The 57671-nt window shown below is 51.7% G+C and carries 53 protein-coding genes and 3 pseudogenes (2 of these 56 cut by a window edge); 27 read left to right on the top strand and 29 right to left on the bottom strand.

Annotated elements, in window-relative coordinates:
* From PW844_RS03155 to PW844_RS03140, 4 genes are all read right to left on the bottom strand, one after another.
* Positions 1-2423, bottom strand: the 5' portion of a protein-coding gene (locus PW844_RS03155; RefSeq protein WP_299447182.1) for an efflux RND transporter permease subunit. Its footprint begins 631 nt before the window's first position; the window shows 2423 of its 3054 coding nt (coding positions 1-2423); the start codon lies at positions 2421-2423; its stop codon lies beyond the left edge, outside the window.
* Entirely contained in the window at positions 2423-3508 is a 1086-nt protein-coding gene (locus PW844_RS03150) for an efflux RND transporter periplasmic adaptor subunit (RefSeq protein WP_299447129.1), read from the bottom strand. Before PW844_RS03150 ends, PW844_RS03155 begins: the two co-directional genes overlap by 1 nt.
* Positions 3509-3594: 86 nt before the next feature.
* Entirely contained in the window at positions 3595-3912 is a 318-nt protein-coding gene (locus PW844_RS03145) for a multidrug efflux SMR transporter (RefSeq protein WP_299447126.1), read from the bottom strand.
* 229 nt (positions 3913-4141) lie between these two features.
* Positions 4142-4705 carry a TetR/AcrR family transcriptional regulator gene (locus tag PW844_RS03140; RefSeq protein ID WP_299447122.1) on the bottom strand — a complete coding sequence of 188 codons (564 nt, stop codon included), beginning with the start codon at positions 4703-4705 and terminating at the stop codon, positions 4142-4144.
* A 456-nt stretch (positions 4706-5161) separates the two neighbouring features.
* Between PW844_RS03140 and PW844_RS03135 the strand changes: the two genes are divergently transcribed.
* The 9 genes from PW844_RS03135 (at position 5162) to PW844_RS29370 (ending at position 12948) form a co-directional block, all read left to right on the top strand.
* Positions 5162-5518 (top strand): SMR family transporter, encoded by a 357-nt coding sequence (locus PW844_RS03135; RefSeq protein WP_299447119.1) that lies wholly within the window; start codon positions 5162-5164, stop codon positions 5516-5518.
* Positions 5511-5843, top strand: coding sequence for an SMR family transporter (locus PW844_RS03130; RefSeq protein WP_299447116.1), 333 nt, complete (start codon positions 5511-5513; stop codon positions 5841-5843). Before PW844_RS03135 ends, PW844_RS03130 begins: the two co-directional genes overlap by 8 nt.
* Positions 5840-8221 carry a choline trimethylamine-lyase gene (gene cutC / locus PW844_RS03125; protein WP_299447113.1) on the top strand — a complete coding sequence of 794 codons (2382 nt, stop codon included), beginning with the start codon at positions 5840-5842 and terminating at the stop codon, positions 8219-8221. Before PW844_RS03130 ends, cutC begins: the two co-directional genes overlap by 4 nt.
* Entirely contained in the window at positions 8184-9143 is a 960-nt protein-coding gene (locus PW844_RS03120; RefSeq protein WP_299447110.1) for a glycyl-radical enzyme activating protein, read from the top strand. The genes cutC and PW844_RS03120 overlap by 38 nt, the downstream gene beginning before the upstream one ends.
* A 306-nt stretch (positions 9144-9449) precedes the next feature.
* Positions 9450-10349, top strand: a complete 900-nt coding sequence (locus PW844_RS03115; RefSeq protein ID WP_299447108.1) for a hypothetical protein — start codon at positions 9450-9452, stop codon at positions 10347-10349.
* A gap of 275 nt (positions 10350-10624) precedes the next feature.
* Positions 10625-11524 carry a Kdo hydroxylase family protein gene (locus tag PW844_RS03110; RefSeq protein ID WP_299447105.1) on the top strand — a complete coding sequence of 300 codons (900 nt, stop codon included), beginning with the start codon at positions 10625-10627 and terminating at the stop codon, positions 11522-11524.
* A 271-nt stretch (positions 11525-11795) separates the two neighbouring features.
* A complete protein-coding gene (locus PW844_RS03105) occupies positions 11796-12083 on the top strand; it encodes a damage-inducible protein J (RefSeq protein WP_299447103.1) in 288 nt (95 codons plus the stop codon).
* Positions 12080-12385, top strand: coding sequence for a type II toxin-antitoxin system RelE/ParE family toxin (locus PW844_RS03100; RefSeq protein ID WP_299447100.1), 306 nt, complete (start codon positions 12080-12082; stop codon positions 12383-12385). The genes PW844_RS03105 and PW844_RS03100 overlap by 4 nt, the downstream gene beginning before the upstream one ends.
* 299 nt (positions 12386-12684) lie before the next feature.
* Positions 12685-12948 (top strand): hypothetical protein, encoded by a 264-nt coding sequence (locus PW844_RS29370; RefSeq protein ID WP_367187747.1) that lies wholly within the window; start codon positions 12685-12687, stop codon positions 12946-12948.
* Positions 12949-13132: 184 nt separating this feature from the next.
* Here the strand turns inward: PW844_RS29370 and PW844_RS03095 are convergent, their stop codons facing one another.
* Positions 13133-13921: a MipA/OmpV family protein gene (locus tag PW844_RS03095; RefSeq protein ID WP_299447097.1), complete on the bottom strand. Its 789-nt coding sequence runs from the start codon at positions 13919-13921 to the stop codon at positions 13133-13135.
* Positions 13922-14045: 124 nt separating this feature from the next.
* Between PW844_RS03095 and PW844_RS03090 the strand changes: the two genes are divergently transcribed.
* From PW844_RS03090 to PW844_RS03035, 12 genes and pseudogenes are all read left to right on the top strand, one after another.
* Complete coding sequence (locus PW844_RS03090; RefSeq protein ID WP_299447094.1) at positions 14046-14738, top strand: response regulator; 693 nt, start codon at positions 14046-14048, stop codon at positions 14736-14738.
* Complete coding sequence (locus tag PW844_RS03085) at positions 14735-15916, top strand: ATP-binding protein (RefSeq protein WP_299447091.1); 1182 nt, start codon at positions 14735-14737, stop codon at positions 15914-15916. Before PW844_RS03090 ends, PW844_RS03085 begins: the two co-directional genes overlap by 4 nt.
* A 93-nt stretch (positions 15917-16009) precedes the next feature.
* A complete protein-coding gene (locus tag PW844_RS03080) occupies positions 16010-17158 on the top strand; it encodes an efflux RND transporter periplasmic adaptor subunit (RefSeq protein ID WP_299447088.1) in 1149 nt (382 codons plus the stop codon).
* Complete coding sequence (locus tag PW844_RS03075) at positions 17155-20223, top strand: efflux RND transporter permease subunit (protein WP_299447085.1); 3069 nt, start codon at positions 17155-17157, stop codon at positions 20221-20223. The genes PW844_RS03080 and PW844_RS03075 overlap by 4 nt, the downstream gene beginning before the upstream one ends.
* Before the next feature lie 296 nt (positions 20224-20519).
* Positions 20520-21851: pseudogene (locus PW844_RS03070) on the top strand (ISNCY family transposase).
* Between the two features lie 138 nt (positions 21852-21989).
* A pseudogene (locus PW844_RS03065) lies at positions 21990-22739 on the top strand (hypothetical protein); the annotation flags it as partial.
* Positions 22740-22808: 69 nt separating this feature from the next.
* Positions 22809-23180: a helix-turn-helix domain-containing protein gene (locus PW844_RS03060; protein ID WP_299447082.1), complete on the top strand. Its 372-nt coding sequence runs from the start codon at positions 22809-22811 to the stop codon at positions 23178-23180.
* 277 nt (positions 23181-23457) lie between these two features.
* Positions 23458-24351: a substrate-binding domain-containing protein gene (locus PW844_RS03055; protein WP_299447079.1), complete on the top strand. Its 894-nt coding sequence runs from the start codon at positions 23458-23460 to the stop codon at positions 24349-24351.
* Positions 24348-25262: a substrate-binding domain-containing protein gene (locus tag PW844_RS03050; RefSeq protein ID WP_299447076.1), complete on the top strand. Its 915-nt coding sequence runs from the start codon at positions 24348-24350 to the stop codon at positions 25260-25262. Before PW844_RS03055 ends, PW844_RS03050 begins: the two co-directional genes overlap by 4 nt.
* Positions 25263-25265: 3 nt before the next feature.
* Positions 25266-25361 (top strand): annotated as a pseudogene (locus PW844_RS03045) (MurR/RpiR family transcriptional regulator); the annotation flags it as partial.
* The gene (locus PW844_RS03040) at positions 25345-25581 is read left to right on the top strand and encodes a hypothetical protein (RefSeq protein ID WP_299447073.1); all 237 of its coding nucleotides are present in this window, start codon (positions 25345-25347) and stop codon (positions 25579-25581) included. The pseudogene PW844_RS03045 and the gene PW844_RS03040, both read left to right, overlap by 17 nt.
* Before the next feature lie 232 nt (positions 25582-25813).
* Complete coding sequence (locus PW844_RS03035) at positions 25814-26908, top strand: ABC transporter substrate-binding protein (RefSeq protein ID WP_299447070.1); 1095 nt, start codon at positions 25814-25816, stop codon at positions 26906-26908.
* Positions 26909-27270: 362 nt separating this feature from the next.
* On the opposite strand, the gene PW844_RS03030 is transcribed toward PW844_RS03035, so the two are convergent.
* The 8 genes from PW844_RS03030 to PW844_RS02995 form a co-directional block, all read right to left on the bottom strand.
* Positions 27271-28137, bottom strand: a complete 867-nt coding sequence (locus PW844_RS03030; RefSeq protein ID WP_299447067.1) for an ABC transporter permease — start codon at positions 28135-28137, stop codon at positions 27271-27273.
* A complete protein-coding gene (locus PW844_RS03025; RefSeq protein ID WP_299447064.1) occupies positions 28109-28963 on the bottom strand; it encodes an ABC transporter ATP-binding protein in 855 nt (284 codons plus the stop codon). Before PW844_RS03025 ends, PW844_RS03030 begins: the two co-directional genes overlap by 29 nt.
* A gap of 1 nt (position 28964) precedes the next feature.
* A complete protein-coding gene (locus PW844_RS03020; protein WP_299447061.1) occupies positions 28965-29996 on the bottom strand; it encodes an ABC transporter substrate-binding protein in 1032 nt (343 codons plus the stop codon).
* A 354-nt stretch (positions 29997-30350) separates the two neighbouring features.
* The gene (locus tag PW844_RS03015; RefSeq protein ID WP_299447058.1) at positions 30351-31022 is read right to left on the bottom strand and encodes an ABC transporter permease subunit; all 672 of its coding nucleotides are present in this window, start codon (positions 31020-31022) and stop codon (positions 30351-30353) included.
* Positions 31019-31762 (bottom strand): amino acid ABC transporter permease, encoded by a 744-nt coding sequence (locus PW844_RS03010; RefSeq protein WP_299447055.1) that lies wholly within the window; start codon positions 31760-31762, stop codon positions 31019-31021. The genes PW844_RS03015 and PW844_RS03010 overlap by 4 nt, the downstream gene beginning before the upstream one ends.
* Positions 31759-32574 carry an amino acid ABC transporter ATP-binding protein gene (locus PW844_RS03005; RefSeq protein WP_299447052.1) on the bottom strand — a complete coding sequence of 272 codons (816 nt, stop codon included), beginning with the start codon at positions 32572-32574 and terminating at the stop codon, positions 31759-31761. The genes PW844_RS03010 and PW844_RS03005 overlap by 4 nt, the downstream gene beginning before the upstream one ends.
* A gap of 6 nt (positions 32575-32580) precedes the next feature.
* Positions 32581-33408 carry an ABC transporter substrate-binding protein gene (locus PW844_RS03000; RefSeq protein ID WP_299447049.1) on the bottom strand — a complete coding sequence of 276 codons (828 nt, stop codon included), beginning with the start codon at positions 33406-33408 and terminating at the stop codon, positions 32581-32583.
* A gap of 155 nt (positions 33409-33563) precedes the next feature.
* Positions 33564-34457 carry a LysR family transcriptional regulator gene (locus PW844_RS02995; protein WP_299447046.1) on the bottom strand — a complete coding sequence of 298 codons (894 nt, stop codon included), beginning with the start codon at positions 34455-34457 and terminating at the stop codon, positions 33564-33566.
* A gap of 116 nt (positions 34458-34573) precedes the next feature.
* Between PW844_RS02995 and PW844_RS02990 the strand changes: the two genes are divergently transcribed.
* Positions 34574-35764, top strand: coding sequence for a serine hydrolase (locus PW844_RS02990; protein ID WP_299447043.1), 1191 nt, complete (start codon positions 34574-34576; stop codon positions 35762-35764).
* Positions 35765-35924: 160 nt separating this feature from the next.
* Positions 35925-37130 (top strand): MFS transporter, encoded by a 1206-nt coding sequence (locus tag PW844_RS02985; protein WP_299447040.1) that lies wholly within the window; start codon positions 35925-35927, stop codon positions 37128-37130.
* Positions 37131-37319: 189 nt separating this feature from the next.
* Here the strand turns inward: PW844_RS02985 and PW844_RS02980 are convergent, their stop codons facing one another.
* Positions 37320-38591: a 4-aminobutyrate--2-oxoglutarate transaminase gene (locus PW844_RS02980; RefSeq protein WP_299447037.1), complete on the bottom strand. Its 1272-nt coding sequence runs from the start codon at positions 38589-38591 to the stop codon at positions 37320-37322.
* Between the two features lie 112 nt (positions 38592-38703).
* On the opposite strand from PW844_RS02980, the gene PW844_RS02975 reads away from it, so the two are divergent.
* Entirely contained in the window at positions 38704-40230 is a 1527-nt protein-coding gene (locus PW844_RS02975; protein ID WP_299447034.1) for a PLP-dependent aminotransferase family protein, read from the top strand.
* On the top strand, positions 40214-41137 hold the full coding sequence (locus tag PW844_RS02970) for a LysR family transcriptional regulator (protein WP_299447031.1): 924 nt from the start codon (positions 40214-40216) through the stop codon (positions 41135-41137). The genes PW844_RS02975 and PW844_RS02970 overlap by 17 nt, the downstream gene beginning before the upstream one ends.
* 17 nt (positions 41138-41154) lie before the next feature.
* On the opposite strand, the gene PW844_RS02965 is transcribed toward PW844_RS02970, so the two are convergent.
* The 14 genes from PW844_RS02965 to PW844_RS02900 all read right to left on the bottom strand — a co-directional run bounded on the left by PW844_RS02965 (position 41155) and on the right by PW844_RS02900 (position 55742).
* Entirely contained in the window at positions 41155-41532 is a 378-nt protein-coding gene (locus PW844_RS02965) for a RidA family protein (protein ID WP_299447028.1), read from the bottom strand.
* An 83-nt stretch (positions 41533-41615) separates the two neighbouring features.
* Positions 41616-42950: an MFS transporter gene (locus PW844_RS02960; RefSeq protein WP_299447025.1), complete on the bottom strand. Its 1335-nt coding sequence runs from the start codon at positions 42948-42950 to the stop codon at positions 41616-41618.
* 53 nt (positions 42951-43003) lie between these two features.
* On the bottom strand, positions 43004-43615 hold the full coding sequence (locus PW844_RS02955; protein WP_299447022.1) for an RraA family protein: 612 nt from the start codon (positions 43613-43615) through the stop codon (positions 43004-43006).
* Positions 43612-45315, bottom strand: a complete 1704-nt coding sequence (locus PW844_RS02950; protein WP_299447020.1) for a thiamine pyrophosphate-binding protein — start codon at positions 45313-45315, stop codon at positions 43612-43614. Before PW844_RS02950 ends, PW844_RS02955 begins: the two co-directional genes overlap by 4 nt.
* 407 nt (positions 45316-45722) lie before the next feature.
* Positions 45723-46988, bottom strand: a complete 1266-nt coding sequence (locus PW844_RS02945; RefSeq protein ID WP_299447017.1) for a Zn-dependent hydrolase — start codon at positions 46986-46988, stop codon at positions 45723-45725.
* A 14-nt stretch (positions 46989-47002) separates the two neighbouring features.
* Positions 47003-48496, bottom strand: coding sequence for an aldehyde dehydrogenase family protein (locus PW844_RS02940; protein ID WP_299447014.1), 1494 nt, complete (start codon positions 48494-48496; stop codon positions 47003-47005).
* 11 nt (positions 48497-48507) lie between these two features.
* Entirely contained in the window at positions 48508-48804 is a 297-nt protein-coding gene (locus PW844_RS02935) for a putative quinol monooxygenase (protein WP_299447011.1), read from the bottom strand.
* A 20-nt stretch (positions 48805-48824) separates the two neighbouring features.
* Positions 48825-49556: an ABC transporter ATP-binding protein gene (locus PW844_RS02930; RefSeq protein ID WP_299447008.1), complete on the bottom strand. Its 732-nt coding sequence runs from the start codon at positions 49554-49556 to the stop codon at positions 48825-48827.
* Positions 49534-50259 carry an ATP-binding cassette domain-containing protein gene (locus PW844_RS02925; RefSeq protein WP_299447006.1) on the bottom strand — a complete coding sequence of 242 codons (726 nt, stop codon included), beginning with the start codon at positions 50257-50259 and terminating at the stop codon, positions 49534-49536. The genes PW844_RS02930 and PW844_RS02925 overlap by 23 nt, the downstream gene beginning before the upstream one ends.
* On the bottom strand, positions 50256-51272 hold the full coding sequence (locus PW844_RS02920) for a branched-chain amino acid ABC transporter permease (protein ID WP_299447003.1): 1017 nt from the start codon (positions 51270-51272) through the stop codon (positions 50256-50258). Before PW844_RS02920 ends, PW844_RS02925 begins: the two co-directional genes overlap by 4 nt.
* Complete coding sequence (locus tag PW844_RS02915; protein WP_299447000.1) at positions 51269-52135, bottom strand: branched-chain amino acid ABC transporter permease; 867 nt, start codon at positions 52133-52135, stop codon at positions 51269-51271. The genes PW844_RS02920 and PW844_RS02915 overlap by 4 nt, the downstream gene beginning before the upstream one ends.
* Before the next feature lie 11 nt (positions 52136-52146).
* Positions 52147-53211, bottom strand: a complete 1065-nt coding sequence (locus PW844_RS02910; protein ID WP_299446997.1) for an alcohol dehydrogenase — start codon at positions 53209-53211, stop codon at positions 52147-52149.
* 1 nt (position 53212) lies between these two features.
* Positions 53213-54442 (bottom strand): ABC transporter substrate-binding protein, encoded by a 1230-nt coding sequence (locus tag PW844_RS02905; protein WP_299446994.1) that lies wholly within the window; start codon positions 54440-54442, stop codon positions 53213-53215.
* Between the two features lie 118 nt (positions 54443-54560).
* Positions 54561-55742, bottom strand: coding sequence for a substrate-binding domain-containing protein (locus tag PW844_RS02900; RefSeq protein ID WP_299446991.1), 1182 nt, complete (start codon positions 55740-55742; stop codon positions 54561-54563).
* Between the two features lie 161 nt (positions 55743-55903).
* Between PW844_RS02900 and PW844_RS02895 the strand changes: the two genes are divergently transcribed.
* Both PW844_RS02895 and PW844_RS02890 read left to right on the top strand, forming a co-directional pair.
* Positions 55904-56323: a MarR family transcriptional regulator gene (locus PW844_RS02895; RefSeq protein ID WP_299446988.1), complete on the top strand. Its 420-nt coding sequence runs from the start codon at positions 55904-55906 to the stop codon at positions 56321-56323.
* Between the two features lie 288 nt (positions 56324-56611).
* Positions 56612-56788 carry a hypothetical protein gene (locus tag PW844_RS02890; protein WP_299446985.1) on the top strand — a complete coding sequence of 59 codons (177 nt, stop codon included), beginning with the start codon at positions 56612-56614 and terminating at the stop codon, positions 56786-56788.
* Positions 56789-56858: 70 nt separating this feature from the next.
* Here the strand turns inward: PW844_RS02890 and PW844_RS02885 are convergent, their stop codons facing one another.
* A protein-coding gene (locus tag PW844_RS02885; protein ID WP_299446982.1) for a MurR/RpiR family transcriptional regulator crosses the window boundary here: on the bottom strand, positions 56859-57671 show its 3' portion. Its footprint extends 45 nt past the window's final position; 813 of the gene's 858 nt are visible here — the last part of the coding sequence; the start codon falls outside the window, past its right edge — the gene reads right to left on this strand; it ends in the stop codon at positions 56859-56861.

The following is a 57671-nucleotide window of genomic DNA, read 5'->3' as shown; positions in this document are numbered from 1 at the left end:
GAGAGTGTGCGTATCCTGTTTTCCCGGATGATCACTGGATCTTCCCATCCAATAGTGTCTTCACTCATCACGCTCAACAGAGGAATATAACGCTGTTGGACACGGCTCCAGACCATCATATTTTGAAGCTGACTGGCGTCGTGGCTTAGAGTTTCAGGAGGACGAAGCACGATGGGAAGGGTATGAGATTCATCGTTCCACACGCCAATGACACTCCCGCCGAAGTTCATTTTTAATGCCCGGTCTACCTCACGCTTGTCTACCCCTAACATAAGGGCAAGATCGTTATTGATGTGAGGTATCAGTACTTTGCTGCGCTCCTGCCAGTCATTCCTGACGGCAATAACATTAGGAGTGCTGAGCAGAACTGACTGAGCCTGGTTTCCTAATTTCCTTAACACATCGGGGTCCGGACCCGAAAACTGAATATCAATCGAGCTGTCGTTCGAGGGGCCGAACATGATGCGTTTTATGTTCGCATTCACTTCCGGAAACTTATGCTGCAGTGTTACGCCAAGGGAGTTCAGCAGACGATGGGTGTCATCCAGTGACTTCGTCTTTATCATAATTTGCGCATAATTATCATAGCGTCGCTGCCCGCTGTAGGTCAGTGTAAAACGTATTCCACCCTGTCCAATAGTGGTTAAAGTACTGTCTACACCAGCCTGGCTTCGTACAAACGATTCAATCTGTTTCGCCATCGCTGAAGTCTGCCTGATATCCGTATTCTGTGGTAACCAGAGATCGGCAAACAGGACCGGCATCGACGTAGAGGGAAAGAAGTTTTGGCGAACGTGTGAAAAACCATACACAGACAGGGCCAGCAGCAACGCCATCCCCATCAATGTTTTCGCTTTATGATTGAGTGAAATCTCGAGGATGTGCCGATAACCTTCGATCACTCGCCCGCGTTGCACTTTACCCGATGCATCAATGGGGGTTGACTTCGAAAATGCCCATTTGATAAATACCGGAGTCAGGGTTAGTGATGTAGCCCAGCTCAGAAGCAAAGCAATCATCAGCACCAGGAATAATGACCGACAGTACTCACCGGTCGAGTTCTGAGATAATCCAATAGGGGCAAATGCCAGTATTGCAATGATTGTGGCCCCAAATAAGGGGAAAGCAGTGCGCTTTATATTCCATAAAATGGCGTCGACAACATTTTTCCCCAGACTTCGTCCCACCCTGACACCTTCAACCATCTCAATAGCATTGTCTGTCAGCATACTGAGCACAATAATCATGGCCCCAAGCGAAACACGCTGAAGATCAATACCAGCAACATACATGATGAGTAATGAACCTAACACGTTGATAGCCAGTGAGGCCGCGATGACAATCCCATTGCGTAACCCCATGATTAAAACCAGTGTCACCAGGACAATCACGATCGCCATGACGAAATTGAGAATAAATCCATTTACTGCAGTGTTAACGGCACTTGACTGGTCATAAAACAAAGAAAAATGCATGCCTGCGGGTTTCGCGGCCATTAATCCAGCCATCACGGCTTCTACGCGTTTACCGACTTCAATTACGTTCACATTAGGCTTAGTTGCCACCCCTACGGTGATGGCCGGAATTCCATCGGCATAGAATCGATTCTCTGGAGTAGCCGTTACCCCTCTTGAAATCGTCGCGATATCACGTAGTTGAACAGATTGAGCACTTCCAGGCGGAGAGATAAATATATCGCCAAAGTCCTTCAGTGAATGTATCTGACCGGTAGGACGAACTGGCAGGACTTTTCCATTCACCCTCATTTTTCCTGAATCAACCACACCATTGCTGTCAGCGATCTGAGCGGCTAGCTGGTTAGGCGTAAGACCATGGTGCGCCAGTGTCTCCGGTGTCGTCTCAATATGTACTTCTTCCGTTGCCTGCCCCGCAATAATGACTTTGCTGACGCCAGGGACCAGCATCAGTTCACGACGGATATATTCCGCATAGTCATTCAGCTCTTTGAGAGAATAATGCTCACCGGAGAGCGAGAAATAGTAGCCATAGACATCACCGAAATCGTCCATCACCAAAGGTTTTGAAACACCTTCAGGTAGCAGCCTTGCGTCATCTTCAATTTTATTGCGTACTTCATCCCATATCTGGGGAAGGCGTTGAGAAGAGTACTCAGGAAGAACCTGGAGCGTAATCTGTGACAGGCCATTTCCTGAAATAGAGCGGATTTTTTCCACATACGGCAAGCGCTGAAGTGCCTGCTCTAATGGGCGGGTGACCTGTTGTTCTATCTGTCTGGCCGAAGCTCCAGGATAAGCTGTCATAATGACCGCTGTTTTTATGGTAAAAAGCGGATCTTCCTGACGTGAAATATTCAGAAATGAGATGATCCCCCCGATGCTCAACAGGAGGATTACCAGCCAGATTCTTATATTGTCATTCAGAAATTGACGAATAATATTGATCATAGCTGAATTTCCTGTTGCCAGACCCGTACCTGTTGTTTCTGTTTTAAAACAGAAACCCCCGTGACAACGACGGATTCACCTGATGACAGGCCATGTTTAATTTCGATACAGTGGCCGGTGATGGTTCCTGTCTCTACAGCGCGTTTATCGACATAATATTTTCCATCAACCTTATTCAACACCCACACAAAAGCTTTTCCCTTAGGGCCTGAATCGGGATTGAAAATGGCATCAACAGGTACCAGAACGGGGTAATTGTTTTCCCCCAGGTTTGTCGAGAGAGGTCTGAGAGTGACTCTCCCTGACAATCCACTCAGGGAAACGATTTTAGCAGGGCGTGGTAACGTTAATGTTATCAGCCAGTTCATATCATTGTGACTACTGGTGCTGGCATGCTCTTTATATTTCGCAGGAAAATTTACACCAGGCAGAGAGCTGAACTCTATATCATACGCGAGTTCTTTATCCGGATGATGAAAACGGCTCATGACACGTTCAGGCACGTTGAATAGCACATCCATATTGTCCATGTTATTCATGGTGAGGATGGGGTCACCACTGGTAATAACCTGATGGTTCTTTTTCATTATCTGTGAGATCGTACCATCGTAGGGCGCTTTCAAAGACATATCACTCATCTCAGATTGCGCGAGTTTGAGTGTGATTCTGGCTGAATCACGCTGGTGCTTATGTATATCCATTTCAGATTCGGAAATGATGTGTTGCTTAGAAAGCACGGAATAACGCTCATACTGACGCTGCGTCGTTTGATACTGACTTTTAAGCTCGGCGATACGATGCATCAAGGTAGTCTTATTTAACTCAGCAATAACATCGCCTTTTTTCACGACATCGCCTTCCCTGTAGGGGAGATACTCAATTTTACCTCCGAACTTAAACGCAAGAGGGGTGCGAACTCCCGCGAATACCTTTGCAGGAAAAGAGTGTGAAAAAGGTGCCGTCAGTTGTGTAACAGTGATAGTTTTTACTACTAAGGGAGCCTTCTCTACGTCATTACTTTTTCTGTCACAGCCGGAAACGGACATAATGAAAAGGACAATGACTAATCGATAAAAATACATATCAACCGCCTGAAAATAATACCCGGTTGAAAACTTTCCAGACTAAACCGTTCTCCTGCCGGGTAAATGCATAAGTGCTGACGTCACTACTGAGCCAGTTTTAGTGTGATGATGCCTGACACTAAGAGTAAAACGCCTAAATAACGAACCAGAGAACTTGAGTCGCCATAGAAATAAATGCCTACAAGGAATGTCCCAACGGCACCAATACCGGTCCAGATGGCATATGCGGTTCCAACAGGAATCGTTCTCTGGGACATCCACAGAAAAACACCGCTACTGCAGATAAAAAATCCCGCAATTGCAATTCCCATCAATCGGCTTTGTGGGTTCTGTGCAATCTTCAGACCTACTGGCCAACCTATTTCTAACAGACCAGCAATAAATAAAAATATCCAATTCATATAATTACCTTTTCCAGCTTAGAGATTAAAAATGAGTTTGATTGAAACAAGACATTAAGATACCTCTAGGTATCTTAATGAACCATCAACAGGTATGATCTTCAGAAATTGAAGAATCATTTATTTATTGAAAAAGAGAATATTATCGAGAGGTACTTTGAGTGACAGCATAGCTCTGTAAGACATTGTACCGACCACTTAATGTAGAGTGGTCGGCACAACAAATTGATTAGAAAGCTGAAATTTTTGAAGTCATTTCAGTCAGACGGGTACGGATGAGATCGCGACTGGATTTATTGGGGGTAGTCTTGCCCGGAGCCGAGATCCACGCCCCATCTGCTGCATACCTTAAAACTTCAAATTCAACACCGTCATCTGTCGCGCGATGCTTCTCCAGTCGTCTTTCCAGCCACTGATTCCACGCTTTATTGATGTTTTCATCCTGCAAAAGCGTAGGCGTGAAAACTGCCCAGAAATGACCTTCTGGGGAGGGATTCAGCAGCACCTGGATATAGGCTGAAGTGAACCGGCCTCGCTGCTGTTCGTCCACATTGAGTAGGGCATCAATCTCCTCATCGAGCATTGAGACCAGTTCTTCAACCACGGTTTTAATTAACGCCTCTTTGTTAGGAAAGTGATGAAAAAAAGCACCTTTTGTCACACCAACGGCATCCGCAACCATCTGTAGGGACAGTTTTGCGAAACCTATTTGTGCAGCCATTCGCGCGGAACTTTCAATCAGTGCCCGACGAATACGTTCTGGTTCTTTTTTCCTGTTATAAGCCGTTGTCATAAGTGTTTCCTGTTTAGCCGACACACTGTTCCCTATGCTACCACTTAGACACTTTGATGAAGAGAAAAAGCTTTAACGCCTTCATAAGCGCAGTTTTTAAGAACAGAAAGAATGTTAACTTCAAATCAGCACCTCATCAAAATAAACAAACATTAAACAAAAGAGCATCAAAAAATTGAATTCATCATTAGATCCAAAAAATTTACGTCAGAAGTTTAACTGCATTACAGATGCACATTATTGAATTAAATTAAATTTTATTATTAGCGACATAATTAACCTTAAAAGATCTCATCAAAATCACCATTGAAGCTTAAGATACCTAGTGGTATGTTCTGCCGGGTAGCCTGAGCACGTGAAATGAAAACGGTCACAATGTTTAAGGTCATGTAATAGGGAATGGTGCTTTATGTTAGCACTCTGAATATCCATTTTAATCAAGACGAAGAGGAAATCATGCAACAAAAAAGCAGCTATCTCTTTCTCGGGATAGCAATTGTTATCGAGATATTTGCCACCAATATGTTGATCCTGTCTGAAGGCATGAGCAGGCCGTTACCTGCCATCACTGCACTTATAGGCTTTATGGCATCTTATTTTTTCCTTACTAAAGCCATTCGCTTTATTTCATTAGGGATTGCTTATGCCATGTGGACAGGTATTGGTATTTTTCTGAACACCATACTGACCGTAACATTCTGGGGTGTAAAACTGCACTTTATGAGCATTATTGGGATTGCATGCATCATCATCGGCGTCCTTGTTATTAACCTCCTGTCGAAGAGTAATAACGAAGGAGTAACCTATGGGTAACTTCCCGCTCATTTTACCGTGGCTTGCGGCAGCCGTTATATTTGAAACGGTGGGGGCAAGCTTTCTGGTTAAAACAAAGGAATTTACAAGAATTATTCCAACGATTTTATCTATCGCCAGTTTCTGCGTGTGTTTTTACGCATTAAGCCAGGCAATGAACCTCAGTGCATCGGGCGGTGTAATTCACGCTCTCTGGTGTGGTGCAGGGGTAACATTTGTTGCTTTAGCTGACAAGGTTCTTTATGGGAAGAAGTTAGATAATGTTGGAATTGTAGGCCTTATTTTTATTATCGTTGGTTGTATCACAATGGGAGTATTCCAGTGAAAGATATTAAGTTAACAGAACGCGTGGAAAATTTAAAATCACGTTATTTGTCCGCACGCCCTTTTATTTCTCCTTCAAGAGCGCTGGCTGTCACTGAGGTTTATCGTGAAGCTCCGGGTTTGCCGATGCTGTTGCTCAGATCTCTGGCATTTCGCCGTGCATGCCATTCAGCACCTCTTGTTATTGAAGAGGGAGAACTGATTATCAGCCATCCTGCGGGCGGTGCCCGCGGTGGCGAAATCTCCCCGGAAATATCATGGCGTTGGGTAGAGGATGAGCTGGATACGATGTCAACTCGCTCCCAGGACCCCTATCAGATCACGGAAGAAACAAAGCGCGTTTTAAGAGAGCAGGTTTTTCCCTTCTGGAAAGGACGCTCACTGGATGAAATGGCAGAAACGCAATTAAAACACGAAGGACTCTGGTCCTGGGTAAATGATGAAGGCATCTGTGACGTTTCTATTAAAACGCAAAACGGTGGGGGCGATACCTGCCCGGGCTATGACATTATTTTGCTTAAATATGGTATTAAAGGCGTGCGTCAGCAGGCTGTTGACGCCCTGTCGAAGCTTGCAGATACCGATGCGGCCGATCGGGAGAAACGAACCTATTACCAGTCAGTTATTGAAACCTGCAACGGAGTGATGGAATACGCGCTTCGGTATGCCAGATATGCCGACGAACTGAGTAAAAGCGCCGCCACACCGGAACGTCAGCAGGAGTTGAAAACACTCGCTGAGATCTGTCGTCGCGTACCTGCAAACCCGCCGCAAACGTTTCACGAGGCCTTGCAATCCATCTGGTTCCTGCAATCACTCTTTATTCTTGAAGAGAATCAGACAGGGATTTCATTAGGCCGTGCCGATCAGTACCTGTGGCCATATTTATCTGCGGAGCTGAAGTCCGGTGCTTTGACAGAAACTCAGGCGGAAGAGTTACTGTGCTGCTGGATGATCAAAATGTCGGAGATCATGTGGATCTGTAGCAAGAAAACCTCCATGTACTTCGCGGGATATCAGCCCTTCGTTAACCTCGTTGTTGGGGGACAAAAGCGCGAAGGTGGAGATGCGACTAACCTGCTGTCAAAAATGATTATGCGTTGCTCTGCAAAACTGGGCATTTACCAGCCAGGTCTGGCCGTGCGTATTCACAACAAAACGCCTCATGACTTCATGCTTGAAATTGTCGATGTGATTAAGTCCGGCATCGGTTTCCCAGCCTGCCATTTCGATGATGCCCATATCAAGATGATGCTGCGTAAGGGATTTGACTACGACGATGCGCGCGATTATTGCCTGATGGGATGCGTGGAGCCACAACGCGCAGGTCGGATATATCAATGGACATCCGTTGGATACACCACTTTTACCGGAGCCATCGAACTTGCCATGAATAATGGTAAAACGGCAACCGGCGCGCAAATGGGACCTGAAACAGGGGAGATGGCCAGTTTTGTGACTTACGAGCAGTTTGAGCAAGCCGTCAAAGAACAGTTGTCTTATATCGTTAAACTGGCGGCAAAAGCCACGCTTATCGTTCAGAAACTGCATCAGCGCTATGCGCCAAAACCCCTGATTTCCTGTCTGACTGAAGGCTGTATGGAGCAGGCAAAAGATGTGATGCACGGTGGTGCAATGATCAATAATGGCCCGGGTCTGATCTGGACCGGTATGGCTGATTACGCTAACTCCATGATGGCAATGCGAGAAGTTGTGTATGAGAAACGCCTCGCCAGTCCGGAAGAGATGGTTCAGGCTCTTAAGGCTAACTTTGAAGGTTATGACGCACTGCATACGGCATGCCTTAATGCGAGCAAATTCGGGAACGATATTGCACATGTTGATGAGATTGCCCGCGATCTTATTCACTTTACAGAAGCGATGCATCGACAGTATCGAATGCTCTTCGGCCCCTTCTCCCATGGAACACTCTCCATCTCAAATAACACCCCGTTCGGTATGATTACGGGGGCTTTGCCGAGCGGCAGATTATCAGGTGCGCCGCTGGCTGATGGCATCAGCCCATCACAACAAACTGATTTCGCCGGGCCGACAGCCATTATCAACTCCATTGGTCGTATCAATGTGGAGGAGATGGAGATTGGGATGGTTCATAACTTTAAGTTGATGCACGGCGTGCTGGATAACGAAGCAGGGACACAGGGTGTTATTTCGCTGCTGCGCAGTGCAAGTCTGGCCGGGAATGGTCAGATGCAGTTCAGCTATATCGATAATGAGACCTTGCTTAAGGCTCAGAAGGATCCGGCCTCTTATCGTAATCTGATGATCAGAGTTGCCGGTTATAGCGCGTTCTTTGTTGAACTCAGCCGTGAGGTGCAGGATGAAATTATCAGCCGAACAGTGCTCAGTAAACTGTGAAAAGAAGCCCGAGATTCACTCCGGTCAGGTGATGAACATCCAGCGCTTCTCACTGCATGATGGTCCTGGTGTCAGGACGGTTGTATTCCTGAAGGGCTGCCAAATGTCCTGCATCTGGTGCGCCAATCCGGAGAGCCAGAGTTCTGAAGCAGAGATATTGTTCGATCAACAACGCTGTAACACGTACCGGGCAAAATGCAGATTGCTGTGTCCCGCACGTAACGGCATGAATGGTTATGACGTTGAAAGGTGGCCGTCAGAGATTCAGTGTTCTGCAAATGCATTCCGACTGTCTGGTCAGAAAATGACGGTTGATTCGGTCATAAAGCAGGTGTTGTCAGATGAACTGCACTACAGAACCTCCGGTGGTGGTATGACGCTAAGCGGAGGGGAAGTCGCGATGCAACCTGAGTTTGCACGCGCTCTGCTGCAGAGCGCAAGTCAGTTCGGCATACACGGAGCGATTGAAACAGCCGGTTTTGCTTCATGGAGAAGTCTTTGGCGGGTTTGCGAAGCCAGCAAACTGATATTGTATGACCTGAAAATGGTAGATGATGTTTCACATCAACGTTATACCGGCGTCAGTAACCGTTCTGTACTGTCAAATCTGAAACGATTACTGAGAGAAGATGTTCCGATAAGGCTACGTATTCCGGTTATTCCGTTTATCAATGATACTGCCAAAGAAGCTGACGCTTTGATGATGACTATCAGGCGTATGACAGAAAGCAGTCCCAGCTTCGAAGGAGTAGACCTGTTGCCATATCACAGTTTTGGACAACGTAAATATACTCTGCTTGGAAGGCAATATCCCTACCGTCAGCATTATCCTTTAACTCAATTGCCAAAGACGGGCAGGTTAATTGAGCGGGCCCACTATTACGGCATGGAGGTAAATGTACTATCTAATTTGATTGGATAACAATGCATATATAATGATACTAAAACCCTCTCCGTTCATCAGAGCGGGGAGGGTTATTTATTTAGATACTGCGATGAATTTTACAAGCGTACTTTAGAATTATCAATTCCCACACTGATTATCATGATTGCCATGGCAGGCTTGTAATTTGCCCAACAGCAATACAATTCTTAACTGAGAGGATTAATTTTGCCACTACTTATCACAGACCATAATTCATATGGAAACTCATTACTATGCTTAAGCATCTACTTCACTTACCTGGCTGTGGAAGCATTTCTTTTCTTCACCCGGAAAGCATTCAAAATGAGTGGCAAACCCTTGACATCTCAATATTTATTCAGGCAAACCCTGAGAGTGCCAGTACTCTCGTCGATTTATTTTGGTTTGTTTTGTTGGTACGGGTATACACCACAGTTTGATGCTCAGGGTTTTGAACACTTCCTGGAGATTAGTAAATTACCTATAGGTATTTTTTCCCTTACAATTCCTTTAGTGATCATTGTAAACAATATGCACAGGACGACCCAGATTGATTTACAGATACAAGAAGCAAGGAATAAAAACATTGTTGACAGTTTTTACAGCCAACAAAAATTTGCTGTTGAGTTTTTTAATAACCTTCCCGAACAGTTTATCGAAGTAGAGGTGGATGCTGTAAGAAGAGAAATAAAAAAATTTAAAATAGATTACTCTGTTCATCTTTATCGCATGCTCTTCAGCGAATCATCTCCACAAAAGGGGGCATCTTATGAACCCAATTGCTCATTTATCAATCGATTGAATGAGAACATTTTACTGATATCGGAAAGTCTTACACGATTAAATAGTGTAAATTCAGACCAACTCAAAGAACAAGCGAGAGCATTGATCGAAATAGATTCCAGTCTTAATGAAATATCAAAATTGCTGTGTATAAAATGGCCGGTTTCTATGTACTACGCGTTTTTCAAACATCGTGATTTTGAGCTGTCGATGCGATTTTTAAACAACGAGGAGCTCGCTGATACTATAATAGCCTTGTACTCTTTCACAATTGATATTCTTGAATTCTCAGGCCCATTGGATTTCAATAAAATAATCGCGGCACCCCGTAACGAAATTGAACTATCATCCGAGTATCTACGAAAAAATAGTCCTGCTATATTCACTTATCTCACTCTCGTTGAAGGGTACATTGGTCAATGTGAAATTTTTCATCTTTGATGTTGTTTCAAGCAACAACATCAAAGATAAAAGGTTGCAGATTCGCGCAGCATGGAGTAGACGCTCATGCATTTTATTTAACATAACAATGGTGTTAGGTACTTTAATGAGGACCCTCAAATAAATTTGAATGGTTATCTTTAATGAACAAAAACATTGAGACAAATGTTCTGGGTGTAGATGAATACTTAATCTGATTTTAAATAGCACTAATTTATAAACGCTCATTTTAAAATAGTGTAATTTGTGTGTGCTAAATGAGCAAGGATCTAACTATGCCAGAAATAACAACTTCTTATGATAATGCTATTTATTCACTACCTCTTGGTCATTGGAACAGCGATACAGATCTCTCGATGTCGGCCGTTGATGCACTGGAGAAAGGCAAAGTCATCTTCTTACCCAATCTTAGTTTTTCGCTGACAGATGAGGAGATGCTATTACTTGACCCGGCATTGGTTGATCCGAAACGTAAAAACATTAGCTATCAACCGCTCAAAGATAAACTAACCGGAGTGGCTACGGCGATGCAGGAGCCAGCAATTAGTCTACTCCTGCAGCGGCATTATCAGGCTTGCCTTCAGTTGATTGCGGCGATCCTTCCCGAATATCAGCAAAAACTACATAGTCCTACTAATAGCCTGCGTCTGCATCCGGTAAAAGAATGGACGCAAAACACCTCATGGCGTAAAGACGACCGTCGCTTGCACGTAGATGCGTTCCCTTCGCGGCCTAATTACGGTGAGCGTATTCTGCGTATCTTCACTAATATCAATCCCACAGCAGAAAATCGTTCGTGGCGGGTCGGGGAAACGTTCCCGACACTTGCGCAACGATTTCTACCGCGCCTGAAAGGTTACTCTCCGTTACTCAGCAGGCTGCAATACACATTCGGGATAACCAAAAGCCTCCGTAGTCACTATGACCATTTAATGCTTCAACTCCACGATGCAATGAAAGCAGATGCTGATTATCAAAAGAACGGTCCTCAGATTGCGATCGAATTTCCTTCTGGTAGCAGTTGGATCTGTTTTTCAGATGGGACGCCGCATGCCGCTATGGGCGGACAATTTATGCTGGAACAAACTTTCCTTTTGCCGGTGGACGCAATGCATGAACCAAAGAACGCACCACTGAAGATACTTGAGTCAATACTGCATAAATCGTTGATTTAATTCGACCGCTGATTCCGACTTATTCCGGGCAGGTTTGGCTATTCGCCGGAATCAGTGATCCTGTCGTCAGAATCCCGTGCTTCTAATCCGTTGGATTATCTCCTGATAAAATGCTGCTACCCATGACGATCGATTGCACTGAGTATGAGCAGGGGACCCATGACTGAGGCGTAAGTAGTTTAGATACGTGATTAGTTTGGTATGCGGGGATGACACTACGATGGTTTACCCTCATAATGACAACACAAACGACACCACAAGAGACAACATAATGAGCAGCACTATTCATTTTCGGATAGATGATGAAACGAAACGTTTGGCCATGCTTGCTGCGGAGCGCCAGCAGATGAGCCTTACCGAACTCATGCGTCAGCGGGCAGAAGAGCTGGCAGCAGAAGAACTCCGATTTCAAAACAGTGAACATGAGCATTGGCTGGAGCAACAGATAGCTTACGCGTTCAATCGCCATAACTCTGGTGAAGGCGAGTACCTTAACAATGATGAAGTGACAAAACACATGGATGATCTGCGACAGCGAGCTGCTCAGGGAAAATTGTGACCACGAATATTGTCTGGGAAAGACGCGCGCTGACTGACAGAGAAAACATTTTTCTTTACCTGAACAAAGAAGCAGGTGCTTTAGTTGCCATTGCTGCCGATGACAGGCTCGCAGCAATGGTGAATATCCTCAAGGAAAACCCTATGGCGGGTGTACAGGCTGGGCGCACCGTAAAACATAGAAAGCTTGTAATACCACATTTTCCCTTCATAGTTGTGTATGTAGCTGATGAGACCAAAGTAAGCATCCTCCGTGTCCTTCATACATCCCGAAAAATAGCCGGACGATACAGCCATAGTTGAGTCTATTAGGGGCTTTCCGCGTAGCGGCGCGACTTATCGCGCTTCTCTGGCATCGGTACTGAAAACCGACAGGCAGGACCGTGAATCCACCGGCACCCTGTGGGGCAACGCTATCGGCCTCAGCCCCCGTGGCCGCTATTTCTATACCCAGTACACGCTCGGAATTCCGCTCAGCTATCCCGGCTATCTCAGAGCGGACCACGTCAGCATTTACGCCCGTATCGGGCTGGTTTTCTAAGAGGTCATGATTATGGACGATCGTCAATATTGCCACGCCGAATCCCGCTTCATCTCTGTTGATGACACCGCAGCGAACTGACGAACGAGATCAGTATCCGGTGCCAGTTGAGGATTTTCAGTTTAGCCTTTTCTCTGCGGTTGAGAACCAGAAAGTAATGACCAGTAGCGCCGGGATTATTCTGGTGATTGAAGGGAGTGCATCCCTGCGACATGCATGCGGTGAGGAACTCACATTGGATGTCGGTGAATCAGCGTTTATTCCCGCTTCTGCCTCGTGCTGGTCTCTCTCAGTGGCTGGGGCTGTTTGCGTTGTTACATGTTAGCAGGATATGACGACAATGGTGCAGCCTGAGACAGGCGCATCGTGGTCAGTCTTTGAAATCGGATAGCCTGCAAAAGGGTAGCAGGCTATCCGCAACTCAAACGACCAGCAGAACATTATCTTTATTTCTGATAACGGTGAGACACGATATCCCGCTTTCTGAACCACCAAAACTAACGAGCTGCTCAGAATGTATACAACACGCCGAGAGTGAGTGCCGCTTCATTACGCCGGAATACAATCGGACTCTCTTTAGCATGCTTATCCAGCCAGATGTAGTCGGCACTGATCAGCGATCCCCAGTGCGGGGTGAACTGATGACTCCAGGTCAGGCTGGTATCCGCACCATAAAAACCACCGGGCGCTTGATATTGCGTGTAGCCTGTGCGGCGGCTTTGCGCGGCACTGACGCCATATAACGTGTTCATATACCGACTGTCGCCGAATAATGCCGCCGTGCTGAATGCCACCGTATCGGTGCTGGTTTGCAGAGGGATCAATGTGGCGGAGGTTTGGTAATTCACGCCCTGGCTGTCGCTCAGTGGCAGGGTTGCTTTGCCTTCCAGTGTCAGCCAGGGGGAGACTGACCAGCCAATCGCGACAGCGGTGTTGACCGTCGCTTTAATATTTCCCATGCCGTTCAGCCTGTCGCTGCCGTCCCGCCAGTCCGAATTTCGTTCTGAGCGTCCCAGGTCATAGCCCAGCGTATGTTCGAGGTAGAGTCCGCTGTCGCTCTGCAGGTCATAGCCCACGCCTTTCTGCGAATCAATAAAAAATGCCCCATCCCGTGCCTGCACCAGCGGTACCAGCTGCCAGCGGCGCTTATCCGACCCGCTGTAACGGGGCAGGCTCTGACCTGCCATCCCGATGGAAAAATTCTTCTGTGATGATGCGGCATCATCTGCCCGTGCGCCACCCGCAGTCCCCGTCAGTACTAAACAGGCCATATACAACGTGAGTTTTCTGGTTATCATTGTGCTTCTCCGTACCTGAATCGTCAGCAGGCGGTTGTCGTGGGCCGCGTTTGCCAGGTGAATATACGGAGGCAGTGTCAGTAAACTGTCAGGGATTTATGAAGAAACGGTCAAGGTGGCCTGAATGTCCGGGAAACGAATACTGATTATTGAAGACGATGCGGATGCAGCGGATGTGCTGGGTGCGTATTTACGACGGGAAAACTATGACGTGTCCATGGCGCACGATGGCCCGTCGGGACTGGAGATGAGCCAGCGTCTGCGACCTGACCTTATCCTGCTTGATGTGATGCTGCCAGGTATGAACGGCACTGAAATCCTTGCCGCCGTCCGGCGCAAAGGGAACACGCCGGTTATCATGGTGACCGCCATGGGTGATATGCCGGATAAAATTGGTGCCCTGCGCTACGGTGCCGATGACTATGTCGTGAAACCCTATAATCCAGGTGAGGTGGTGGCCCGTGTTCAGGCGGTACTGCGGCGTGTCTCGCGGGAACCGGAAGTGGCGTCATTACGCTGGCAGGGACTGGAGGTGGATACCACCATGATGACAGCGGGAGTCAGTCATGACGATGGCAGGCTCACCAGCCTCGAACTGACCCCGACTGAATTCAGTCTGCTTACCACACTGATGGGTGCGCCAGTACGCCCCTTTTCACGCCAGACCCTGCTGGAACGCTGCCTGCCGGAGAGTGATGCGCTGGAGAGAGCGGTCGATACCCATGTCTACAATCTGCGCAAAAAACTGGAGGCAGCCGGAATTTCTGACGTGCTGGTGAATGTGCGCGGTGTCGGCTATCGGTTTCGTCAACCATGAAGACGCTACAGCAGCAGACCCTGTGGCGCTGGATTTGTGTGCGGATTCTGGCGCTGGCAGTGGGTTCCGTGGTGGTGATTGCGCTGTGCATGTGGCTGCGTTTCGCCGTTGAGAGCCTGTGGATACAGCACCGGATGCCACCGGCCTTGCGCGAGGAGTTTGCCCTGCTGCGCGCGCATCCAGCCTCCGATCCCGCCCGCTTTCATCAGATTGTCGATACATGGTGGGGCATCAGTTACTCTGACCCTTCTATCGCTTCAGCGGACTGGCTGACAGTCGGTATTCTGGTGGTGGTGATCATCCCGTTTATTGTGGTGCTGGGGTTACGTTCTGCCCGGCCACTGGCAGCGCAGTTCGGCCACCTGACGGCGGCCGCCAGCGCAGTGTCTGCGGGAGATTTCAGTGCTCAGGCCGCGCAGGTGGATGATGCTCCGCTGGAGATGGGCCGCTTTACCCGTGACTTCAATACCATGATGCAGCAACTGGCGCGCTACGAGCGTGAACTGCGGGCGTCCCATGTGGCGATGGCGCATGAGTTGCGTTCGCCGCTGACTGCGGCGATTGGTCGTCTGCAGGGGATGATGGACGGCGTGTTTAACCCTGAACCCCGGCAACTGGCGATGGTCATGAAACAACTGCAACTCCTCAGCCGACTGACGGATGAACTGCACCTGCTGTCGCTGGCTGATGCCGGTCAGCTCAGTCTGAATAAATCGGTGACGGACCTGACGGGGCTACTGTGCGAACGGGCCGCGTGGCTGGCTCCGCAGGCACGGGACGCGGGTATGCGATTCAGCGTCACCGCTGATGCTTCCTGTCTCTGTGAAGTTGACCCGGTCCGTCTGGGGCAGGTGGTGACCATTGTGATGGAAAACGCCCTGCGCTATGCCGCAGAGGGGGGCGTGCTGACCGCCGTGGCCCGGAAAGTGCCGACGGGATGTGAAATGGTTTTCTGCGACCGCGGTCCGGCTGTGCCAGCCGATTTTCTCCCGCTCATGTTTGAGCGGTTCACACGGGGAGAATCGTCACGCGCGCGGCATTCCGGTGGCAGCGGACTGGGCCTGTCCATCGCACGCGGCATCTGCGAGGCACACGGTGGCAGCATTCACGCCACCCAGGGTGAGTCGCGGGGGCTGGTTATCACCATCACGTTGCCTGCCGGAAATATCCACGCATAAATCTGCCGTCTTGACAGCTTCCTGACAGAAAGCAGGGGTAAATCCTGACATTGTTCCGGTTGAATGGCCGGAACCTTGTTCAGGAACACTGCCATGACGGAAAATCTTTCTGACCTGCCCGATTGTGTGCGGCAGGTACTGCGCCACCTCTGCACGCTCCACCGACTGGCCCTGCCAAGATACTGCCTGCTGGCGCTGCCGGTTGTGCTGCTGCTGACCGCCTGCGGCGGGAAGCCGGAAAAACAGGCGGCACCGCCAAGGCCGGTTCGCACCATCACGGCACCCGCGCCAACAGGTATCGGTCTGCTGGCCCGGACCGGTGAAATCCGCCCGCACGATGAAGTGGCCCTGGGTTTCCGGCTCGACGGCCGCCTGCTGACGCGCGCGGTGGACGTGGGTGACAGCGTAACGGCGGGACAACTGCTGGGTACGCTGGAGAGTGATACGCCACAGAATCAGCTCAACAGCGCACGCGCCGACCTTGCCAGCGCTCTGTCCGCTGAGCGCCTGGCGGCACTGAACCTGAAACGCATGACGCAGTTGATGCCCTCCGGGGCCATTGCCCGCGTCCAGCTGGACACCGCGCGTTCAGACTGGCAGACCGCAGCGTCACGCCGTCAGAGCATTGAAGCTGCCCTGAAGACGGCGCAGGACAATCTGAGCTGGACACGCCTTACCGCACCGGCCGCAGGCGTGGTCACGCAGGTCAGCGCGCAGCCGGGGCAGGTGCTAAGTGCCGGACAGCCCGTGGTAACGCTGGCTGTCAGCGGCGGCCGGGATGCCGTGATTGATGTGGCGGACCCGCAGCAGTTTTCCCGCCAGGCCGGGACATTCATCATTTCTCTCACCAGTGATCGGACAGTGAGCTGCACTGGCACGCTGCGTGATATCAGCCCACAGGCGGATCCGCAGACCCGCACCTGGCGCGTACGTATCCGCCTCACTGACCCACCATCCGGCATGATGCTGGGAGCCAGCGTGCAGGTCAGGCAGGCCGCATCCGGGCCGGGTCTGATATCCCTGCCGGCTTCGGCGCTGACCTGGACGAGCGGAAAACCGGCGGTGTTCGTGGTCAACAAACTCTCGCATCAGCTGGAATTCAGAGTCATTACCCTGGGCGGATATACCGCCAGCGCTATCCTGGTGTCTGCCGGTGTGGCGCCTGGCGATGCGGTGGTGATTGCAGGCGTCAGCCAGCTGCGGCAGGGAGAAACTGTCGCCTTTGGAGAGGAGGCAGAATGAACCGCTCATCCTTCAATCTCTCGGCCTGGGCGCTGAATCATCAGCAGCTCATTATCTTTTTTATGTTGCTGGTGATGGCCGCAGGCATCCTGAGCTTTGAAAAGCTGCCGCGTAACGAAGACCCGGCCTTTACGATCAAGACTGCGGTGGTATCAGCTTCCTGGCCGGGAGCCACCGTGCAGGATACGGTCAACCTGGTGACGGACACGCTGGAGAAAAAGCTACAGGAGATCCCGTATCTGGATTATGTAGAAAGCGACACGCACGCCGGTCAGTCGGTGATCTTTGTCAACCTGAGGGATGATACCCCGCCCGCTCAGGTACCCGGCATCTGGTATCAGGTGCGCCAAAAGATGCAGGATATCGCCGCGTCACTGCCATCCGGCGTACAGGGACCGGCGGTTGATGACGAATTTGATGATACCTTTGGCACCATCTACGGGTTTACCGCTGAGGGATTTAGCCCGCGGGAACTGCGCGATCGGGTGGAGGATATCCGCCGCGACTTAATGTCGCTGCCGGACGTGGGGAAAATCCGCCTGATCGGGGTGCAGGAAGAACAACTCGTCATCGCTTTCTCCCCGCGCCAGCTGGCGGGTATGGGGATTACCCTGCAACAGGTCAGTGACGCGCTGAAGGCGCAGAATGCGGTCGAGCCTGCCGGCACGCTGCGTACGGACCGCGCGCAGGTATCGCTTCGCGTTAGTGGCGCGCTGACGTCGGAAAAGAGCCTGCAGGCGGTCACGCTGCATATCGATGGTCGTTATATTCCCCTGGCCGCTATCGCCACCGTGCGTCGCGAAACGGCAGAACCCCCGTCACCGGTGTTCCGCGTCAACGGAAAACCGGCCATCGGTCTGGCGATTTCTATGGCCGCCACCGGGAATATGACCGACTTTGGTCAGGCCCTGAATACCCGCATGGGGCTGCTCAGCCAGCAGCTGCCGCACGGAATCGAGATGGTGAAAGTCGCCGACCAGTCGGCCGTGGTGGCAAACGCCATCAGCGGATTTATCCGCGTGCTGGCTGAAGCCGTCGCCATCGTGCTTGCCGTGTCGTTTGTGTCACTGGGCCAGCGCGCTGGCCTGGTAGTGGCAGCGGCGATACCGCTGGTACTGGCTCTGACCTTTACCGGCATGCTGCTTGCCGGTATCGGTCTGCAACGCATCTCGCTCGGCGCGTTGATTATCGCGCTCGGTCTGCTGGTTGATGATGCCATGATAACGGTAGAAACCATGGTATCGCGCCTTGAAGCAGGTGATTCACGCCGCGCGGCGGCTACCTATGCCTTCAGAACAACGGCGTTTCCGATGCTGACCGGTACGCTGGTGATGATTGCCGGGTTTATTCCGGTGGGATTTGCGGCCTCCAGCGCCGGGGAATACTGCTACACGCTGTTTGCCGTGATGCTGATCGCGCTGCTCTGTTCATGGGTGGTCGCCATCCTGTTTTCGCCGCTTATCGGTGTACGGATTTTACCCGTAACACTGAAAATACATGCGGACAGCGGGGCGCCGGGCAGGCTCCGGCGCGGATATGATCGTCTGCTGGCCATAACCCTGCGTCACCGGGCAATGACTGTCGGAGCCGCGCTGGTTCTGCTGGGGCTGGCTGCGTATGGCACGACCTTTATGCAGGGTGAATTCTTCCCCACCTCTGATCGGCCCGAACTACTGGTCAGCCTGACGCTGGCGGCTGACGCCTCTCAGAGCGAAACCGGGCGTCAGACTGACAGACTGGAAAAAGCGTTAATCCGTGACCCGGATGTTGATCATTTCTCCAGTTACGTCGGGTCAGGGGCGATACGCTTTTACCTGCCGATGGATGTCCTGCTGGATAATGAAAACACGGCCCAGCTGGTGGTGGTGGCGAAAGACCTGCAGGCGCGCGACCGGCTGCAAAGAACGCTGGATAACCTGCTGGCCCGCCAGTTCAGCGACATCACCAGCCGCGTTTCCCCACTGGAACTCGGTCCGCCGGTGGGCTGGCCAGTCAAATACCGCATCACCGGCCCTGATTACGGGCGGGTAAAGGTGATTGCGCATAAGCTGGCGTCAGTGCTTGGTCAGAACCCCTGTACGCGTGAGGTCAACCTCAGCGCAGGAGACCCGGAACGGGTCATCACCCTGAACGTTAACCAGACGGCTGCCAGGGCGGCGGGAGTGTCGTCGCAGCGTATCGCTCAGATGCTGAACACCGTCTGGTCAGGGGCGACAGTCACCACGGTGCGCGATGATAATCGGCTGATTGATGTGGTGCTGCGCGCGGATGACGCGGAGCGTCAGGATTTAACGACGTTGTCCGGCATGCTGCTGACCAATGACCAGGGGCAGAAAATACCGCTCAGCCAGGTTGCCGCACCTGAATGGGGCCTGGATGACCCGGTTATCTGGCGGCGTCAGCGGTTGCCTTATATCACCGTACAGACCGACGTGGCACCGGGGATGCGTGCCGAGGCTGTGTCACAACAACTGCAGCCGTCGGTGAACCGGCTACGCGGCACACTGCCGCCTGGTTATCAGATAGAGGAGGGCGGGACGGTGGCTGAATCAGATAAAGGCAACAACTCCGTGTATGTCATGCTGCCGGTGACGCTGACGGTGATGCTGATGTTGTTGATGGTACAACTTCAGCGGTTTTCCCGCATGCTGCTGGCACTGCTGATGGCACCCTTTGGTCTCATCGGTATTGTGCTGGCGATGTTGCCAACCGGCACACCAATGGGGTTTGTCGCGCTGCTGGGCATTATTGCGCTGGCGGGTATGATAATCCGCAACGCGGTGATTCTTATCAGTGAAGCTGACAACAATGTACGTGAAGGAGTGGCGTATGACGAGGCGATCATCGCCGCAGCCGGGCACCGTGCCCGGCCGATACTGCTGACCGCCTGTGCGGCGATACTCGGGATGCTGCCGATTTCAGAACAGGTATTCTGGGGGCCTATGGCGTATGCCATTATCGGGGGATTATTGGTGGCAACACTGGTGACGCTGACGGTTCTTCCGGCCGCAATGAGTCTGGTTATGCAGAAAGAACGGCCATGGTCAGACAAGCCTCTGCTGTAGCGTGAAGCTGCACTTTCTTTGAACTCACAGTGGCCGTTATGCAGCGGATCCAGGGCAAATGGTGGTGGGTGTTCACATAGCGGCGGCGGATGAAAACGTAATAAATCACGCAGTGAGGTATTTAGTAGTGGGTGTTGCATGGTTAATTGGATATTATATTTAACATAATTCACGTTATCTGCACTTTATTTGAGGGTCACATTTGATATTGTCACTTTTTATCTAGTTCATAATTTCACCCAGATCCGGTGCGTTTACCACTTTTTTCTGGGAGATCTCTGCTGATGCTGGTGACCATGTCGAATAAAGAACTTCACCGCCTTCCCGTCATTCAGGCTGTCATCGAAAAGCGCCTGCGTCGCCGTGATGCGGCCTTTCAGCTTGACCTCACTGAACGCCAGGTTCAGCGGCTGATGAACCGCTATCGCGAGTCTGGTGCAGTCGGCCTTATCAACGCACGACGCGGCAAGCCCGGCACGCATCGTATTGATGAGGCTCTGCGTCACCGCATACCGCGCTGCTGCGTGAAAATTATGTCGGTTTCGGACCAACGCTCGCCGCAGAAAAGCTCGCGCCACGGGTAAGATCGCCGTTGAGACGCTGCGATGCTGGATGACTGCTGACGGACTCTGGATCCCGCACGCACGCCGTCCGCCCCGGATTTATCAGCCACGCCAGCGGCGGGATTGCCTGGGCGAGCTGATCCAGATTGACGGTTCACACCATGACTGGTTCGAAGGCCGCGCACCAAAATGCTGCCTGCTGGTTTACGTTGATGACGCGACCGGTCGTCTGATGCACCTGCGTTTCTGCCAGAGTGAGTCGGCCTTCGATTACATGATGGCCACGCGCGATTACATCGATAAACACGGCAAGCCGGTGGCGTTTTACAGCGATAAGCACGCGGTGTTTCACGTCAGCCAGGCCGAAACGCGACGTACCGGTATGACGCAGTTCGGACGCGCACTGCACGATCTGAACATCGAGCTTATCTGTGCCAACAGCTCTCAGGCCAAGGGTCGCGTCGAACGAGCTAACCTGACGCTCCAGGATCGGCTGGTTAAGGAGATGCGGCTGGAGAACATCACCGGCATTGATACAGCCAACGCCTGGCTGAGACATTCATCAGCGATTTCAACCGCCGCTTTGCCAGACCGGCAAAATATCCGAAAAACCTGCACCGCGCCGTCTCCGAAAGCCGCCCGGAGCTGGACGATATCTTTGCCTGGCAGACGCTGCGCACGCTCTCAAAATCACTGACATTTCAGTACGATAAGATTCTTTATCTGGTTGAACCCAGTGAAGAAAACTCACGCATTGCCGGTGAGAAAATCATGGCATATGACTATCCGGACGGTACGCTGGCTTTCCGCTATGGCAGCAGAATGTTGAAATATCGGGTATTCGATAAGCTCGCCAGCGTCAGCCAGGGGTGTATCGTTGATAATAAGAGACTGGGCGCAGTGCTGAAACTGGCACAGGAAAAACAGGATGAGCTGGAAGCGGCAGGGAAAAGGGAACGCAGCCGGCATATGCCGGGGAGGCGGGCGCAGATTCAGGAGCAGCTCAGGGCAGTTAATCCGGTTCTGGCTGAGCCGTTGCTCTACAGACCCGGCCTGAAGAAATAACCCCCTGCTGCCCTTTTCTCTTCATCAGAAAGCAGCAGAAAGTGACATTCAAAACCGGGAAATCAGGGTGACATTATCAATGTGGATAGACATTATTTGTTACTCCAAAGCGCTAATGTCGTACGGAACAATTTACAGATTTCGTCCCTGAAGCACGCCGTTTTCAGGGTTAACGGTACGGACGCACGCCGCAGCGGTACCACACAGTTTGGCCGTGCACTGCGCGACCTGAGCATAGAGCTCATCTGCGCCAACAGCAGCCAGGCCAAAGGCCGTGTGGAGCGCGCCAACCAGACGCTGCAGGATCGGCTGGTGAAGGAGCTGCGGCTGCACAACATCAGCTCCATCAGCGAGGCGAACCGCTGGATTGCGGGTTTTATCGACAACTTTAACCGCCGTTTTGCACGACCTCCTAAGTATCCGAAAGATCTGCACCGTCCGACCGGTCTGACACCGGACGAGCTGGACGATATCTTTGCCTGGCAGGACCAGCGGAAGTTATCAAAAGCGCTGACTTTTCAGTACGATAAAATGCTCTACCTCATTGAACCCTCTGATGCCGACACCCGCATCGAGGGTGAAAAAATCACCGTATTCGAATATCCTGACGGCAGGATCAGCTTCCGTTATGCCCACCGTGAGCTGCGTTATCAGGTTTTTGACAAGCTGACCTGCGTGGATCAGGGTGAGATCGTCGATAACAAACGCCTCGGTACCGTACTGCGGCTGGCGCAGGAAAAACAGGATGCGCTGGAAGCTGAAGGGAAACGCTCACGCAGCAGAAAAATGCCGCGACGACGGGCGCAGGAACGCGCGCTTGAAGCACTGAGGGCAATCAATCCGGTACTGGTCAGCCCGGAGGACTTTGTCTCTGACCTCAAGCGCTGAGTCCCTTCCCCTGCCCGCTTCAGCGGACACAACGCCACAGGGAGGACAAATGAGTCAGGAAAAAAAGTAATGACCCTGCAGGAACAGCTGCGGGCCGACCTGATTGAAATGTATCTGGCAGGCGACATCACAGCGGCAGAAGCCGCGCAGTCAATGGAAGTCTCTCCCCGCCAGTGCCGGCGTCTGGTCAGCCGCTACCGCGAATCCGGCCGGAACGGCATGGTGGATCTGCGCCGGGGTAAACCCAGCAACTATCAGCTGAAAGAAGAGCTGAAGTCTCAGGTTGTGCAGCTTATCCGCACCCGCTGCCGTGGCATGAGCCCGACCGGAGCCTGGCGGTTACTGAACGCCGGCTTCGGGCTGAGCATCTCAAAAGAAACCGTCAGAAAGCTGATGATGGCCGAGAATACCTGGGTAGCACGGCCCAGAAAAACGTCCTGAACAGCCAGACTCTCTTCGTGTCACAGATGACACTTTAACTTAGCCACTGATACGACATCTTAATAATGGATAGACATTATTTATAGAAGCAAAGCTGAGATTACCGCTCTGTAGCTACCCATGAAATTGACTACTACGGTTCGATACTACATGATGATTTTAAAGGAAAATGCGAATAGAAATCATTACTTATGATACTGAGTGCGCTGCTTGCTGTTGCCGATGACCTCATTTACACGGCAAGCCTGGAAAATTGTTAATAGAGAAACAACGGATAATGAGTTCAACGATCTATACCGCGCATTTAAAAGTGCCAGATCCTCTGGTTTATAAGCTGGGAGCCTGTGAAAACAGCAGTGATGTTGCCAGCCAATTGATTGAAGCATTCAGCACTCATCAGCCAGAAAGGGAATATTTGGCGATGGCACAGGGGCAAGCATCCGTGTTTGCCTACATGATGACCGGCCAAAGCGCCATGGCACTGCTCGAACGCGAAATGACCCGTTTTGAAAGCGTGCCTTACCGTAAGCTGCTCGGCACCCCGCCATTCGCTATCAGGGTAGCGATTTGTGCACCGGTTTCTGCCTGTGTGTATGTGCAGCGGGCAAATCCATTGCCGCATATTACGCTGCAGCAACTTAGTAAGGTATTTACGCGTGGCAATCCGGCGGGAGATTACTCCTCATGGGCTCAGCTGAATGCCGCTAATGCTGGCAGCATTTACCCGCTGCGTTTGCCCGGTATCGCACCACTCAACGTATTCATGAGTCAGCATCACTTTAACCAGCGTCAGCCGGGTTGGAGTGGTGAATATGTCAGCACTACCGATGAGCTGCTCGAAAAACTGGCTAGCATGCCCACGGCGATTGGCATTGCTGAAGCGGGCCGTGAAAACTCACATGTCCGCGCGCTGCCAATCTCTGACGAAGAGGGTCGGCTTTATGACGCAAGCCTGCATAATATGCGAAGCGGTGACTATCCCCTTACCCGCTATCTGCACCTTTATCTGCCAAAAGATCGACACGGGATTATCAGCCAGCCGCTGATCGATTTTGCCAGTTTTGTGCTGTCAGCTGCGGGACAACAAATCATCAACACACAGTCTCGCTATGCGTCTCTTTCTGACGATATGGTCAGCCACCAGTCCAACCTTTTGGCTAATTGCTTATGAATATTGCTACTACAACGCTGCCGATTATTGGTAATGATGGAATGGATTCGCTGGTTACACCATGGTGCGAACTTTTTCAGCGCCAACATCCAGAAATTCTGTTCACCTGCACCATGGAAGGTTCCTCAACGGCGATTATGGCGCTGGCGGCGAATGCCAGTTGGGTTGCGCCCATCTCTCGTTCTCCCTGGCAGTATGAGCTGGATGCATTTTTGCAGGTGAAAGGCTATGCCCCAACCTGCATCCACGTCGGCTATAACGGACATGGCCCGCGCAAGGATGCAAAAACCCCACCCGCTTTTTACGTTAACCAGCGTAACCCGTTACAGGGGCTGACGATGGCACAGGTGCGTGCCCTTTTCGCCAGGGGAAATCCGCAGGGTGAGATCAGCATGTGGTCACAACTGGGTTTGCAGGAAGAATACCAGCATCGGCGCATTCATCTGTATGGCCTGCACGACGATGGTAAATATGCAACGGCATTTCGTCATCTGCACCTGCAGGGCCTTCCTTATCCGCCACACTATGAGCCTCTACCCGATCGTCAGGCGGTGTTGGAAGCGGTGGCGAATGACCCGTTTGGCATCGGCGCAGTGGGATGGTTTAATGCCGCAGCATTTGCAAAGCAGGCGAGGATTGTGGCGCTGGCGGCTGATGACCATATGGATTACATGCTGCCTGATTTAACCAATGTTGGCCGGGGAAACTATCCGTTATCCAGTTATGTCTCGCTCTATTTTGATCTGCCGCCGGGTCAAAAGCTCAACCCTGAACTGAAGATGTGGCTGTCACTCACCCTCTCCTCAGAGGGACAAGCCATCGTTGCTGCCCAGACGAATAGTGCCGAAGGCTATATTCCACTGGAGTCGTCCATGCTGGACGTTCAGCGTCAACGCCTCGCGCAATTTTAACGGCCTGGTGACGTGTTGATCATGACGGCGCAACACAGCCCGCATCGCGAAGGAACTACCATAGTGGAAGAGGCGCGCCGGTATGGCATTCACATCATTTTTGAATCTGGCATTTTATAATCAGGTGATGCACAGCCTGCCTTTTGATAATTTCAGGAACGTGCTGGTATTTTTCTCGATGCCTGTCGTCTCATTCCGCGTGATGAACGCTATCATCACGATAGGCTCCTTTATCTTTGCAGATAAACTACTGATAGGGATATTTGCAGCTGATGAGCAGAAAAGAGTATCTATGCTAACGCAACAGATTCAACGTTGACAAAACCTGTCTTGACACGAAGGACGGTGTAAATTGGAAAAAACAAAATACAAACCATAAGAGGGTTCGGTTATGTTTTATTAACGGCTAAAGATGAAGTTGATGATGATCCACTCTAAAACGGTACTCCTTCTACGCTTGATTTAATGCTCATCCTTTCGGTCAGTATCGTCTTAATGTTTCCTTAAACAATAATGATAATAATTATCACTCAATCATCAAGGAGTGAAAAATGATACGCCCTCTGTTAGCACTGACCCTGGCAATGCCTTTGGCCTCCTTCGCCAGCACTTACCCCCTGACCCTGACTGACGTTGATGGTCAAAAAGTTACGTTAACTCATGAACCACAGCGTGTTGTTTTGCAGGATGGCAGGGACATCCTCGCTTTGGCTTTGTTGGACAGGCAATCACCTTTTCATAGAGTGGTTGCCTGGAACAACATGCCCAAAAAGCAAGATATCCAGTCCTGGGATCTGTTGAGAAAAACCTGGCCTGAAGCAGAAAAAATTACTGACATGGGTTTCAGTGATCAAGGAGAGATAAATCTTGAAACTGTACTTTCCAAAAAAACAGACTTAGTTATTGCTCAGTGGCGCGCAAAGCCTGCGCTCAAACAAACTGGCGTGTTAGCAGCATTGGCAAAGTTAAACATCCCTGTTCTGTTCGTTGATTATGAGCTTGAACCGGTAAAAAACACCAAAAAAAGCATCGAATTATTAGGTAAGGCCCTGAATAAAGAAAAAGAGGCCCAGTCCTACGCCACTTTCTACCAGGAACGTCTCGATGCAATATTGTCAGCCGCAAAGTCCATGGATAAAACTCCAACCGTGTTCATTGAACCTATTGCCGGTAATACAGAAAATTGCTGCTTTACTCACTCTCATAATGGATGGGGCGGACTTGTCGAAGCTGTAGGGGGGCGTAACATTGGTTCTGAATTACTGCCCGGCAATGCTGGATTCGTTTCACTCGAAAAGGTCATTTCAATGAAACCTGATGTTTATATTATGTCGGGTTCCAGGCGGCCTAACGTTAACGTTCTCCCCTTCGGATACGGCGTAACCCCCCAACAAGTGTCTGTAGTCTTCAACAAACTTAAGAACAGACAGGGGTTAAACCAGATTCAACCGATTCAGGATGGAAATGTTTACGGTGTCTATCATCATTTCTATAACCATCCTTATAATATTATCGGAATGGAGATCATTGCAAAAGACCTTTACCAGGGAAAACTTAATAATCTTGATCCACTTAATGACTACCATCATATCATTCGTGACTTTACTAAACTTCCTGACGAAAACATCATTCTAAGCTACCCATAATTGTTAAATGGGGACATGCTGTATATTTTTAAAAATACAGTATGTCTATATTTTATGAGTAATTGAATCGGCATTATCATTATCTACATGCTTATTGTTGATGTGGAAGGATTTATTTGGAACAATCAGACAGCAATCTGCAATCCATGGGAGGCCGAAAATGTCAGCAACACCTTATTATATCGCACTGATACTCGTCTTTTGTGTCGGACTTTTATGGGCAAGCCTGCTGCTGGACCTGTTTGGTATGCGATACTGGATGCATTACGTCACACAAATCCTCGAAGAGAACATTAAAAAGCCTATTGTTAAGTGATCGCAAAATAACATTATTATCATGTCCTTTGGTTTAACTGCTGCTGTTAGTTCTGCATACCCCAACGTTTAATCGTCAGCCTTTCAAGTGTGGCAAACACCAGCCCCTCGACCAACAGACCAATCACGGTGACCGTCACCAGACCTGCAAATACCCGATCGGTGTACATTTCATTACGATTTTGGAAAATGTACCAACCCAACCCCCCGCTGCCACTTGACGCGCCAAATACCAGCTCAGCTGCAATCAGCGTTCTCCAGGCAAATGCCCAACCAATTTTGAGTCCTGACAGCAGGGCCGGTAACGCAGCAGGAATCAAAATCCACGCGACATAACGCCACCCCTTCAGTCCGTAGTTACGGCCTGCCATTTTCAGCGTTTCGGAAACGCCCATAAAGCCGGACCAGGTGTTGAGCGCCATAGGCCAGATCACCGAATGCACAATCACGAACACCAGACTGGCATTCCCCAGACCGAACCAGAGCAGGGATAACGGCAATAGAGCAATCGCTGGCAGCGGGTTAAACATGGCGGTCAGTGTACTCAGCAAATCGCGGCCAATACGCGTTGATATTGCGAGTGCGCTGAAAAGCAACGCCAGCAGGGTCCCCAGGATGTAGCCTTTCAGCAGCAGGCTTACCGACAGCCACGCGCGATTCGGCAATTCACCACTGGCGATATCCTCACGCAGTGCGGTAAACGTCTGCCAGAAACTGGGGAACATCAGGTCATTGTTTTGCCAGCGCGCCGCCACCTCCCAGATAATCACCAGCGCCAGCAATAACAACGATTTTCGCAACCAGGTCTGATTCCCGAGGCGCACGCGCAAAGGTAACGGCGTGGCCAGCGTAAAATCTTCCAGCGGTGTTAACTCGCGCTGGTACTCAGGCCGGATAGGTGGCTGGTTGCTCATGACGCTCCCCCCTCGGATGGCCCTGTGATGTTATGACTGGCATGGCAGGTTGTGGAAATAATAAATCATGAATCCGGGTAACATCTGCCTGAAACACCGTGCCACCAGAATCCGCCATTGAATACTGATGACAGTTCAGTTCGGCTTTTACCCTTCCCGGATGCGGTGACAGCAGTAAAACACGGCTGCCAACAATCAACGCTTCCTCGATTGAATGGGTAACAAAAAGCAGCGTAAACCGCACGTCTTCCCACAGGTTCAACAGCTCTTCCTGCATTTTGCGCCGGGTCAGCGCATCCAGCGCCGCGAAGGGCTCATCCATCAGTAAAACCTGCGGGTGCAGTGCCAGCGAGCGCGCAATGGCGACCCGCTGCTTCATGCCGCCGGATAACGTATTGGGATAGGCATTACGAAACGCCCCCAGTCCGACCTTTTGCAGAAAATACTCAGCGCGCTCTTTAGCTTCGGCCCGCCCTACTCTGCGACTGGCGATCAGCGGGAAAGCGACATTTTCCAGCACCGTTTTCCACGGCGGTAATTGATCAAACTCCTGAAAGACCATCATGCGGTCAGGACCAGGCTGGGTGACTGTCTCACCGGCAAGACGGATGGAACCGGATACCGGAGTCAGAAATCCACCAATGGCTTTCAGCAAGCTGGATTTACCGCACCCTGACGGCCCAAGTAACACGAAGCGATCAGCAGGCCAGACATCAAAACTGACATCGTGCGTGGCCTGAATCAGACGTTCATGGGTGCGGTATTGCAGGTTAACCCCCTCAACCTGCAACAACGGCGGCGGTAATGTCGCAGACAACTCAGACATATCAGCTCCCGGGTAAGATATACGCTTCACTGAAGAAATAATCCTTCCAGGAAGCCGCTTTATTTTTCAGTACGCCCAACTGATAAAGCTTGTTGGCATAAACAAAGGTTCGTTCTGGCGTAATAGTGAAGTTATTCTCCGGGTCCTCAATCATTTTCTGAATAAAGGCCACGGGTAGTTTTGAGTTTTCGGCGCGAATATAGGTTTGTGCCGCCGCTGCTTTATCCGATTTAATTATCTTTTCGGCTTCGGCCAACGCCTCAAAAAATGCGCGGTACGTCTTCGGATTTTCATCATGAAATTTCGAGGTGGTATAAAGCAGATTAAACGTTCCCGGACCACCTAATACGTCGTAGGAACTTAATATTTTATGAATATTTGGGTGTTCCAGCGCCTGATACTGGAAAGGAGGACTGGAGAAATGCGCCGTAATTTCCGAACCACTGGCGATCAACGCCGCGCTGGCATCAGGATGCGGCAGGCTTACCGTAATATTATCAAAACGCTTGTAGTCCGCGTTGCCGTACAAACGTGCCGTTTCTATTTGCAATGTACGGGACTGGAACCCGACGCCAGCAGCCGGTACGGCGATGCGGTCTTTGCTGCTCAGATCCTTCACGCTTTTCACTGCCGGATTGTTACTCAGCAGGTAATTGGGCATTGAGCCGAGTGCCGCAATCGCCTTAACGTTTTGCTTCCCTTTGGTACGATCCCAGAGCGTCAGCGCCGGTGGCACCCCGGCGGCAACCACATCCAGTGAGCCTGAAAGCAGCCCCTCATTTAACCCGGTAGCACCTGAAAGTGTCCGCCAGTCGACTTTAATATCCAGCCCGTCTTCCTTGCCGTGCTTCTCGATAAGTTTCTGGTCCCGCACCACATCAAGGATTAGATAGCCGATACCGTACTGCTGGGCGATACTGATTTGTCCCTCAGCGTGGGCAGCGCCAGACCCAAATACGCTGCCGAACAGCAACAACGGGATCCCAACACGCGGCAAGAAAGAAGCAAACCGGTTACCTGGCAATAAATTCATTATAATTCCCTTAAGTAATAAACCATACCATTAAGCACATCGATGTAATGATGGCTATGCAATAAAGTGAGTTTCGTTTTTTGATAAAGAGAATTAATTCTGAAGCCATCACCCCGCATTAATAAATCATTTTTTGGAATATATTATTCCTGCAACAGCGCCACTCCATTCTTTAAACACAAAAACAGCCATCGCGTTTCCTGCGGATACACATAATCAACATGCCTGTATCGCTTTGCGGATTCTGAATATAGAAATTCATTTTATATCGTTATGCAAATAAAGCACTAGCGCTATAGTGCGCGGACAACGTTTATCCAGATAAAAGAGAAATAATACAGAGCACTCTCCTTATCAGACTCTGCGCCGTTGCACCAGCTGCGCCAGCCCGGTACATAACAGGTAATAAACCAGCCCGGTAAACACAAACAACGCCGCAGGATAAACCTGCACCCGATTGTTGACCTGGCCTGCCAGCGTCGTCAGTTCAGGCACGTTGAGGATAAAGGCCAGAGAGGTATCTTTGATCAGGTTGATGCCGATGCCAGCCAGAGAGGGTTGAATATTGCGCAGCGTCTGCGGTAGCAGGATATGCCACAACAGTTGACCGTCTGAGAATCCCTGGCTCTGCGCCGCCTGGTGTTGACCCGGAGGTAACGCCTGTAATCCGGCTAACGTGCTATGCATCACCGAGGCCGCCGTGAACCAGGCCAGCGCCAGGGTCACGGTCAGAGCGCCGGGCATATCGCTACCGGTCAGCGCGGGTAGCAAATACCAAAGCCAGAAGATCACAAAGATCAGCGGGATGCCACGAATAAGCTCAGCCCACAGAAACAACATTGAGCGTACCACCCCACGGCATCGCCAGGCGAGGCACGCCAGCGCCATACCTCCCGGGAATGCCAGCAGCGCGGCACCGATAGCCATTAATAAGGTCAGGAGTACCCCGCCGGGTTCGCCATTGGCGAGGTTCCCCCACAGTAAATACCCGAGGTTATCGACGATAACTTGCAAGCCGCCGTTCATGGTTCACCTCCCATGAGGCGACGTCCCGGCCCCAGCAATCCGAGGGCAAATCCCAACAGCACGCCGGTGACCAGATACAACACCGTTCCCACCGCGAAGGCTTCCAGCGCATGGGCGTTATAACTGTCTACCTGGCGTACCTGATAGGTCAGTTCAGCAAAACCGATCCCGCTGGCGAGTGACGAGAGCTTCATCAAATTCAGGTACTGCCCGGTTATTGGCTGCCAGGCATTCACCAGCCCCTGCGGCAACAATATCCAGCGCAGCGCCGTTGCTGTGGAAAATCCCTGACTTACCGCTGCTTCACGCTGTCCGTCCGGTACGGCAGCTAACCCGGCACTGATCTCCTCGACCAGAAAGGCGGAGATGAAAACCCCTAACCCCCATGCTGAGCACAGAAATTCCGGCGTCAGCCAACTGACATCACCAGGTAATAACGCGCCGGGATGGTCGGCATTGATCCAGTCGCGCCATACACGCGGCAACAGATTCCAGGCGGAAAAATACCAGAACAGGAACTGGACCAGAATCGGGGTATTGCGGAACAGGGAAACCCACAGCGCCACGCCACGTACCGCCAGTGCATTTCCGCTGAGGCGCAGAAACAGCAACAACATGGCCAGCACCGTTGCCAGTAATGCGCCGATGACACTGACCCACAAGGTGGTCACATAACCATTCAGGAGCCACTGCAAAGGCTGCCCGCTGAGCACCCCATGCCAGTCGAAATGCAGCTTCATGAGAAAAAGTCCTGATGCAGGGGATCTAACACTTTTTTCAAAAAGCGCTGGGCCCGCGGATGGGTCGGCTGGCGGAAAAAACGTGCCGGAGATGCCACTTCGAGAATCTCCCCGCCATCAATAAACACCACCCGATCAGCAATCTCGCGTGCAAATTGCATCTCGTGCGTCACCACAATCATGGTAATGCCACTCTGTGCCAGTGATTTCATGACCTGCAACACTTCGCCAATCATCTCCGGGTCCAACGCGGAAGTTGGCTCGTCAAAAAGAATGATTTGCGGCGACGATGCCAGCGCACGGGCAATCGCCACACGTTGTTGCTGACCACCCGATAACTGGGACGGAAGATGCGATGCTTTATCGGCCAGTCCGACATGGGCCAGTAACTCGTGGGCACGCTGTTGCGCCGCCGCTTTTTTCCAGCCATGCGCCACCTGGAGTGGCACGCTGATGTTGTGTAATGCGGTCAGATGCGCGTACAAATTAAACTGCTGGAAGACGAAGCCGATTCGACTACGTAACTGGCGTAAACCCGCGCCCGACAAGCCTGCCGTGGGGCGGTTATCGACGAAAATTTCACCCTCGCTAAGATTCTCCAGTTGGTTGATCAGACGTATCAGCGTCGATTTACCCGAGCCGGATGGCCCGATGATCGCCACCACTTCGCCCGACTCAATATGCAAATCCACACCACTCAGTACCTGGCGGTCGCCGTAGCGCTTACCGGCACGGCGGAAGGTAACACTGGCTTGTTGCAGATGTGAAAAATCCGCAGCCTGGGCCGCGGATACCGCTGTTATAAGGAACATGGGCGTTTACTTCGCTTCAATCCTGAAGTTACGGGGTGAAGGTGCTGGCGTACCCGGACCAAACCAGGTGTTATAGATCTGTGCTGCCTGACCATTTTTCTCCAGTGCCAGCAGCTCATCATTGACGACTTTTAACAACGCGGGCTGGTCTTTTTTCACACCCACGCCAATTTCTTCTTTACTCAGCAGAGTCGGCAGGATTTTGAAGTTGGCCTTATCCGGTGCCGCCGCCAGCAGCCCGGCGAGGATGGTGCTGTCCTGAGTAATCGCCTGAACATTACCGTTGCGTAACGCCGTCAATGCCAGCGGAATATCGTCATAGGCAAGGACTCTGGCCTGTGGATAGCGTTGATGCAACGCCTGTTCACCGGTCGTACCCTTCACCGCACCAATTCGCGCGTGGCTGTATTTATCCAGCTGGTCGGGTGATGTTGCCGGGACAAGGAACTGCTGACCGGTCACAAAATAGGGGATGGAGAAATCGATAACCTGGGCGCGTTCCGGGGTAATGGTGATATCGGCGACAATCAAATCAGCCTTGCCAGATTGCAACAGCGGGATACGGTTAGCCGGATTGGTGGCGACCAGTTTCAGCTTCACGCCCAGCGATGTGGCGAGGGCTTTAGCAAAGTCCACATCGTAGCCCACCAGTTCATGACTTTTGGCATCAATGGAACCGAACGGTGGATTTGCATCGAAGGTTGCGACCTTGATTTCACCGGCGGCTTTGATATCCGCTAGCTGATCGGCACTGGCGGCAGCAGAAACTAACAGCGTGGTCAGGAACACCGTTGTTAATATTTTTTTCTTATGTGTTGCTTTTTGGTTGCTCATAAAAGTCCTTTAAAATCAGCGCGTGTGTGTGCCTGCTACGCTCCCACATCCGTGCGGGGGAAACAAAGAATAAAAAAAACTTATGAAATGTCAGAAATGAATAATCCTTCAGAGATAGCAAATACCAATGCGTCACTGTTAACCCTTGCTCTCAGTCATTGCTCCCCGGGAAACACCCGCGAGCCCAGGAAATCAACGAAGGCCCTGACCTTGGGTGAAGGATGCTTGCTGGCTGGCCACAGCACATGAAAAACACCCGTACGTTCTGCGTAATCGGTCAGCACGGCGCGCAAACGTCCATCCGCCAGAAGCTCTCTGATCGCGAACACCGGTAGATAGGCAATACCCAGGCCCTGCAACGCGAAACATACGCGAGTCTCGATATTGTTGCAGATCATCGAGGTCGGCAGCGTCAACCTGGGCTCATCAGCAGCCCAGCGCAACACCCACGGTTCCAGTTTGCCACTGTTGGGGAAGCGATAATGCAAACAACTGTGTTCAAGAAGGTCGGCAGGCTTGTCGGGCACACCTCGTCGCGCCAGATAGTCGGGCGACGCCACCAGTAGCGAACGGAAGGTGCCGAGTCGACGGGCAGACAGCCGCGAGTCGGTGGGATCGCCGGTCCTGACTACGGCATCGAACCCCTCCTCAATCACATCGACCAGCCGATCGGTGAAATCCAAATCCAGCTCGATTTTCGGGTATTCACGCATGAACTCGCCGAGTACGGGCAGCATCAAGGGGCTGACCAGCGGCAAGCTGACTCGCAGGCGACCTCGCGGCTCAGTTGTTGCCTGCGACAGTTCCAGTTCTGCTGCTTCGATTTCAGCCAGAATACGCCTGCTGCGCTCCAGGAATAGTGTGCCTTCGGCTGTCAGTGTGACGCTGCGCGTGCTGCGATGGAACAGACGCACCCCCAGCTTTTCTTCCAAACGCACCACGCTCTTACCGATGGCTGAAGCCGATACACCCAGCAGGCGACCAGCTGCAACGAAGCTGCGTGTTTCTGCTACCTGCACAAACACCACGAAGCCATTGAGGCTATCCATAGAGCACCTTAATTACGGACATAATGTTCCGGTCAAAACGAAACTGTACCCTACTTTTTCTCTAATTACAGGTCATTTACCCTGCTGTACAGGTTCATTAATGAAAGGAATTACCTGTGACGATTTCACCTGTTTCGCTGAGTATCGGCGCTGCGCCAGGCAATCTGTCTTCAAATATCCAGACCGTTGTGCAACTGGCTCTGGAGCAACAAAGGCTGGTCGGTGCGGTAATCCTGGTGGCTCGCGATGGCCAACTACTTTATCAACAGGCCGCAGGCTGGGCCGACCGTGAAAGCTGTCGGGCAATGACCGTGGATACGATTTTCCGTCTGGCATCGGTAAGTAAGCCCATCACTTCCACCGCAGCTCTGGTCCTGGTTGCTCAGGGGCACCTTGACCTCGACGACAGCATCGACCGTTGGTTGCCTGAATTCCGCCCTGGCCTGCCGGATTGTCGTCCCGCGCGAATGACGGTACGGCAACTGCTCAGCCATACGGCAGGACTGGGTTATCGCTTCTTCGAGCCTGATAGGGAGGGGCCTTATGCACGAGCGGGCGTGTCCGATGGTATGGATGCCACGGGTATCAGCCTGGAAGAAAACTTACGTCGTATCGGCAGCGTCCCTTTGCTATATCAGCCCGGCACAGCCTGGGGTTACTCACTGGCAACTGACGTATTAGGTGCGTTGATCGAACGGGTGCAGGGTGTGCCGCTGAATGTCGCTGTCAGCCAGTTGGTCACTCGCCCACTGGGCTTGAAGGATACCGACTTTTTCGTGCACGAAGCACAACGTGTGGCGACTGCCTACGCCAATGGCACGCACATGCCACATCGACTGAGAGAAGGCGAAGTTGTGCCTGCTTTTGAGGATACGATCGGCATCTGCTACAGCCCATCGCGCATTTTCGATCGGCAAGCATTTCCCTCTGGTGGAGCAGGTATGGCTGCTACGGCAGGCGACTTTCTGCACCTGCTGGAAACCTTACGCCAGGGCGGTGGCAACCTGCTGCCCAGTGAATTGATCGCTGAAATGCAACGGGACCAAACGCAAGGCTATGCATTGCCGGCCGCGCCGGGGTTCGGATTCGGTTTAGGATTCTCAGTCCTGCGCGACCGGAAATTAGCGATGTCGCCAGAATCCGAAGGAACCTGGCGCTGGGGCGGTGCCTACGGCCATTCATGGTTTGTGGATCGGGCACAAGGACTCAGCGTGGTTGCCTTCACCAACACCTTGTATGAAGGCATGTCCGGGCGCTTCGTCACCGATCTGCGCGATGCGGTTTACAGCGCACTGGAGGTAAGGTGATGGCGGAGACCTCTGCACGCATGTCTGCGATTACGTTTCGTTTCGGATCCATGCTGATTCAACTTGCTCATTGGTTGGTTGAAAATGGCGGCATAACCGGCAAGGTGGTGATTGCGCGGTCCGCGGAAGACACAGAACGGCGTGTGCGGAGGAATGTACAATGAGCGCCGCTGCATATGAACCCTTACCGCTGACCTCGCTACTGGCGCTAGCGACAGCTGCTTTCATCACCATCCTGACCGAAGCCCTGCCAGCTGGTTTGCTCCTGCCAATGGCACAAAGCCTGGCGGTGTCTGAAGCATGGATTGGTCAGACCGTCACCGTCTACGCCATTGGTTCGTTGGTGGCAGCTATCCCGTTGACTACCTCAACGCAAGGTATGCGACGCCGTCCATTATTGTTACTGGCGATAACGGGATTCGTTATTGCCAACTCCGTCACGGCGTTGTCCGGCAGCTACACGCTGATGCTGGTGGCGCGATTTCTGGCGGGCGTGTCGGCAGGGCTACTCTGGGCGCTGCTGGCGGGGTATGCCGCGCGCATGGTACCCGAACATCAGCAAGGCCGGGCCATTGCCATTGCGATGGTCGGTACGCCATTGGCATTAACGATCGGTGTTCCGGCTGGTACTTTACTGGGCAATGTGATGGGCTGGCGCACCTGTTTCGGCCTTATTAGTGCTTTGGCGCTGCTACTTATGGCGTGGGTACGCCTTAAGCTACCTGACTTTGCCGGACAGGCAGCAGGCAAGCGACTTTCCCTTGGGTATGTTTTCACCCTGGCAGGTGTCAGGCCGGTATTGTCAGTCGTGCTGGCATTCGTGCTGGCACACAATATCCTCTATACCTACATCGCACCGTTTCTGGCTAAAGCAGGCATGGCCGAACAAACGGATTTGGTGCTATTGGTATTCGGTGTTGCGTCGTTGCCCGGGATCTGGATCGTCGGCGTTTTGATTGACCGCTATTTGCGCGCGTTGACATTGGCCAGCACCATTTTGTTCGGCCTGGCCATGCTGGTACTCGGTATCGGTGCAGGTATACCGGGTGTGGTGTACCTAACAGTGGCTGCATGGGGGCTGGCTTTCGGCGGTGCCGCAACCCTCTTCCAGACGGCGTTGGCGAAAACAGCAGGAGAGGCTGCAGATATCGCACAGTCTATACTGGTCACCGCCTGGAACATGGCAATAGCCGGTGGCGGTATCGTCGGAGGTGTGCTGCTGGAACGACTGGGGGCCGGCGCGTTTGTGCCGACCATGCTCGTATTGTTGTCAACGACACTCGTGGTCGTTTGGCTGGGCAAACGACATGGTTTTCCCGTTTCTGAAGCTACGCCCGGCAGCGACCGACCACCAGAGCACAGCTGATTGGTATGTACGGTCGTCATAGGCGACTGCGGGTTAACAAGGTTGAGTAAGGGGGTATTCCATCTGATGAAGGCATAGCCGTCAGACGCTAAAGGGCTTCAACAGGTTTTACGGGCAGTGCAACCACTGCCCGAATGGAATATAAGAGGCTGCCGTACCAGGTGTATTTAACACTATCTGGCAACCTGGTCAGACGCTGCCCAATACACTCGACAAAATATCCATTGCCTGAGCAAACTGCTTATCCGGGATGGTTAGCGGATACAGAAAACGAATGACGTTGCCATATGTCCCGCAAGTAAGCAGCAGCAGGCCTGCATCAAGCGCTTTTTTCTGCACCCGTTTCGCAACCTCCGCTGAGGGTTCACCCGTTGCAGGGTCGCAGAACTCTGCGGCAACCATCGAGCCTCTTGCCCGAATATCGATAATCGATCTGTTTTGACGTTTTGCGGCTTCAAGCACACCGGTCAACGCTTCTCCAAGCCGTTGTGCACGTTCACACAATTTCTCTTCTTCAATAGCATCGATCACTGCATGAGCAGCAGCAATGGCAAGAGGGTTTCCTGCATAGGTACCCCCCAGGCCACCAGCCCCTGGTGCATCCATAACCTCGGCACGTCCTGACACCGCAGAGAGTGGCATCCCGCCCGCCAGACTTTTGGCCATGGTCATCAGATCAACACGCACATCCGGGTAATGCTCCATCGCGAACATTTTACCGGTACGGGCGAAACCGGCCTGAACCTCATCGGCAATCAGCAGAATGCCGTGCTGATCGCAAATCCCACGCAGTGCCTGCATGAAATCATCCGGCGCAATATTAAATCCGCCCTCACCCTGCACCGGTTCAAGAATGACAGCGGCAACCTGTTTAGGATCGATATCGGATTTAAAAAGATATTCCAGACTCTTTACTGCATCCTGGGTACTGATGCCATTCAATGCATCCGGGAAGCGTGCATGGAAAATGGATCCCGGGAATGGTCCAAAACCCAGTTTGTAGGGAGCGACTTTTCCGGTTAATGCCATGGTCATGTAAGTACGGCCATGAAACCCACCACCGAATGCGATGACACCCGGGCGACCGGTATACGAACGCGCAATTTTAATCGCGTTCTCAACAGCTTCTGCACCTGTGGTAAAGAAAGCCGTTTTGCAGGGCCCCTCAACAGGTACTCTGCTGTTAATTTTCTCGGCCAGAGAGACATAACTCTCGTAAGGCACAATCTGATATGCCGTATGAGTAAAACTTTTCAGCTGCTGCTCAATCGCCTGCACCAGCCGGGGATGCCGATGTCCGGTATTCAGAACCGCGATGCCCGCAGCAAAGTCAATAAACTCACGGCCTTCCACATCCCAGAGCGTCGCATTCTCCGCACGCTCGGCATAAAAATCACACATGACCCCGACTCCGCGAGGAGTCGCTGACAGGCGACGGCTATTCAGTTCTGAATTACTCATTGTGACCCTCTCATGCTGAATAAAGTACTTTGACTGACTGCGTATTGATGATTATATAGCCTTAAATTGGTTCCATGTTCGAGAGCCAGTTGGTGATATTTTAGGGGTCCAATTGAAATCCTTGAAAGGTGATTTGCTGCTACAGCGACTGGCAGAGAATACGAGCGGAAAACTTTACACTCGTCTGTACAACGTGATTCGGATGACTATCCTCGATGGCAGCCTGTCTCCTGCTACACGCCTGCCTCCTTCCAGAGATTTGGCTCAGGAACTGGACGTGTCACGTAATACGGTTATCAAGGTTTATGACCAGCTACTGGCCGAGGGATATATTGTTTCCAAAGCGGGCAGCGGGACATACGTGGCTGAAAGCGTGCCAGATACGCTGTTAAACACGGTCACCCTTGCTCCGCTGGTCAGTCAGACACCGGCAAAATCGGTCCTGTCAGTGCGCGGAAAACATCTCCTCGAACGGGCCAGCGCCAGCGCCAGGCAATGGGGACCTTTCATGCCGGGTGTGCCTGATGTGACAGCCTTTCCACACAAGCTTTTCAGTCGTTATCTGACGCGACTTAATCGTGATCCCATGCCATCCCAGCTGACTTACAACAGCCACCCTGGCGGTGAGAAGACATTACAGCAGGCATTAGTCGAATACTTACGTGTATCACGTTCGGTCCATTGCCGGCCTGAGCAGATCCTTATCACTGAAGGGATCCATCAGGCGCTGGACCTGGTGACCAGAATGCTGTGCAATCCCGGCGATTATGCCTGGGTGGAGGAACCGGGATACTGGGGGATACGTAACATTCTGCAGATGAATGACGTGAATATCTGCCCGATACCCGTTGATGAATCAGGAATGGTCCCCCCCGATGAATTGTTAACGGCTCCTCCGCGACTGATTTTCGTTACACCGTCACATCAGTACCCTCTCGGTTCGGTCATGAGTCTGCCACGCCGACAACAATTACTGGCAATTGCACGAAAACTGGGAAGCTGGCTGATTGAAGATGACTACGACAGTGAGTTTCGTTTTTCCGGTCATCCTATCCCCTCATTACAGGGACTGGAGACAGAAACACCCGTAATCTACATTGGCACCTTCAGCAAAACGCTTTATCCGGGACTGCGTCTGGGCTATGTGGTGCTGCCTGAGACACTGGTAATGCCCCTGGTTACCGCGCATGGCGAACTTTATCGTGCGGGGCATCTCCTCACCCAACGTGCACTGGCGCAGTTTATCGATGACGGTCATTACAGTGCTCATATCCGGCGCATGCGGCTGCTTTATGCGAAGAGACGTAGCTTTCTGACCGCGTTGATTGAGCAGCACCTGGGAAAAGATGCCCTGCATCCTTTTACCAGTAATGCCGGACTGCACCTCATCCTCAGACTTCCCGAAAACATTGATGACATCGCTATAGCTGCAGATGCCAATCAACAGGGCGTGATGGTGCGCCCGCTCTCCCGTTACTATCTCGGGTCGCAGAAATCATGCGGACTGCTCATGGGTTTTGCGTCACTTCCCGAACAGGAAATGGCTGAGGCGTTCAGCATTCTGATGCAGTGTATTCACCAGCATCAGCCATCCATACCAGCGTTAAATCAGGACGAATGCAATGACACAAATTCATGATCGTCTGGACTGGAATCTGTTAAGAACCTTTCTGGCCATCGTGCAGGAAGGAAGCATCAGCCGGGCAGCACACAGGCTGCATCTTTCACAACCCGCGGTCAGCCTTGCTCTCAAACGTCTTGAAGAAAGGCTTGGCGAGTCTCTGATAATAAGAACCGGAGCAACGTTCTCACTGACCACTGCCGGTGAGATGGTGTATCAGGAGTCTCTCGCTATCTACGGAAGCATCGCGCGCCTGTCACTCGCCGTGCAGGATATCCCCCATGACCTCACCGGCACCGTTCGCTTCGCCCTCGTGTCCGGGGTGAACAGTGATATCGTCGATGACGTGATTACGCGATTTCACTCGCTCCATCCACGAACAACGTTCGAGATAACCACCGGATCCAGCACTGATGTACAGCATGCATTACTGCATCATCATGCCGGGCTCGGAATATCACTGAGACATAAACAGGTCGCCGGGCTGGAGAATACGCCTTTACTGCATCAGCGTTATTTTCTCTTTTGCGGCAGAAGCCATCCACTCTTTGGTCAGCAGGATCTGAAGGTAGAAGATCTAAGGCAGGAAAAGTTTGTCTCTTTTGCCAGTGAGCAGCTGGACGGCGTCCTGGCTTCATTAGCCCTTTTCCGCGCTCAGCAATCCCTCGAAGGTCCGTTAGTTGGCATCAGCTCAAGTGTCCATGAAGTGAAGAGAATGATCCGCTGTGGTTTAGGGATTGGCGCATTACCCGAACATATGGTTGCGGAAGATATCCGCTCGGGTCAGTTATGGAAACTGCCACCTAATGATGGCATCGCCCAGATCACGCTGTACCTGATGTGGAATGACGCGCTGAAATTCAATAAGGCCGAAGAGGCGTTTCTCAGCTATCTGAAGGAAGCCCTGCACAGCGCGGGATATTAATCCCACGCTTCTGCCGGTTATTTATCGGCGACTAACTCGGCAATACAATCAATCTCCAGTGTGACTCCCCATAGCGCAACACAGACCGTTGTCCTGGCGGGTGGCGCATGGCCAAGCAACTCAACATAGACACGATTAAAGGTTTCCAGCTGAGAAGGATCGGTGAGATACCCGTTCACTTTAATCACATGATCAAAGTCGGATCCGGCAGCGCGCAGATTAGCTTCAAGATTTAACAGGGTTTGTCTGACCTGACGCTCAAAATCTTCAGGTTGTTGCCCAGAACTGTCTGTTGGAATCTGGCCGGCAGTAAAGACCAAATTGCCGCTGACAACGGCTTGTGAATAGGGGCCAACGGGAGCGGGAGCATCCGGGGCCGCCGAAATACGCTTCATATTTTTTCCTTCAGCTGGCGGGCAAGTTCCCTCACCCACATTAAAAATGCAGCAGGTTCAGATGCCCTGAGCCTGCTGGTGAGTTACCGGGAAGGTGCCTGCACCTTTTTCAGATCGCGTTTGAATGTCTCAGACAGCAAAAGCAGAGCCAGCAGGGAAATCAGTGCCGAACCAATCAGGTACCAGGCGACTGAGGATCCTTTACCCGTCCAGGATAACAGTGCGGTGGTGACAATTGGCGTGGTTGCACTACCCAGCAAGCCGGAAAGCATGTACGCAACCGACAGGCCTGAATAGCGCACCCGGGTTCCGAACAGCTCAGCGAGAAAGGTCGCGATTGGACCATAATTGGCGGCAAAGGCTGTCATCAGCAGGCCGTAGCCCAGGAAGACCAGTGGCAGCGATTTGGTATCCATCAGCATAAACATCGGGATCGCTACCACCGCTTCGGCAACGATACCGGCGATGATGACGGGCTTACGCCCAATGCGATCGGACAGGGCACCAAATGCAGGCAGTAATACGATACAAAGTGCGCAGGAAACCAGCACAACTGAGAGCATCTCCGTGCGGCTGAAACCTAAGGTCTGTGTGCCGTAAGTGAGGCCGAATGCCACAATGATATTGAACGAGGATCCTGTCGACATAGTAGCGACACCGCCGAGCAAAACCTGTTTCCAGTGCTTACGTGCAATTTCAAACAGGGGAACCCGCACCTGTGGTTCGCTTTCTTTTGTTTCTTTGAATACCGGCGTTTCATGGATATTGAGACGAATATACAAACCGATCGCAATCAGCAAGGCACTGGCCAGGAACGGAATACGCCAGCCCCAGTGCAGCAGATCTTCTGGTGATAAGAATGCCGCAATGGCGAGGAACGCCAGATTGGCTAACAGCGTACCGACTGGCACCCCAATCTGCACCCATGAACCATATAAACCTCGTTTGGTTTTGGGAGCGTGTTCAACCGCCATCAATACTGCGCCCCCCCACTCGCCACCCAATGCCAGCCCCTGGATCAGACGCAGCGTCAGTAGGGAGATGGGTGCCCAGATACCAATCGATGCATAATCAGGCAACAAACCGATGGCAAAAGTTGACAGGCCCATCGCCAGAAGTGAAATCAGCAGCATGGATTTACGGCCAAGCCTGTCGCCAAAATGACCGAACAATGCCGCACCAAAAATACGTGCACCATATGCAGAGGCAAATGTGCCAAACGCCAGCAGCGTCCCAATTAACGCATCGAATGACGGGAAGAAAATCTTATTAAATACCAATGCAGATGCTGTGGCGAAAATAAATAAGTCATACCACTCAACCGTTGTTCCAATAACACTGGCAACGGCAACCTTACGCATATTCACTTCAGGGGGTGCATCTGGCAACACAGTATCAAAATCTACTGAGCTCGTCATACCTTGTCTCTCCAAAGGTTGGATTACGCGAGAATATTTACCTGGATATGTAGTCAGAGGCCATAAATATCAGCCAAACTTATTCCCTGTTTTAGTTTTTCTATTATTAACGGCTCTTGCCTCTGAATCTCTAACGCCTGATTCAGCAGGTCGGCTATTTCCTTTTTTGAAAGTGCAAGCACACCATTTTCATCGGCTAAAATGATGTCACCGGGATTAACCACCACGCCCGCACAGGTTACTTTTTTATTAGCTGCTCCACCTGTTTTTCCCCGTTTAGTGGTTAAAGGGGAGCGCCCTTTGCACCAGACAGGAAATTTCGCAGAAATAATGGCCGAAATATCGGTGATGTAACCATCCAGAATAACGGCGGCAATACCGGCCTGTTGTGCCGCCACCGTCATAACGGCTCCCCAGCACGCATGATGATTATCATTAAGACGTTCGATAACCAGCACATCACCTCTGCGGGCTTCCTGTAATGCTAATGGCAAACTGTAGCTGTCATCTTCCGGCAGCGAGACCGTCAGCGCAGGCCCGCAGATACGGACATCTGGCAATATGCATTGCAGCTGAGGAGTCATAAAACCATGACTGATCATGTGTCCGATAGTTGCTGTTTCCACGCTAAGTAATGCTGTCAGCAAATCATCCTCAGAACTCATTGCGCGCGACCTTCCAGCGCCTTGCGCTGAATATCGCTGAGCAACATACCCGGTGAGATCCCGTTGCTGTCATAGTGCAACTCCAGAATGGCAGGACGCTTTTTCTTTTCCGCGAACAGTAATGCTTCCCGGAACGCTGCTTCAAAATCCTCAGTACGATCGATGACCCTGCCATAGCCTTCATAGGCATCTGCGAGACGTGCAAATTGTGGGTTAGTAAATCTCAGAGCGGTCTCACGCCCGGGAAAATCACGCTCCTGATGCGCCCGGATTGTGCCCCACATGCCGTTATTGAACACCAGCACCACAATGCCTACGTCATACTGCAGGGCCACACCCAGCTCCTGCATATTCATCTGGAAGCAACCATCGCCGGCGAAACAGATTGAGGGTTGGTCCGGGTTTTCCAGCTTGTAGGAGACTGCCGCTGGCAGACCGTACCCCATTGACCCCACTGTCGGAGCCAGTGAACTGCCATGCCCACGAAACGGGATATAGCGATGCGGATAGAGCGCATAATTGCCTGCTCCGACGGTGATACACCCCCGGCCTTCCAGCACACGTCCCACCGTTTCCGCGACCCGATCCAGACTCAGTTCTCCCGGAGATGGCAAAGGTTTAAGTGTATTAAGCCAGGCTTCACGGGCGCGACAACGCCGATCAGCCCAGACCGGTACAGAAGCAGGTTTCAGATTGCTTAACGACGCCGCAAAGCCATTTACACTGGCATTGATGGCTAAATCAGGTCGATAAACCCGCCCCAGCTCTTCCGGATCCGGGTACACGTGGATGAGTTTTTGCTGAGGTTTTGGCGAGGAAATCCAGCTGTAGCCTTCGCTGGTGGCTTCACCTATCCGGGTACCCACCGCAATAATCAGGTCACTGGATACCAGCGTCTGGCGCAATGCATCATGCATCGCAAAACCAACATGGCCGACAAACTGTTGATCGTGCTGGTCATAACATTCCAGGCGACGCCATGCGACACCGACGGGCAAATCAAATCGGGACGCAAAAGCGCTGATTTGCTGTTGTGCTTCTTCAGTCCATCCACTTCCCCCCACCAGCAGGAGGGGACGCTTCGCCTGTTCAAGATGAGTGGCAAGCTGAGACAGTGATTCTGCACCCGGCCAGGTTTCCAGACGCGTTCGCGCCGGAACAACAGGTGCATCGGACTCGCCCCACAAGACATCTTCAGGCAGAGCTAACACGACGGGGCCAGGCCGCCCGCTGGTTGCGATGGCATAAGCACGGGCGACGTATTCCGGAATTCTGTCAGTCCTGTCAATCTGAGCCACCCATTTGGCCATCTGACCAAACATGCGGCGGTAGTCAATTTCCTGAAATGCCTCACGCTCAATAAAATCATTACCTACCTGTCCGACGAATAAAATCATCGGGGTCGAGTCCTGATATGCGGTGTGCACCCCGATTGAAGCGTTTGTTGCACCAGGACCTCGGGTCACCATGCAAATGCCGGGTTCACCGGTCATTTTCCCGTAGGCTTCAGCCATGTATGCCGCACCACTCTCCTGGCGACAGACAATCGGTTGTATTTGATCACTGTGGTCATTAAACGCATCAATACAGGGAAGGAAACTTTCACCAGGGACAAGAAATACTCTCCTCGCGCCCTGTTCTCGCAGTTGCTCTAATACAATCTGACCGCCATTTCGGGAAACGACTTCTGACACCATCATTCTTCACTCCGGAAATAATTAAAAAATAACGCGGAAATATCAAATAATAGTGCTTTGAATTAAATATCCAGCGTTGTATTTGACAATAAATTTACGCCTGAGAGGTAAATAGTCAACTTTAAGGTTTTAATAGCAGCTATAAATTCAATTAATATGCAAAGGCATTTATTTTCACCAGTACAGTGCATTAAATTATCTCGCAACACCAAATAAGTGCAATCAGTGCACTATTATCAGGCGAATATAAAATCAAAAAACGTAGGATGTAAAAAATGAGCGATACCGGACTCATGGCAGTCTTTAAATTAACGATGCTGAAGAAAGGAATGGCAGGATGAATATCTTCCCGGCATGGAGATAAATAGGGAGAGAACAGAAAATAACACCCTGCTCTCCCGCTTAGCTAATTACATGCCCGCACGAGCAGTAACCGCTTTGAATAAGACGTTGGCACCCTGCTCCGCATGTTCCGGTTCAATGCTTTCAGCCTCATTGTGGCTGATACCGCCAGCGCAGGGGATAAAGATCATTGTTGTCGGACAGTGTTTGGCAATATGAATCGCATCATGCCCGGCCCCACTGATCATACGTTGATGGGTATAACCAGATGCTGTGGCCGCCTCGTTAACCAGTGCGACGCAGCTTTCATCAAAGGGCGTGGCAGCACTCAACCAATGCTGCTTAACGGATACCTGTACACCGCGTCTTTCGGCAACCGAAGCCAGACTCTGGCGGCAGGCCTGGTCAAATTGCGCCAGAACAGCATCATCCGGATGGCGCAAATCCACAGTGAAGACAACATTTCCCGGAATCGTATTACGCGAGGCGGAAGAAATAGTGAGTTCACCGATCGTCAATAAGCCCTCAGGGGCAAAGCTTTTTGCAACGTCTTCCAGTGCAGCAGCCATTGATGCCACGGCTAAAAAGGCGTCAGTCCGGTTTTGCATCGGCGTGGTCCCGGCATGCGCCGAGTTACCTGTTACGGTAACATCCAGCCAGCTGATTGCCTGTCCTCCCGTCACGACACCAATGACCAGGTCCCGTTCCTCAAGCACCGGCCCCTGCTCAATATGTGCTTCAAAATAAGCGTTAAAGGCACGTCCCAGCGGGCTATCGCCTGTCCAGCGCTCTTTTTCCAGCGAAGCGGCAACGCTGATACCTGACGCATCTAAGCGGGCCAGTGCATCTTCGAGTGGCATAATCCCGGCAAAAACGGCTGACCCCATCATGGCGGGTGTAAACCGGGCACCTTCTTCATTGGTCCATACTGCAATTTCAATGCTGCGTTTGGGTTGCAGACCGGCATCGTGCAGTGTGCGGATCACTTCCAGTGCGGCAAGTACCCCATAAACCCCATCAAACCGCCCGCCCTTCGGCTGTGTGTCCAGGTGGCTCCCCATGACGACCGGGTCAAGTTCAGGATGGGTCCCTTCCAGACGGCAAAACAGATTTCCTATCGCATCGGAAGTGACGGACATTCCCAGCAACTGGCAATCCGCGATGAATTTCCTGCGCCCCTCACTGTCCTCAGCAGATAGCGCCAGTCGGCTATTTCCACCTTTATCGGTTGCGCCAATAGCCGCCATTTCCATCAGGTTGTGCCATAAACGCGCACCATTGATGGTGAGGCTGCTTGCGGCACTCGAATCTGTGGGGTTCTGGTTAAGTTTCATTTCTGCCTCCTTGCTTAAAGTGCCACACCGACCGAACGCAGTTCGGTATACAGCTCAATCGCTTCCCACCCCATTTCCCGGCCCCAGCCAGACTGTTTAAAGCCGCCAAAAGGCAAAGCAGGATCAATGACGTGATGCGTATTAATGCCGATGGTTCCGGCTTTCAGGCGTTTTGCGACGCGATGGGCACGGCTGATATCACGTGTGAATATGCTCGCCGCCAGGCCATAAATTGAGTTGTTCGCCTGAATGACAACATTCTCTTCCTGCTCATCGGTAAAGCGGATCACACACAATACCGGGCCAAAGATCTCTTCCTGAACAACACGCATCTGATTGTGGGTATGGTCCAGGATTGTCGGCTCGACATAAAAACCGGCCCCATTCCAGCTACTGCCCCCGGTTAATACGGTCGCTCCTTCTTCAATACCCGATGCGATGTACTCACAGACGCGCTTCTGTTGTTCTTCGGAAACAAGCGGTCCCATTTGTGTGTCCGGATTCAGTCCCGGCCCCATTTTTAAGGCGCGGGCGTGACTGACAAGTCCTTCCAGCACCCGATCGGCCACATCGTTATGCAGATAGAGGCGGGTACCGGCCGTACATGTCTGGCCCATGTTGTAAAAAATACCTGAAGCGATAGCGGATACGGCTTTCTCAATATCGGCATCACCATAAACGATCATCGGGGATTTACCGCCCAGCTCCAGGGAGATTTTCTTCAGGTTAGTGCCTGCGGCAGCAAGGATTTTCTTACCCACTTCCGTTGAACCTGTGAAGGCGACTTTGTCCACATCGGGGTGTTCAGCCAGCGCGGCACCGGCTGTTTCACCATATCCGGTCACAACGTTGAATACGCCAGGCGGAAAGCCCGCTTCCGCCACCAGCTCGGCCAGACGCAGTGCAGTCAACGGGGTCTGTTCAGCCGGTTTCAAAACAATCGTACAGCCTGCTGCCAGCGCGGGGGCGACTTTCCATACCGCCATCATCAGGGAAAAATTCCAGGGAACGATCTGACCACACACCCCGACAGGGGTTCTCAGGGTATAGGCATGAAAAGGTGCACCTGATGACAACGGGATAGTCTGACCATTGATCTTGGTGCTCCATCCCGCCATGTAACGCAGCAATTCATAACTGAAAGCCACATCCCCCCAGCGCGCATCGTTAAAAGGTTTACCGTTATCCAGCGCCTCAATCTGGGCCAGTTCATCAGCATGCTCTTCCACCAGATCACCCAGGCGCCACAGCAATTTACCTCGCGCGGAAGGCGACATGTCTGCCCATTCACCATGCTCAAAGGCATTCCGCGCAGCGGATACCGCACGATCAATATCCGTACTCTCACCCGCCGGGACGGAGGTGAAGCTACGGCCATTGGCAGGGTTAATGACCTCTATTGAGCCTCCCGCTACTGCGCTGACCCATTCGTTGTTAATAAACAGCTTATGTTCTTTGTTGACGAATACGGCAGCTGCCGGGCTGAGTAAATCCAGTGAATCAGTCATGTTCTCTACGCTCATTTTGTCGATACCTCATTTGCCGTAACCAGAATGACGTCAGCCGCCAGAATCGGTTTGGCTATGTCAAAAAAACGCGCCACTACAGCGGAATTGTTATGTGTATCCATTGCGCCTGCATCGGTAAAGCGCTCGTAAGTGGTGAATACACAGGGATTGCTGCTGTCCTGTGAGATGTAAAATCCCTGTGTGCCGGGTTCGTTTTCCCTGACGTGAGCCGCCACTTCCAGCAACGCATCGGCCATTACCCGCTCATAACCTGCCTTCACTGTGATTACCGCAGTGATACTTATCATGTCGAACTCCTGTTGGGGATTCAGGCACCGAGCCCGTTAAATTCAGCAACCCAGTTGCTGTCCGAAAGAACGGCGGGATCCATGGGATCCCCCATTTCACCACGGCGTAACAGAAAGACCCGTTCCGCCAGCTGGCTGATAAACGTCAGATCCTGTTCAACCAGAATGATGGAGAGGCCATTACGCCCGGCCAGTTTTTGTAACGTCTCAGCAATTTCGTCACAGATAGAGGGTTGGATGCCTTCGGTAGGCTCATCAAGCAGGATCAGTTGTGGTTCACTGCACAGACAGCGCCCCAGGGCCAGAATCTGTTGCTCTCCACCACTCAGCACACCACCTGCGCGGGTCAGGATGGGTTTCAGCCGAGGGAGATCCTCAATAACCTCTTCAATTTTCTGACGTGCCGCGTGAGCCGGGAGATGTATCGCCCCCATTTGCAGATTCTCAGTGACACTCAGTGCAGGGAAAATTTGTCGTCCCTGCGGCACAATACTGATCCCCATACGCGCCCGGCTTTCAGGACGAAGTCGGGTAATATCCTGCCCGGTAAAATGAATGCTCCCACTGCTGGCCGGAAGGTGACCCATGATGGTTTTCAACAGCGTGGTTTTCCCCATGCCGTTATGTCCCAGAACCCCCACCAGCTCGCCGTTATAAAGGGTAAAATCAACATCAAACAGCACGGGAATGGACCCGTAGCCGGCATGCAGTTTCTGCACCTTAAGCAACTCAGGCCGCATGAGATTTGCCAAGATAGACCTCCCGTACCCGCTGGTTGCTCATAATTCCCTCGACGTTATCCTCGGCGAGAATTTTCCCCTGATGGAAGACGGTGACTGTCTTCCCAATCTGGCGGATAAAATTCATGTCGTGCTCGACAACAACCAGCGCATGACGCTGGTTTATCTCCTGAATGATTTCAGCCAGGCGGTTAACCTCTTCACCTGTCATCCCCGCAGCGGGTTCATCCAGCAGGATCAGCGGCGGGTCGCTGGCAATGACCATCGCCAGTTCCACCAGCTGGCGCTGACCGTGAGCCAGTTTGTCCACGATCTTATTGGCGAGGGAGGTGATCCCCACCCGCGCCATCGCTTCCTCCACCTTTTCATTACGCTCAGCGGGACGGGCAATATCGCGCAGACCCAGCCAGACATTTTCCCGGGCAGATAAGCCTTCAAAGAGGTGGGGAATCTGCGTCTTGATGCCAATTCCCTGTCGGGCAATCTGGAAACGCTCAGATCCCACCATCGGTTTCCCGTTGAATACAATGCTGCCGCTGGAGGGGCGCTGGACACCGGTCAGACAACGGAAAAAGGTCGTTTTCCCGGCACCGTTCGAGCCGATCAGGCAGCGTAGTTCGCCACGGCGCAACGTGAAGTCGATGTTATTCAGTGCCCTGACGCCACCAAACTGCACACTGACGCCCGTTGCCTGTAACAGAATTGGATTGTTCATGATCGGCTCACCACCGTGGCTGAAGGCGTTCTGGCACGGATGACAGGTAACCGCTCAAGAAGCGTTGGCAGTAAACCTTTGGGTAACAGCAGCACAAAGAGGATCAACACACTGCCCAATACAATATTGGGGTCAATCCATCCCAGTGTGCCGAGATACGCTGTCAGTCCCTGCAGTATCAGGCAGGCCAGAATCGGGCCGAGTAATGTACCGACGCCACCTACCACCACCCAAATCAGCACCTGAGCACTGTTGGATAAGCTGAATACCGTGGGGCTGACAAAAACTGAGTTGGCAAAAAGACAACCCGCCAATCCTGCCAGACCCGCACCAATGGCAAACATATACAGCTTGATACGGCGTGAGTCGTAACCCAGCAGTTCCGCGCGCGCTTCGTTTTCACGGACACCAGCAACTGCCCGACCAAACCGTGAACCGACCAGCCATTTACACAGCATGTAACCCGCAACCAAGGCACAAACCGCCACCATGAACACAACATCAGGAGAAAGTGGCACAGCGGGATTAAATGGCATATTCAGGGGTGGCGTGTCCGGCATGCCGTTGAACCCACCTAATCTGGCTTTACCGATATGCCAGGCATCACCGGAAGTACTGTTCGCCAGTTTAAAAAGGATGAGTGTTACGGTGAGGGTGATGACGCCAAAATAGATGTCACTGAGACGTCCATAAAAGACGAAATATCCCAGGATCAATGCGAACAGCATTGGCGTAGCAATGGCAATCGGTACTGCCCAGGTTGAGTCGCCAAAATTAATGCCAGCGACAGCATACCCATAGGCACCCAGGCCAAAAAACATGGACTGACCAAAACACAGAATACCGGCATGCCCCCAGATTAACGCCATGCTCAGCGCGAAAAGCGCCAGGCTGACATAAATCGTGGCATTGATGAGTGAATACAAATCCATCACAGCAGGCAGCACCAGAAGCACAACCATTCCTGTAATCAGCGCCGCAATATTGCAGGATGTTGTCGAAGTGAGTTTCATGATGCCCCCCGGAAAATTTTACCGGTTATACCTGTTGGCAGAATGCGCAGTAACACCAAAGCCGCAGCCAGCAGTGCGATATCGCCAAAGATTGGATTGCTCAGGAAGGTGGTCACCGTGCCTATAGAACCAAGCAAGGCAGCGCTCAGTCCGGTGCCCGTTATGACGCTGGCTCCACCGGTAATAACCGTAATGAATGCTTTCGAGACATACGCCGCCCCCATGGTAGGAACCACACCCGAAAGCGGTGCCAGCAACGCACCGGTTAAACCACTTAAGGCAGCACCCAGCGAGAACGTCATCGCGAACACTCTTGAGCGATTAATCCCCATCGATGCTGCCATTTCGGGATTCTGCATCGTTGCACGGGCAATCAGCCCCAGCCGTGTGTAACGCAGCAATGCATATCCGCCCACCAGCAAAATCAGGCAAACCACTACCATCAGCTGGTTGTACAGACTGATACTGAAGCCCGCGAAATCGACGCTGCCCAGGGGGGCGGAGATACCCTGAACACGATTACCAAACAACGTGGTTGCCAGTCCGGTTAACAACAGACTCAACCCCCAGGTCGCCAGCATGGTGTACACCATTCGCCCGTATAGATGACGAATAATGATCCGTTCAATGATCATCCCCAGAACGCCCACCACACAGGGTGCCACCACCAGAATGGCAACCCAGACATTAATGCCTGCGTTTACGGCAAAAATGCTGGTAAAACCTCCCAGCATAATAAATTCACCGTGGGCGAGGTTTATCACGCGCATCATGCCAAAAATGACCGCCAGCCCTAATGAAACCAGGATTAACTCCGCAATTGAGTCAACGATTTGAATTATCGTAAGCAGCAGATAATGCATATTCAGGCTCCTCAGGGATTCAGCACGATACGACCGACGGCTCTGCCAGTACGCAGATCGTCTAAAGCTTGCGGTAAACAGCAAAGCGGCCGTTGAGTGATGGGTAATGCACTCAATCCCCCCTGAGAGGCCAGACTGATAAGCTGTGTCAGCTCATCGAGGCTCCCCGTATAACTGCCGGTGAGAGAGAGCGCTTTGAAAGGCAGCAAAGGGATGCGCAGCGTAGTTTGCCCCCCCTGCAATCCCACGAGGATGATGCGAGAGCCTTTTGCTACCGCGCTGATTGCCATCTGCACGGTTGCAGGATTACCGACAGTATCAATGACACCGTGCAGTCGATGTTGAGCCAGCGATTTCAGCGCGTTGTCAGGGTCAGCACTGTTGCGGGTATTGAGTACATGCTCCGCCCCGAGCTGTCTGGCGGCTTCCAGCCTGTCATCCGCTATGTCACAGGCAATGATTCGGGTAAATCCCAGCTCTTTCGCCAGAGAAACAGCGCTCAGCCCTAATCCTCCCATACCGATAATCGCCAGTGCAGAGTCAGGTTTCATTGGCTGCAATTGCCGAAGCGCACTGAAAACAGTCAGCCCTGAACAGGCCAGCGTACTGGCCCAGGCGGGATCCAGTCCGTTGATATCGAGCAGATATTTCCCGTCAGGTACCACAACATGTTCGGCATACCCACCATGACGGAAGATGCCCAGCGATTGTGACTGTTCACAGTGGTTATCGTAGCCACCTTGACAGGTCGCGCACTGACCACAGCCAATCCAGGGGTAGATCAGTCGTTGCTGGCCGATCAGCGTTTTGTCAGCCTCCGCGCCTACCGCCACAACTTCACCGACAATCTCATGCCCCATTACCAGCGGCATGGGCATTGTGCTGTCAGCAAAGTTTATTTTTTCACCGTTACCCAGATCCTGATAGCCATCCTGAATATAGACATCGGAATGACAGACACCCGCGTGCGTCACTTTTACCAGAACGTCCTGCGCACGCAGCTCAGGTAGAGGGTGTGTCACCGCAACAGGCTCGCCGCCATAGTTCTGCAGCTGGAAACTCTGCGAGAGCATCATGTCAACCCCCGGCCTTAATGACATATTGCTGGTTGTCGTCCGGATGCGTGAGCAGATTACAGACTGCTGCCGTATCGGAAGGCGGTTGCTGAGGGTAGGTTTCGAGAATGTTCCAGGCGCCGTTTTTGACCTGCCCCAGATAGATATCAACGGTGAAATGATGCGTCGCCGCATCCAGGCGAGAAATGCCGCCAGGACCATCTACCGTTGATCCTTTTTCCAGTGCCTCAATCAATGGCATGCGTTCTACTGAATTGGCGACCCGGACGCCATTAGCCCAGTGCATCACGGCATACCAGCCATCAATGGCGGTTTCGTTGATATAGGGCGTTTTATTGCCGAACTTCGCCTGCAAACGTTGCAGGAACTGCTTATTAACCGGCGTATCCAGCTCCTGAAAATAGGCATAGGCTGCAAGGATGCCTTCGCTCTCTTTGGGTGTAAGAATGCGGTTTTCATTGCCAACACCAAAGTCGCTGGAGGCAATCGGAATTTGCCCGACCATCCCTGCGGCCGCCCATTGCCGGAAGAAAGAGATATGGTTGCCCCCCACTAACAGTGAAAACACCATGTCAGGTTTGGCGTCCTGGATTTTTTTGATGGTGGTACCGAAGTCGGTGACATCAAGGGGAAAGAACTCAGTAGCGACAACTTCCGCACCGGAATCTTTCGCATACTTGCTCACCCAGTCAGCGGAGATATGACCAAAGTTGTAGTCAGCCGCGATGACGTAAATCTTTTTACCCCACTGCTTCACGGCATAGGGAACTATGCGGGCAACCGTTTGCGCGGGTGTGGTGCCGATTTCAAAACTGTTGCGATCGCATACCCCACCTTCATAAAGCGAGGGATAAAAATAAGGCGTTTTATAGCGGCGCAGGATAGGACGAATGGCCTCACGCGAGGCACTGGTCACGCCACCAAACACAGCCGACACGCGGTCGCGGGTCGCGGCCTGGGTCGCAAACTGCGTGTAATACTGGATATTGGACTGCGGATCATACTTAACCAGCTCTACCGGGCGGCCAAGCAGTCCACCCTGATTGTTGATGTCATCAACGGCCAGTTCAACACAGTTCATCACCGGCTGGCCGTAGATATCCAGTCCACCTGACTGATCAAAAATCGCAGCAATTTTTATGGGTTCTGCAGCCTGCACTTTACTGATAAAGGGCACTGCAGCGAGCGATAACATACTGTTTTTTAATAAGCTACGACGTGAAATTGCCATCTTGCTCTGTTTCTCCCCTGCCAATGTAAGCAACAGCCGGGCATGATCGCCCCTGCGCCAGGAGGAATTAACCTAACAAGTTATATTTCACTTTTCAAATATAATTAACGTTACTACTTTATGTTTCTTCCTGAAGCGAGGTCACGATGTTGAAGTGAACACCATCCGCCTCCGCTAAATACATGGTGGGATTGGATTTTCCTGAAGTAATACGTTGCTGTCCGCGGACGCTGTGGTAGGTAAGTCCTTCGAAGACCGCCGTCAGTGAATGCAGTGAAAGATCACCGGCGCGTTCAGCTAATGCGGCAAAGAAATGAATGGCGTCGTAGCATGACTGACTTAATACGCCCTGTATCGGTGCAGAATGGCCATAGGCTGCCCGATATTGATCCATAAAAGCGCGATTTTCAGGGGTGGTAAGTGCATTGAAGTAACTGGCTGCACAATAAAGGTTACGGGTGTGCTGAGAGCCAATTCCCAGCAATGTGTTTTCCTCAATGGAGCCAGAGAGTCGGAGAATCTTTTTGTCGAGTCCCGCCGCAGAAAACGCCCGGTTAAACAACACACAATCTGAACCAACCAGGGACTCGAAGATCACATCGGCGTCTGAGGCTTCAATACGCTCAATCATGGTCGAGATATCGACCTGGCCAAGACTCAGATAATCCTCCCCGACAACTTCTCCACCGTGTGACTGTATAAGCTGTCTGACCGTTTCATGGGTAGCCCGCGGCCAGATATAGTCATTACCGACGATATGCCACTTGTTGACTCCGTGGTGCTGCATCATCCATTCGATTGCAGCAGGGAACTGTTGCTGGGGTGTGTCACCAATAGCGAAAACACCGGGGGTCGTTTCTCCGCCTTCATAAAGAGGAGCAAAAACATAAGGAACGATACCTGCAAATGCATTACGCAGAGCAACGCGTACGCTGGAAAGATGTACACCAATCAGTGCATCTATCTGATTATCGTTAACCAGCTGCCAGCAGCGGGCGACTACATCTTCAGGGTCGCCGCCAGCATCCAGGGCAAAGAGTTCAATTTCGCGGCCAAGCACCCGCTTGCCACGGTTGATCTCCGCTGCCGCGAGTACCGCACTGTACTGGCAGGACGGCCCCCAGATGGCATCAGATCCATGAAAAGGAACCAGTAATCCGAGACGTAAAGGTTGTGATTTGTTCTGCCGGGTTTGCTGAATCTGATGGCGTTCAGGTGACTTATCTGCGTGTAAAGCTGGGGTTCGTTGCCAGGCATATCTTGCACTAACGGGGAACGCTCCGGTGTTTAAGCTGAACATGGATGGATCCTCCGCTGGGCAAAAGTTAAAACTAATGCAAAAAGCGTGCTAACTGATATTGATGTTACAGGTTTGTGATTGACCTCGCACAGGATGACCTCGATCTCATGAAGTGCTAAAGTAGCGCTATCCAACGTTATGCGAACATGAGCTGACTCATCATGTCGGACAAGCCCTTAAACGAATATCTCGCCCATCTTCTGGTACAGGCTAATCGCCGCGTAAACCGCCAGCTATCGCTCGAGGGAATTACGCTTGAACACTGGAGAGCACTGAAAGTGATCGCTGATCAGGATGGCGTGACTATGCGCGAGCTTTCTGATGAGTTAATGCAAAACTTCCCGACACTGACAAAAATCATCGATAAGATGGTACTGGAAGCCCTCGTCTATCGTCGCCCGGACGAACAGGACCGCCGTAAAGTCCGTTTATATATTTCCGATAAGGGAAAAGCGGTTCTGGAGCAGCAGAACAGCCGTGTAAACGATCATCAGGATAAACTCGAAGACGCTTACGGCAGTGACGAAGCTCAGATGCTTAAACAGATGCTGGAACAATTTCTCAAGGCAGGAAATGATTAATTTTGAACAGATTTCCTGACGTTGTCCCAGCACAGACAGCAAGAAGCATCAACACACCTTTTGGTACGGATGCTGTTGAATAATTCTTCATCCGTCAGGGTTCTCAATAACGACATTTGGCAGGATATGCCACAATTCTTTATGTTATTGAGGAAACAAACGATGCCTGCGTCCCAGTAGGGCTGGAGAACCTATTTCCTCAACAAAAAATTCAATACCTTCCTTATGAAATCTCATCTCTCAGGCACTTCACTTATCCTGGCCGGGGGAATGACGCATGACCGGGCAGTGGAAATGATCAATGCCGGTGAGATTGATCTTGCCGCCTTCGGCGCAAATTTTACCAGTAACCCGGATCTGGTGAAGAGAATGCATGACAGCCTCCCCTTAACACCACCGGACCCGAATACTTTCTACGGTGGAGACAGCACAGGCTACATAGATTACCCGGCGTTCACTGCCTGACTTTGGCATTCTGGTTCCGCAGATGCCGGCCTCTGTGGAACCATCGGTTGAAGGGCCTCGATCGTGGATGTCAAAACTCACGTAAATCCTGAACTGCATGCTGAGTTTTCATTAAATTCTGCTCGGCCCGCTTCGGATCTTTTTTAGCAATCGCCACAAACAACGCATCCAGAATATTAAGCTGGGCAATACGCGAGGCAGCATTTTCGCCCAGAAGGTGTGAGCCCTGAGAGGTGGAATTGAGCACCACATGAGCGTTGCGTGCAATCGGTGACTCAGCATAATTGGTAATGGCAATCACTCTGGCACCATTGCGCGCCGCCAGTTTAACTGGATCATTAACGGCGCGTGTCGCTCCCGAGTGGCTAATCGCAATAACCACATCATCATCAGATAACACCGCCGCAGACATCAGCATAATATGTGCATCATCATAGGCCGTCGATTTAATGCCTATTTTGAGCATTTTATGCGACAGATCCTGAGCGACGGTTGCCGAGCCACCTACTGCATATAAATCGATATAGCGCGCTTTGGCGATGATATCCGCTGCACGATTAAATGCAGAAATATCGAGAATCGACAGCGTTTCTTCCATCGCCTGGATAGAGGTTCTGAAGACCTTCTCCAGTAATTGCTCCGACGAGTCATCAGGTTCAATTTCCGCATGCAAGCCAGCAACTTCAGACTCATTATAATAAACCAGACTGGTTCTGAAATTTCTGAATCCGGTGAAGTTTAGTTTTTTCGTAATCTTCACCACCATCGCTTCCGAGACATTATTTTCCTGCGCAATCTCTTTCAGAGAAGTTTGCTCAGTAATATCTGTTCGGCTGGTAATTGCCTCAACTACACGGCGTTCCAGCGGTGTCAGCTGTGGTAA

This window comes from Pantoea sp. (assembly GCF_028283705.1).
Lineage (GTDB): Bacteria > Pseudomonadota > Gammaproteobacteria > Enterobacterales > Enterobacteriaceae > Pantoea.
The sequence above is the reverse complement of the archived record's forward strand: the minus strand, read 5'-3'. Positions and strand labels throughout refer to the sequence as shown.

What these genes read in the sequence shown, in the direction of transcription:
- PW844_RS03005 (WP_299447052.1), bottom strand. Translation starts at nt 32,574, where the DNA reads ATGTTCCTTATAACAGCGGTATCCGCGGCCCAGGCTGCGGATTTTTCA.
- PW844_RS02940 (WP_299447014.1), bottom strand. Translation starts at nt 48,496, where the DNA reads ATGACTGATTCACTGGATTTACTCAGCCCGGCAGCTGCCGTATTCGTC.
- PW844_RS03090 (WP_299447094.1), top strand. Translation starts at nt 14,046, where the DNA reads ATGTCCGGGAAACGAATACTGATTATTGAAGACGATGCGGATGCAGCG.
- PW844_RS03120 (WP_299447110.1), top strand. Translation starts at nt 8,184, where the DNA reads ATGAAATTATCAGCCGAACAGTGCTCAGTAAACTGTGAAAAGAAGCCC.
- PW844_RS03085 (WP_299447091.1), top strand. Translation starts at nt 14,735, where the DNA reads ATGAAGACGCTACAGCAGCAGACCCTGTGGCGCTGGATTTGTGTGCGG.
- PW844_RS03135 (WP_299447119.1), top strand. Translation starts at nt 5,162, where the DNA reads ATGCAACAAAAAAGCAGCTATCTCTTTCTCGGGATAGCAATTGTTATC.
- PW844_RS03040 (WP_299447073.1), top strand. Translation starts at nt 25,345, where the DNA reads ATGGCATTCACATCATTTTTGAATCTGGCATTTTATAATCAGGTGATG.
- PW844_RS02935 (WP_299447011.1), bottom strand. Translation starts at nt 48,804, where the DNA reads ATGATAAGTATCACTGCGGTAATCACAGTGAAGGCAGGTTATGAGCGG.
- PW844_RS03110 (WP_299447105.1), top strand. Translation starts at nt 10,625, where the DNA reads ATGCCAGAAATAACAACTTCTTATGATAATGCTATTTATTCACTACCT.
- PW844_RS02910 (WP_299446997.1), bottom strand. Translation starts at nt 53,211, where the DNA reads ATGATGCTCTCGCAGAGTTTCCAGCTGCAGAACTATGGCGGCGAGCCT.
- PW844_RS03035 (WP_299447070.1), top strand. Translation starts at nt 25,814, where the DNA reads ATGATACGCCCTCTGTTAGCACTGACCCTGGCAATGCCTTTGGCCTCC.
- PW844_RS03095 (WP_299447097.1), bottom strand. Translation starts at nt 13,921, where the DNA reads ATGATAACCAGAAAACTCACGTTGTATATGGCCTGTTTAGTACTGACG.
- PW844_RS02895 (WP_299446988.1), top strand. Translation starts at nt 55,904, where the DNA reads ATGTCGGACAAGCCCTTAAACGAATATCTCGCCCATCTTCTGGTACAG.
- PW844_RS02980 (WP_299447037.1), bottom strand. Translation starts at nt 38,591, where the DNA reads ATGAGTAATTCAGAACTGAATAGCCGTCGCCTGTCAGCGACTCCTCGC.
- PW844_RS02920 (WP_299447003.1), bottom strand. Translation starts at nt 51,272, where the DNA reads ATGAAACTCACTTCGACAACATCCTGCAATATTGCGGCGCTGATTACA.
- PW844_RS03020 (WP_299447061.1), bottom strand. Translation starts at nt 29,996, where the DNA reads ATGAATTTATTGCCAGGTAACCGGTTTGCTTCTTTCTTGCCGCGTGTT.
- PW844_RS02965 (WP_299447028.1), bottom strand. Translation starts at nt 41,532, where the DNA reads ATGAAGCGTATTTCGGCGGCCCCGGATGCTCCCGCTCCCGTTGGCCCC.
- PW844_RS02915 (WP_299447000.1), bottom strand. Translation starts at nt 52,135, where the DNA reads ATGCATTATCTGCTGCTTACGATAATTCAAATCGTTGACTCAATTGCG.
- PW844_RS02945 (WP_299447017.1), bottom strand. Translation starts at nt 46,988, where the DNA reads ATGAAACTTAACCAGAACCCCACAGATTCGAGTGCCGCAAGCAGCCTC.
- PW844_RS03145 (WP_299447126.1), bottom strand. Translation starts at nt 3,912, where the DNA reads ATGAATTGGATATTTTTATTTATTGCTGGTCTGTTAGAAATAGGTTGG.
- PW844_RS03130 (WP_299447116.1), top strand. Translation starts at nt 5,511, where the DNA reads ATGGGTAACTTCCCGCTCATTTTACCGTGGCTTGCGGCAGCCGTTATA.
- PW844_RS03010 (WP_299447055.1), bottom strand. Translation starts at nt 31,762, where the DNA reads ATGAAGCTGCATTTCGACTGGCATGGGGTGCTCAGCGGGCAGCCTTTG.
- PW844_RS03140 (WP_299447122.1), bottom strand. Translation starts at nt 4,705, where the DNA reads ATGACAACGGCTTATAACAGGAAAAAAGAACCAGAACGTATTCGTCGG.
- PW844_RS02970 (WP_299447031.1), top strand. Translation starts at nt 40,214, where the DNA reads ATGACACAAATTCATGATCGTCTGGACTGGAATCTGTTAAGAACCTTT.
- PW844_RS02955 (WP_299447022.1), bottom strand. Translation starts at nt 43,615, where the DNA reads ATGAGTTCTGAGGATGATTTGCTGACAGCATTACTTAGCGTGGAAACA.
- PW844_RS02995 (WP_299447046.1), bottom strand. Translation starts at nt 34,457, where the DNA reads ATGGATAGCCTCAATGGCTTCGTGGTGTTTGTGCAGGTAGCAGAAACA.
- PW844_RS03055 (WP_299447079.1), top strand. Translation starts at nt 23,458, where the DNA reads ATGAGTTCAACGATCTATACCGCGCATTTAAAAGTGCCAGATCCTCTG.
- PW844_RS03105 (WP_299447103.1), top strand. Translation starts at nt 11,796, where the DNA reads ATGAGCAGCACTATTCATTTTCGGATAGATGATGAAACGAAACGTTTG.
- PW844_RS03080 (WP_299447088.1), top strand. Translation starts at nt 16,010, where the DNA reads ATGACGGAAAATCTTTCTGACCTGCCCGATTGTGTGCGGCAGGTACTG.
- PW844_RS02985 (WP_299447040.1), top strand. Translation starts at nt 35,925, where the DNA reads ATGAGCGCCGCTGCATATGAACCCTTACCGCTGACCTCGCTACTGGCG.
- PW844_RS29370 (WP_367187747.1), top strand. Translation starts at nt 12,685, where the DNA reads ATGACACCGCAGCGAACTGACGAACGAGATCAGTATCCGGTGCCAGTT.
- PW844_RS02950 (WP_299447020.1), bottom strand. Translation starts at nt 45,315, where the DNA reads ATGATGGTGTCAGAAGTCGTTTCCCGAAATGGCGGTCAGATTGTATTA.
- PW844_RS02900 (WP_299446991.1), bottom strand. Translation starts at nt 55,742, where the DNA reads ATGTTCAGCTTAAACACCGGAGCGTTCCCCGTTAGTGCAAGATATGCC.
- PW844_RS03050 (WP_299447076.1), top strand. Translation starts at nt 24,348, where the DNA reads ATGAATATTGCTACTACAACGCTGCCGATTATTGGTAATGATGGAATG.
- PW844_RS03025 (WP_299447064.1), bottom strand. Translation starts at nt 28,963, where the DNA reads ATGTCTGAGTTGTCTGCGACATTACCGCCGCCGTTGTTGCAGGTTGAG.
- PW844_RS03030 (WP_299447067.1), bottom strand. Translation starts at nt 28,137, where the DNA reads ATGAGCAACCAGCCACCTATCCGGCCTGAGTACCAGCGCGAGTTAACA.
- PW844_RS03000 (WP_299447049.1), bottom strand. Translation starts at nt 33,408, where the DNA reads ATGAGCAACCAAAAAGCAACACATAAGAAAAAAATATTAACAACGGTG.
- PW844_RS02960 (WP_299447025.1), bottom strand. Translation starts at nt 42,950, where the DNA reads ATGACGAGCTCAGTAGATTTTGATACTGTGTTGCCAGATGCACCCCCT.
- PW844_RS02925 (WP_299447006.1), bottom strand. Translation starts at nt 50,259, where the DNA reads ATGAACAATCCAATTCTGTTACAGGCAACGGGCGTCAGTGTGCAGTTT.
- PW844_RS03015 (WP_299447058.1), bottom strand. Translation starts at nt 31,022, where the DNA reads ATGAACGGCGGCTTGCAAGTTATCGTCGATAACCTCGGGTATTTACTG.
- PW844_RS02905 (WP_299446994.1), bottom strand. Translation starts at nt 54,442, where the DNA reads ATGGCAATTTCACGTCGTAGCTTATTAAAAAACAGTATGTTATCGCTC.
- PW844_RS03075 (WP_299447085.1), top strand. Translation starts at nt 17,155, where the DNA reads ATGAACCGCTCATCCTTCAATCTCTCGGCCTGGGCGCTGAATCATCAG.
- PW844_RS03060 (WP_299447082.1), top strand. Translation starts at nt 22,809, where the DNA reads ATGACCCTGCAGGAACAGCTGCGGGCCGACCTGATTGAAATGTATCTG.
- PW844_RS03115 (WP_299447108.1), top strand. Translation starts at nt 9,450, where the DNA reads ATGAGTGGCAAACCCTTGACATCTCAATATTTATTCAGGCAAACCCTG.
- PW844_RS03150 (WP_299447129.1), bottom strand. Translation starts at nt 3,508, where the DNA reads ATGTATTTTTATCGATTAGTCATTGTCCTTTTCATTATGTCCGTTTCC.